Here is a 57,671-nt window from a genome sequence, read left to right on the forward strand (position 1 = left end):
TTTAACGTGAGTTTAACGCCTAGGTTCAGCCCTGCTCGTGCCGCTTGGCTAGAGATGGGAGGTGTGTACGCAGTCGCTAATATTCGTGGCGGCGGCGAATACGGGAAAGAGTGGCACAAAGCCGGAACGCAATTGCAAAAGCAAAATGTATTTGACGACTTTATTGCAGCAGCCGAGTACCTCGTTGATAAAGACTACACTTCAAGCAACAAACTGGCGGTAAACGGTGGCTCAAATGGCGGCCTGTTAGTGGGTGCGGTGATGACACAACGCCCAGAGCTATTCCAAGTCGCACTGCCTGCCGTTGGGGTTTTAGATATGTTGCGTTACCACACCTTCACCGCAGGAGCTGGCTGGGCATACGACTACGGCACAGCAGACCAAAGTGAAGAAATGTTCCAGTATTTGGAAGCATACTCCCCTGTTCACAATGTGAAACCCGGTACTGAGTACCCAGCAACTATGGTAACAACAGGTGATCACGACGACCGCGTAGTACCTGCACATTCCTATAAGTTCGCTGCAGAACTTCAGTCTAAGCAAGCAGGTAACAATCCTACGTTAATCCGAGTAGAGACAAACGCAGGTCATGGTGCAGGCACACCTACGAGTAAAGTCATTGAGCAATATGCCGATGTTTACAGCTTTACGTTGTTTAACATGGGTGTAAGCGCACTATAAGCATGTTATTAGTAAGCCATCATATCTTTTGATGGCTTAACTTTCTCAACCTTAGCCCCGTATTCTCGTCCCATTTCAATCACCCATCCATCAGGTAACTGGTTATCTAAAGGTAAGGCTAATCAACCTGTTATCGGAATAGGAGGTTAAATAGACTCGCGTTCGGGTTTAACGATTGATTCTTCTTTTAAACATTAACGCTGTAAAATATTTAAAGAACTGATTTTACCCCTTATAATGCGCGGCTAAATTTTAGCCCCACAAGAAAACCAATAGAAGGATACACAATGAAGTTACGTGCTTGCGCCGCGTTTGTAATTGGCGCACTAGGTACAGCGACACCGGCTATCGCAGCGTCCGAAATAACGGATATTCGTTCAGATTCCACAGTGGAAACCGGCGATATGCTGCAACTTGTGATCCCTCTTAGCGGCTATATGGCTGCATGGATGCACGACGATTGGGAAGGGGCAAAACAATTGACCTATTCCGTTTTGGCGTCGCAAATCATTGTAGACACCACTAAGAAAATCGTTGGCAGACAGCGCCCAAGTGGTACTAGCCCTCGTTCTTATCCTTCTGGTCACGCGGCTGCAGGTTTCTCTGGTGCGCACTTCTTGCAAATGCGATACGGCGCAGAATGGGGGGTTCCTGCTTACGCAGCTGCTTCTTATGTTGCGTACAGCCGAGTTCATGGTAAGCGTCATTTCGTGAGTGATGTAACGGCAAGCGCGGGTATTTCCTTCTTAGTTAACCAATACTTTGTTTCCCCATATACCAATGACGGGGTTTACCTCAATGCTCAACAAACCGAAGACGGCATGTCACTGAACGTTACGGTTACAGAAGCGGCATTTAATCAAGAACGCAGTTCAAAAGATCGCATTCAAACCGTTGCGACGCCACTCAAGAACAAAATTGAAGTAGGGTTGGGTTCTCATCTGAATTTCTTCACTGAAGACTTGGTCATGAACCAGAACTTTAGCGATGCGACTCAAGTCGATAAGCTTCAACCTTATACCCGCATTACCTATTCTCGAGAATTGGCTAATAGCAACGCGCTGGATTTCGAATTCATTCCAACAGAACTGCGCGTTACAGGCAAAGCGAAACAAGACTTCAGTTATCAAGATAAAGACTATGCGAAAGGCGAGTCTTTGGTGAGTGAATACCGACACTACATGCTTGGTGGCAATGTATACAAAGGGTATACGCCCCTAGAAAACTTTGATGTGAAATTTGGTTTAGGCGTTTATGCTCACCAATTTGGATACCAAGTCGCCAACGCAGATAGCCTAGGGCAACACGCAAAGCGTGAGTACCTTCGTATTCTTCCAGCAATGACAGCCAGAGCAACCTACACACTATGGGAAAGTGTTGCTGTAACGGGTGAATATCGCTTCCAAAGCTGGGAAAAGAATAGCCACAACACGGCAAAACTGGGGGTTAACTATCAAATCAATCGTGCATGGGATGTGGGTCTGAACTACTTAGCTTCATCCACCAACCTTCCAGCAAGTGTCGAATTTGACGAAGTGGGCTACGACAACAGCTCGGTAGAACTTCTGTTTTCAAACCGCTTCTAGAACCTCTTATTCACTGAGGTTTAAGCCTGACACCCAAAGCTCCGATATTCTCGGAGCTTTTTTATACTCAAGCTACCTATACCCAAGTGACCACATGGTACTTGGATACAATTGATCATCCGCCAAATTCTTTCGTACAATTATAAAAAATTGGCAATGAGAATATTATGGCACTCACTATTTTCTATGATGGAACATGCCCTTTATGCAAAGCTGAAATGGTTCAGCTCAAGCGTTTTGATACCCATCAACGTCTCGTTTTAGAAGATCTTTATCAACCCGACTTTTCACATAAATACCCAAATATCAGTGTCACGGATGCAAATCGGATTCTTCACGCACTAGACGATAATAACCAACTGCTATTGGGGCTTGATGTCACTCAAGCTGCATGGAACGCCGTAGGCAAAAAGCCATGGGTGAATTGGTTAAGAAAACCGTATATCCGTCCAGTTGCAGATTGGGTTTACCTTAGGTTTGCCAAGCATCGCTACACCATTTCGTGGTTGCTTACAGGTAAGCGACGCAACGATTGCGATCAGTGTCGGCTTCCCTGATCTGAGTACACCGTAATCCAATAAACTTTGACCTAGTTATCAATTTTGTATATCTCGCTACTTGCATGCAACATTGTTGTTACAATACTCCACCCTGAAACCTATTTACCGCCATTTAAACTGAATAATTAAGAATAAACATTGAATAGTATTGCAGGAATAACTGAAAGCAGTTATTCTTCGCAACATTGAATGAATACTAATGTTTAGTGAATAATTATTTACTAGCGGTAACAAGAGTATAAAAAGATGGATAACGTAAACACGGTTAGCTCTTCTAAGAGCAAAAAGAACTTTTGGGTCTTCTTGATCCCCTCCTTGCTCGGCCTTTTCCTTTTCATGGCACCTGTCAGTTTTCAAGGTGAACTCACCATTCCCGTCGCTATTTTGGCTGGTGTATTAAAGGACTTACTGGGCGATTTGATTGTTCCTATCATTACCTTTGTGATTGGCTTTATGTCTGTAGCAACTATATTGAATAAAGTTGCTAAGCCTGCATTTGTCGCGAACAACGCCTTTTTAACTGGGCTATTTGATCCTTCCCTCCTTTGGTTTGCTGTACGCACCATTGGTGGTATCGCGGTCTTGATGACGTATTTCCAATTCGGTCCAAAATCCATTTGGGAAGAAAATACGGGGGGTCTTGTACTAGAAGGCTTGATGCCAACACTTTTTGCTGTCTTCATTTTTGCTGGCTTACTGCTTCCATTACTTCTGAATTTTGGTCTACTAGAGCTGTTTGGTACGTTGCTGAGCAAAATCATGCGTCCACTATTTAACCTTCCGGGTCGTAGCGCGATCGACTGTATGGCTTCGTGGCTTGGTGATGGCAGTGTGGGTATCCTTCTAACCAGCAAACAGTACGAGAAAAAATTCTACACACAGCGCGAAGCCGCAGTAGTTGGTACGACTTTCTCAGCCGTTTCTATCACGTTCAGTCTCGTGGTACTGGCTCAGGTTAACCTGGAGCATATGTTCCTCCCTTTTTACGGTGCCATTTGTTTAGCTGGCTTAGTTGCAGCGGTGATCATTCCGCGTCTGCCTCCTTTGAGCTATAAGAAAGACCTGTACATTGATGGCAGCGCTCCAAAAGCGTCAGACAACGCCATTCCTGAAGGTCACAATAGCTGGTCTTGGGGTCTTAACCTTGCTCTAACAAAAGCAAGCAAAGTGAAGTCGGCGAAAGAGGTGTGTGTTGAAGGGCTAAAAAATGCTGCCGACATGGTGTTTGGTGTACTGCCTGTTGTAATGGCGTTAGGTACAATTGCACTGGTTATCGCAGAATACACGCCGATATTTTCTATTCTTGGCCAACCATTCGTGCCATTTTTAGAACTGCTGAACATCCCTGAAGCGGCAAAAGCATCTGAAACTATTGTGGTCGGGTTTGCAGACATGTTTATTCCAGCCATTTTGGCGGCTTCTATTGAAAGCGACCTAACTCGCTTCGTTATCGCTGCTATGTCTGTTACTCAGCTTATCTACATGTCTGAAGTGGGCGCTTTGCTATTGGGAAGCCGTATCCCAGTTAACATCGCAGAGTTGTTCATCATCTTTATTTTGCGCACACTCATTACGCTTCCAGTTATTGCGGGTATCGCGCATCTAATTTTTTAAATACAGACTTTTTAAGTGAAAGTTTTCTAAGTACTGATTTCCTATGTACAGACTTTCTAAGTACAGGCTTTCTCAGTACAGATAATAAAACGCCCCTAATACCCCCTGATATTTCAGGGGGTATTTTGTAAAATCCAATACTCTCTTACACTTTTTCTTGTCTTCAATACGACTACTGAAAAATGGCATAAAATCACTATTATTCATTTGGTTACGCACCAGTATTAGTGATTTTATTATCATTAACTTTACCGAACTCCGCTCTATTGCCTTCTCTTGTTTGTTTTTCAAAATGCTCAAATTAAAATGCGAGCAAACATAAACTGTGACAACGCATTGATATAAACGTATCAACCAATTGAAAGTCACTTTATTTTTGCTATTAGTTATCTCTAAAGTATATGGACTTACCATTATTGCGTTATTTATCAATAAATAACCTGTTAAGCCTAGTACTTTTCAGAATGTACGACGTACGCTTCCTGTTAACAAAATGGAATTAAATAATGGGTTCAAAAGATGGTCGTTTGCCATTAAATGGTGACTTGCTTAAGCAATTAAGGAAGCAAAAAGGGCTGAGCCAAGAAAGGCTAGCCGAGCAATGCGCAGAAAGCCGATTGTATGTCTCTTTATCTTCAATAAAACGTGCCGAATCTGGCAACAGTATTTTGTATCGAACCGCGAAAGAACTGGCTACGTTTTACTCGGTGGAAGTAGAAGACCTCATCCAAAACTCAGCCCCGATACTACAAAAAAAATTGTCGACCATACCGGAACACACTCATCAAGTTTTACGGCTTTCGATAGAGGTTGATAATGAGTCTCTAAAATCCGAAGTAGAAAAGCTAAATGATCGATCCAATTGCTATTACATAGCAGAGGAAGGGCTTCTTGAGTTTGGTTGGTATTCACGTTCTAGTGATGAATTTGTATTCGAGCGTATTCGTCGACTATGCGCGATGCTGCAATTTACGCTAAAAAGTCACGTTCGTATGTTTGTTGAAAGCAGCCCAACTAATGAACAGTTCACTGCCCAGAACACTCGGGTTAGCCAGCGTGCTAAGCAATTGCTTTCCCAAATCACTTGGGGAGATATCGTTGCATGCCCATGCTTTGTGTCGTCCAATTGTGCAAGACCACGGAATGTATTCTTACCCGAACAGCCAGAATTTAAAGATTGGCGTATTGTGTCAATGTGCCAGGTACAAACAGACTATTTTGTAGGGCGTCAATATGAGTTAACTCAGCTAAGCTCTACCCTTTCCCACTTATACGATAACCACACAGGCAGTACCGTCTGCTTAACGGGTATGGCTGGAATCGGTAAAACGAGACTCCTTCACAAATTCATCGAAATACTTGAACATAAAAATTGCGCTCCGGTACGGGTTCAAATATTAAATTTTGGTGTGGTGAACTCCCTTATCCCTACGGTTAATTTGATTCGTTCATTATTTGGCTTCACACCAGAAGATGACGGTAACTACATAAGACAATCCATCGCTATTTCACCGATTGCATCTTCTCATCACCTTTTCATTTACTGGCTGATGGGCCTAAAACTGTATGAGTCGGAACAACGTCTTTTAGATGTAATGGAACATTCCGCTCGTAACAGAGCAATCACAGAAAGCATTAATCAGCTCCTTTCACACCGACCAGCTCATCTTACCCAACTCGTGATTACCGTTGAGGATTTACATTGGGCAAATGATCTTCTTCTGTCCATTATTCAAATTTTATCCTCATTAACGAACAGGTTCCCGTTAATACTCATTCTGACATTTCGTTCTGAGCATCATTTGGTTAACGCTCCAGATTGGTTCCAATCAGCGACAACAATTGCACTCAAGCCACTCAACATGGATGAATCGATACAATTGGCAAACTGGATGGCACCAGGAAACCAAGAGGCCATCCAACGCTGTGTAGAGAAAGCGAGCGGGCACCCGCTCTTCTTAAGGCAGTCCTTACTCTGCTCACGCTTAGGTAGCGATGTACCTGAATCTTTAGAACACCTTGTCGTGGTTCAACTATACAAACTCGATGCCAATAACCTTTCTGCGATAAAAGCGGCTTCCGTATTCGGACAGTGCTTCAACTTGGAACAACTTCAGTTTGTTTTAGATGATGAGCATTACTACCCAAGAACCTTGTTAGAGCACGGTTTAATTAAGCATTCTGACCAAGGCTTTATGTTCCATCACGATCTCATTTGTTCAGCGGTACAAAGCCAACTTTCCGATAGTGAAAGGCGGTTGCTGAACGAGCACTGTGCTAAGTGGTTTGAAGAAAGGGATAAAAAGCAGTTTGCACTCCACTCAAAAAGAGCGCAGTGCAAAGATGCCTTTACGATCCTGATTAAAAGTGCCAAAGAATACATCGGCAGTTTTCAGTTTGAGCAAGCTTTGGAACTGATTGAAGAAGCCATTGAAATTGTTCCCAAAAGTGAAACAGCGTACGCACTAAACTTAAAAGGAAATTGCCTGTATTCAATGGGGAAAGTGAAAGAGTGCATTCATTTTCTGGAACTGGCCGTTAATCAAAACACCGACTCCAATGCTTCCAGCCAATATTTCATTGATTTGGCTAACCCATATCAGGTGGTTGACGCCATCGACAAAGCTTTGTCCATACTGCAAACCGCACAGAACATTTCGGAGCCAACACAGCAATACGCTCAATTGTCTGAAGTGCATTCAATGAGAGGGAATATTCTATTCCCAACAGGAAATATTGAATCCTGTGAGCAAGAGCATCAAAAAGCACTCCACTACAGCATTAAAGCAAATAGCCCTAAAGCAAAAGCAAAAGCCTTAAGTGGGTTGGGAGATTGTGAATACCTAAAAGGCAACATGATTAACGCCCACAACAACTTCAAAGAAAGCTTGAAGATATGTGAAGAAAACCAATATTTAGAAATCGAAGCATCCAATCGATACATGCTTGCGACAACCTTGATCTACCAACTGGACACATCACAAGCGCTTGCTCAATCTCAGCAATCTGCCACGCTTGCCTACTTAACAGGAAATCGTCGTGCAGAGATTGTTTCCCGACTAACGGCCGCTTGGGTACTGCTTGATTACAACGCACTGGACCAGGCAGAGAATGAAATCAATATGGCACTCGCCATCGCAAAAGAGTTTAACGCTGTCCGCTTCATCGCATGTTTAATGGAAACCAAGGCGCGCCTTAAGTGGTATCAGAATGATGCAATTAAAGCTCGTGAGTACATAGAAGTTGGGCTCAATTTGGTTGAAGAAAACAACTTACACGCCTTTATTGGCCCTTGGCTAAGTGCAACTAAAGCCATGGTCAGCACATTCTGGCAAGAGAGTAGAAATGCGTTGGAGCAAGGTGAAAAGTGGCTAAAACAGCCTTGTGCTGGTCACAACTCTTTAAGGTTCTACCAACAAAGCATTCGCACCGCATGGAATTTGAAAGACCGTGCTCTCCTTGAAAAATACCGAGATCAACTGTGTCAGTGTTGCGAGCCTTCACCATGGCGTGAGTTTTACATTGAGCAAGCAGACGTTATGCTTGGTGTGTTAACACAAGAGAGAACGAAAACAGAACTTGAAGCGTTTAATTCAAAAGCAAGAGAATTACATATGCTCCAGGCTCAAATATCTCTAAATGAATACGATGCAATACCTTCATTCTAGGTAGGTAACAGACTCAAATTCGCAATAAGATCTCCCGATTCTTTGAGCATCCCCCATCGCACTCAAAGAACCGGGAGAAATATACTAAACCTTTTCCAATAATACGGCTTTTAAGATCTCACCTGTGTCTGCGCCAATTTGTACTTGAGTACCTAAATCGGAAACAAAGGTCCAAACAGGTTCTTTTACTTCCGGTGTTAGCACTTTACTCAGCGAGAGCTTGATGAACTTACTTCCCCAATTCCCTGTGTAAAACACTTCTATCGCTTGCTTGTAATCAAACTTATACCCTTCGATAATCGCAAGACCGAGTGGGCAGATAACTTGAGTGGCGTGCGTCAGCCCTACGCCTCTTTCCGCTTGATAGTATTGGTAACACTCATTTCCATCGCGTACTAATCGCTCAAACCCTAATACATCCTCAGCTGATTCCCCTGCATTATTGCGAAGGCTTGCTTTCAGGCTGACTAATTCAAATTGATCCACCTTTTGGCTTTCAACCATTTTCGGTTCTTCAATACGCTGGATGTTAGTGATGTAAGGCTTTCCATCTAAAGGCGCAAACATCGAAACCCAAGAAAAGTAATGAAGTGTTGGCTCATCGATCAAGTTTGCTTTACATAGGTACCGATAATTTACGCCAGCTACAACTTGCGATTGCACTTCCATAGGTTCGTAATTCACACCGACAAAACCTTCAAGAGCAGAATTAAAAACCGCTTTATCTTCTAAGTTGAGCTTACGAAAATTGGACCAGCCACCGAGCGTAGAACCAAACTGAGACATGAGTATTTCCTTTTACATGGATTGATTGAAATTAGGGTCTACTGACCTTTCGCAGTTGTTTATTGGCGCACTCATGTTTTCCTTAACGCATTGCATGAACTCAACCAACAGCAACAGGTTAAGGAAAATAGCGAATCTAGTCTGGTTCACTTTGGTATCACTTAACAAAAAAACCACCCACTGCTCCAACAAAGAACAAAGGGTGGTAATGGAAAATCAATGTATTGAATTGCATCTGCGAGCATATACGCTTAACGGGTATATGCGTTAACAGGTATAGAGGTATCTCACTTTGGCTTAGATTGTCTTAAGCAAGCTATCCACCGCATTGCGAGCTTGTTTCCAACACGTTTCCTGCAACCCTACTTCAGCACACCATGAGCCCGCGTAAACAATGGGTGCAAATCCATTTTCGCGAACGTTAGTCGGAAGATTTTCATGATACTTGTTGATTTCAGTCTGACTTGTGTGAGCATCGCGGTCGTAGACGTTATGCGCAAAATAGAAAATCGCTTTGTTGTCTTCACGCCCAAGTAGGTTCTTTGTGTTTGTTTGAGCGAGGTGATCCTGAGTCGACTTAGGCAGCTCGGTTAGTTCAGTGCCACATAAGAATTCCAAATTCTTGTTTGAATCCACGGTACGCAATACAAACTTGTCGTTAACTGGGTGAGTCGGATTCAGAGTAACGAAATAGCTCAACTCTGGTGCGTGTTTGACTTTCGGGTTACACCAATCATTTTGATGTCTATTCTCTTGGAAGGTAATGCTGTAAGGCAGCATCGTTTCACCATGTCTAATGGACACGTTAAACGTGCGCCAGCTGTTCACATTCGAAGAAATCACACTATTGTCTGTATGAACAATGCCAATGCTTTGCGTGTATTTCACCCGACCTAGAATAGGTTCAAGCGTATTACCTTGCTCAGAATGCTTGGCATTAAAAGCAACCTGCATAAGCGCGTGGTTAGCGTGAATAGTACTGACCATGGCGTCGAAGTTAATTTGTGAAAGTTTGTTGTGCTCTTCTCTCTTATCAACGAGCGGCGAGACCACACTTTCAATAGTAAACCCAGTGTCCGTCGTGCGGAATTTTGCATCTACATTGGTGTGAATAGACAACTTAAGATTTTCTGAATCGTTGTTGTAACCATTAATTAAATAAGACGTTAGGTGCTCAATCCATTTCTTTGTTCCACCAACAAAGTAGCGTCTGTCTGGGAATTTCTCGCCCTTCTTTTTGCCTTCTTGATAGCGGAAATAACCAAATGGTGACGCCAATGGAAGGTGCTGCGGTCCTTTGTCTGTCGTAAAGAACATCGCCGCCACTCTTGGATAAAACAGGTTGTCACGCATTTCAACAATAAGCTTGGCCAACTCGGCACCCGATAAATCAGCTAGCGACGGCTGTTGACGAATGGCATTGTAAGCCTCGACACATATTTCAAATTCAGGTGAGGCTTTTAAAGCCTCAGGATACCCTTCAGCCAACGCAATCAACGCAGTAAAGAAAGTATGCAGTTCGATATTCCAAGCGGTACTTTGCTTGGCGGGGTCCTCACTCATTTCAGTGCCGTATGCCACTAATGCGGTGAAAACGGTACCAAGATCAGTGTCGGTCAGGCTGAACCGACGTTCCATCGGACGGTTGATAGGTAAGTGTTCATCGTCAGTATAGACGTAGCGATTGTCTTCCGAGAAAAAACACGCCGTATCTTCAATAGGCTTCAGGTTTTCATCACTGTAATAGCCGGTTTTTTCCATTACTTCTTTTAATGTGCTGTACATACTTAGGTTGATGTCGTTAACACCCATGTCTGCCCAGCGAGCCAACGTTTTTGGTTCTATTTTGTTTCCTTCGCTGTCTACACTGCTCGTCTCACCAAGATCCAAAACGACCGTGTGCGCGTTACCACCCAGCTCAGCGGCTTTTTCAATCAAATGGACGTGGTACTGACCTTGGTGATTATCTGAATTCTTTTGACCCAATTTTTGAAGCAGGTAATAACATGTCGCGAGGCCCGATGTCCCACCACCGACTACTGCGATATTTGTAACGTTTCCGCATTCATGTTGCATGGTTAACTTTCCCTATTATCGATTCGAAGCCAATTTTCGCTGTTAGCGTTTCATCAATAGGGTATCGGTTCAGTGAAAAGTAAACAGTGTCAGTTTAGTCTCAGATGAATACTTAAACACCGTTCTAAATACAAAAAAGCCACCTCGTTTTTTGAGGTGGCTGAAACATGGGAGGTTATACTCGGAACTGGGCGACCATGCCTTCTAGCTCTTTCACTTTATTGTAAAGATTTCTTGTTGATTCAGAGCTTTGTTGCGTTTTCTCCACTGAAGAGTAAGCAATTTGGCTAACTTGTGCGATGTCGTGTGCCATCTCTTGAGTGGCTGTCGATTGCTCTTCTCCTGCGGTGGCAATCGAATGAATCATATTGTTCACGTCATTGGCGCGTTCAACAATTTGTTCCAGCGCATCACCGGCTGAATTCGACAATTGCACCCCTTCCGTAACCAGTTGAGTACCCTCGCCCATTCTTTCTACCGCAGTACGAGTTTCACTTTGAATTGAGGTTATAAGGCTACTGACTTCCTCTGTGGCTTTAGAGGTGCGCTCTGCCAAGCCTCGAACTTCATCCGCGACCACAGCAAAACCTCTACCAAGCTCTCCGGCGCGCGCCGCTTCAATCGCAGCATTCAGTGCTAGGAGGTTGGTTTGCTCTGCAATATCATTAATGACTTTAATCACATCACCAATCTCTTCCCCTTTCCTGCCTAGGCTATCAACCGTGGCAGCGGATTCGTTAACGACATCTGCTATTCTTTGCATTCCATGCACCGTCTCCTGCATTAACTTGCCCCCTTCGCTGGCAACATTGCCTGCTTCTTGAGAGCTTTGTGCTGCGTCAGATGACTGCATGGCGACTTCACGCACTGTTCCGCTCATTTGTTCAACGGCACTGGCAATCAATGCGGCTTTATCCGCTTGCAATTGGATATCGCTGGCTACCTGGTTGCTGATGCTATCCACTTGTTTGGTGTTGGATGTTACTTCGCTTGCCACACCCGAAATGCCTGAAACTAAGTCCTTTAGCGAGGCTTGCATGCCATCAATCGATTTTGCGAGTAAGCCGATTTCATCTTCGATGGTTTCGTTGATCGCTGGAGAGGTGAGATTCCCGTCGGCAATTTGATTCGCTTTTTCGGAGATAGCGTGAATGCGTCGGTTAATAACACGGGTAATCATAACTGCAACCGCCGTGCCTACGCTAATCACAACGAGTGCGTTAACCGAAAGCCACATCACAATCTGGTTCATCTTGTCATTAACCGAAGCAATATCTTGGGTTACATCACTTTTTTCTTCTTTCGAAGAGCGATCCAAGATTTCTTCTAATGGCAGTACCACGGAATCTTCAAGCTCGTCGACAAGCGCAATTGCAGCCTTTTTAGCGGCAGGATCATAGCTTGAAAATACTTTGTTGGCTGTTTTTAGAATCTCATCGTAGTAGGTTTCAATTTGCGATATGGCTTTTACCTCTTCAGCACGCCTCTCCAAAGGCTTCAGTTTATCGAGGTAACTATTGAACGATTTTGAGCCCCCTTCAAATGACTCCCGTGCTGAAAGGTCTCCCATGATATACGCATTGAGAGAAGCGACCATATCTCCCGATGCATCGATCATTTCAAGATAGTATCGAACGCCTGGGAGATCATCATTCAAAGACTCATTGAGGTTCGTCGTGTTGAATGCATCAGCGTATTCTTCCTCTTTCATTTTATCGAGAAGATCTTCAAGCGGGTTACCGACATTTCGCGTTAAATTTTGTGCCCAAAGCCTCGCTTCCTGCTCCGTCGCTGGCGAGTATTTAGCAAAGACCTCGCTCTCAATTGAACGAATGTATTGATCAGCTAATTTTCTGATCTTCGCCATTTTGTCTTTTTCAGCTTGAGTGGTTGATTCTAGCGAATAGAGTATTCTGTAATTATTCTCAAAATTCTTCACGCTCTTCCTAAAGCTATTAGCTTCGTTTTGCTCTCCATTTAAGTATTCCAACGCATAAGTCTGCATATCTGCCACTTTGTCGTTGACGTTCAAATACGCGAGTACGCCAGGCACATTATCAGATTCTATTTTTTCTGCGAGTTTCGCTGAGTCTTGGACTGCCGACCAAACGATATAGGTAAGCACTAGAGTTGTGAGGAGTATGAAGGAAAAACCTGCATACAACATTTGAGTGAGTTTTAAGTTCATTATGATACCAAAGCACTTCTTTTGGGATGGTGATGTATTTCATGGTGGTTACAGTCGATAGACCGTATCGCGGAGTATGCGGTGGGAATGATGCGTTTCAATGAACAAAAATTTAAGAATGAACAAACATCTCGAAATAGTGAGAGTGTTACATGCAGTCTCTAATATGACAAAAGCCTCACTAGGAGGCTTTAGAGTTCAAACTTAAGACAGTAACGGGATGGTTAGATATTCGGCTCAAATGCCATATGGTGGAAACTAAATGCATACATATCAGCATACAAATCCAATACCTTGCTCATAGGCATACCAGCACCATGACCTGCATTGGTATCCACTCGGATTAGCACAGGGTTCTCGCCTTCATGCTTTGCTTGAAGCTCGGCAATAAACTTAAAGGAGTGCGCGGGTACAACACGGTCATCATGGTCAGCTGTAGTCACAAGTGTTGCTGGGTAGTGTGTCCCTTTCGTTACATTGTGAACAGGGGAGTATTGTTTCAAGTAGCTGAACATTTCTTCATTTTGTTCAGACGTGCCGTAATCGTAAGCCCAACCTTCACCAGAGGTAAACGTGTGGTAACGCAACATATCCAATACGCCAACCGCAGGAATCGCCACTTTAAACAGTTCTGGGCGTTGTGTCATGCACGCGCCAACCAACAAGCCACCGTTTGAGCCGCCATTAATCGCGAGCTTTTCTGGTGATGTGTACCCTTCTTCAATCAGGTATTCTGCCGCTGAAATAAAGTCATCGAACACATTTTGCTTTTGCAGTTTGGTTCCGGCAATGTGCCACGCTTTACCGTATTCACCACCACCACGTAAGTTCGCAACGGCATAAACACCCCCCATTTCAATCCACGTAGCAACAAGTGGGCTGAATCTTGGTTCTAGGCTAACGTTAAAACCACCGTAGCCATACAGCATAGTTGGGTTGTTCCCATTCAGCGCCAAGCCCTTGCGGTAGCAGATCGTTACAGGAACGCGCGTGCCATCTTTCGAGGTGTAAAAGACCTGCTTAGATTCCAATAGATCGCTGTCGATCTGGCATTGAGAGCGGTGATGCAATTCAGTGACACCCGTCTCTGGATCGAATCGATACCCTGAAGACGCCACGATAAGGTTAGTGAAGCTGTAATAAAGTTCTTTTGAGTCGAAACGCCCGCCAAAACCAGACACACAGCCTAACCCCGGAAGCTCGACATCACGCACTTTTTCACCGTTATAGCGGTACTGAACCACTTTGGTATTCACATCCACTAGGTAAGAGGCGAACAAATAGCCTGCACCTGTTTCAATGTCTAACTGCTGTTCCTGCTCTGGAATCAGATCGACCCAATTATCATCCGACGGCTGCTGCGCATTCACTTTTACTACACGACCTAATGGCGCGTCCAAGTTGGTGTAAATCAGCAAATCGCCTTCACTGTGCTCGACAACGTAGCTGTCGGCTTGGCTTTTATCCGTTACAAGCGTTAACGGCGCGTCTTGTTGGCGTAAATCACGTACATAAAGCTCATTACCCGATGTGGATTGAGCACCAGATACGACAAGGAAAGCATCGTCTTCCGTTGTATAACCTGATACATATCGGTATTTTTCCGAATCTGAACCACCAAATACCAACACATCTTCGCTTTGTGGTGTGTTCAAGCGGTGGAAGTACAACTTGTGTTGTTCAGTACGAGCCGATAGCTCGCTGCCTTCAGGTTTGTCGTAACTGGCGTAATAGAAGCCTTCGTCGCCAAACCACGAAATCCCGGTAAATTTGGCGTTTAGAATTGGGGCTTCAAGCTCTTCACCTGTTTCAGCATCAATCACATAAATAGTGCGCCAGTCGCTGCCTCCTTCCGATACAGAATACGCAATAACCGTATCTGATTTAGAAAAAGACACACTGTCTAGCGAGGTAGTGCCTTCTTCACTAAACATATTCGGATCAAGGAAAATTTGCGCTTCGCCTAGTTCTTTTTGGTCGTTTTCTTTCTGACGATAGAGAACCGCTTGGTTTTGAATACCATCATTTTTGTAGAAATACGTGTATTCGCCATGCTTAAAAGGCAGAGAGACTTTTTCGAAATTATTGGCAGTTTCGAGTTTCTTTCGAATGGCGTCACGAAAAGCGATTTGATTGAGGTGTGCAAAGGTTACGTCGTTCTGGCGAGTTACCCAGTCCGCGGTTTCTTCGCTGCGATCGTCTTCTAACCAGCGATACGGATCGGACACTTCCGTAGAAAAGTAGGTATCAACAACATCCGATTGTTTTGTTTCTGGGTATTTATGCACTTTGCACTCCTTACTTAAATTGTACGTTTGCCCACAATTGCCTTCGGTTTGAAGCCAATTGGGCAGAGGTATCATCGCACAAATTCATTAAGTAAGAAGTTTAGTTACACAATGCTCATCTTATAGACCTGTCTCTACCAGATCTTGATACTTTAAAAGGCAATCTGGTTTAGAGCAGAGGATCCAGCGTGTTCAATTAGCCATTATCAAAATGGTTAGAACGGAAGCGAGACAAACGTTCCTTCATTGACGTTATCCGATCTCGGTGCGTTTTTAAGGTATCCAATACCCCTAACAGGAACATAATCATCAGAATACCAGTGATCATGGTTTTCAAATTACTTGGGCAGCTGATGAGTTCTGGTCTGCTGTTTGGATCAATAAAGTAGTGCCAATGTGACAATTTGACCAAAGATCTTTGACCAAACTCAAAATCGTTGACCAAACTTTAGGTCCTAACGAAATTTAAGACCTTTTGACTCTTCCCATGGATGCCCAGCCTGTGTGCTAGGGCAAAATTAGAAGGAATTAAACATGGAAACGAAAATACGCACCTCCGCGCTGGCTGTCGCACTTTGTTTAGGCACAACCGCGACGTCGACCAATGCTCTGGCAGCATGCGAGCCCGATTACTCCGGTGTCACCGTGACCGTCGGCTCGCAAAACGGCCCTTTTATTGCTTCGGCGCTTCGCACTGCTGGCACTGCTTGGGAAGCTCAGACTTGCGGTAAAGTAAAGATTGTGGAATTCCCATTTGGAGAACTTTTCCCTAAGTTTTTGACGGGGATGCAAACAGGATCAAGTGAAATCGATGTTATTTCTTACATCCCTGCGTGGTTACCCGACTTTAATATCTTCTTGTCGGAAATGCCTCAAAGCATGCAGGAAGGAGAATACTGGAACGACATTCACCCCGTATACCGCGAACGCTTGATGTTATGGGATGGCAAGGTGAAATCCGCTACCATGGATGGCGACATGCACATGCTAAATTACCGTGCCGACCTCTTCAATGACCCGAAAGAGCAAGCGGCCTTCAAAGCGAAGTATGGCTATGCTTTGGCAGCTCCTGTTACATGGGATCAGTACTACGATATTGCCGAATTCTTCCATCGCCCAGATCAAGGGTTATACGGAACAGCGGAAGCCTATAAACGCGGCGGGCAACAATTCTGGTACTTCTTCTCTCACGCGGCCAGTTACACCAACGATCCGAAAAACCCAGGCTCAATGTTCTTTGACCCCGACACCATGAATGCACAAATTAACAACGCAGGCTGGTTAAAAGCGCTGAAAGACTACAAACGAGGCTTGGACTACAACCCACCAGGCGCATTAAACAATGGTTCTGGTGACGTAAGACCTTTATACGCAGGGGGTAAAGTCGCGATGAATATCGACTGGGCAGACTCCGGCGTATTAGGAGCAAACCCGAAAGAATCGCGCATTGTAGGCAATGTTCGTACTGCGATGTTACCTGGGTCTAAATCCATGTGGAACGCCAAAGAAGGCAAATGGAATGAATACAATGAAGTGGTCGCGTCACCTTTCCTAGCCTTTGGTGGCTGGCAGCTTGCGGTTCCTCAGTCTTCCAGAAACAAGGTTGCCGCGTGGAGCTTTGTTCAAACCGTTACCAGCCAGGAATATTCATCGAAAGCCATTGTCACAGCGAATACTGGGGTCAACCCATATCGATTAAGCCACTATGACAACATCGACAACTGGTTGGCGATTTTCTCCAAACCCGAGGCGGAATCTTACCTAGCAGCGCAACGCGCATCACTAGACGCGCCCAATGTGGCACTGGATTTACGTATTCCGGGTTTCTTCGCTTACACAGAAATTCTTGAAATAGAACTTTCTCGCGCCTTGGCAGGGAAAGTGACCGAACAAGAAGCATTGGACAGCATTGCTAAACAATGGAACCAATTAACGGATGACTTCGGACGTGAATCTCAGCTTAAAGCCTATCGCAGTGCGATGGGTTTGCCTGAGAAAGAATAGGTTTCCCCTGAAAATAAAGTACTGAAGGCTGTACAAAAATTGAAGGTCAATTAGCGCTTCTAATTCAGTCATCTCCAGCCTGTATTTTATTTGATCATAAGCAAAGTTAAGACGCTGAGCCCTAAAATTGAAACATATTTGAGTATATATTGGACAACACTTATCCATTTAGATCTTGGCTCATTTGACCCTTTTTCGTTTAAAACGGGAAAGAAGCTCCTATTCCAACCAAGGTTCTATTCTTCAAATATTAGGTCGACTCAGAAAGGTATATTCATGTTAAAAATAGATAAAGAACAGCTAAAGTTTGATGGTGTACTCTGGGACATGGACGGTACCATTGCCGATAGCGAACCAATTCACGAACGAGCCATTCGCCATACACTTAACAAGTATGGGGTAGACCCAACACACGACGACATCCAAAGCGTACTCGGAACAGAGGGGAGCAAAACCTTCGAGTACTTTCAAACAACGTACGATCTCACCGTATCGTTTGACGATTATCGAGCGTCCAATTACCAATACTTTTGCGCCCGCAGTAACGAAGTGACCCCACTTTATGGGTGTGACGTTTTCAAAACCCTTAGTGCACTCGGTGTACCGCAAGCTATTGTCACAAATTCCGACCGCATATTAGTCAATGCGAGCCTCGCCGCTCTCCAACTTGAAATACCGGGTTTGACGGTTGTTGCCCGAAACGACGTTAGACTAGGAAAACCTTCACCTGAAGGATACTTGCGCGCCGCTTACCTTATTGATGTTGAGCCGAGTAAGCTTGCGGTGATCGAAGACAGCGTATTAGGAGCAGAAGCGGGGCTGCTTGCAGGAATGCAAGTCATTGGCGTTCCGATAGAGGAGAATCGACACAAATTCTCCAGCGACGTCACCCTTGTTAAAAACGCACACTCGCTGATTGACGCCCTTTCAAAAAGCTAATGGGCAAGCCTTGCATCTTCGGTCGAGCGTACACTCTAATTGCGATAGTGTTTATTTAACTCTTTCAATATGCATCAAAAAATTTGGTTTCGAACACAGCATCTTCTATGAGCTGGTATATACTTTTTAAAAACCCTAATAACTCAAGTTGATACCGTTATACCCAAGTAACCTCACCTTGAGATCACCGTTTTTATATTCAGGTAGGCTACATGATCATTGAAGTGACTTATCATCCTAGTAAGCACGATTTGGAATCGATTTATCAGGCTTTAAAAGAGTTTAATGAACCCTTTTTTCCAGGGTTAGATGAGAAGGTTCTGGCTCTGTTTATTCGGGATCAGCACCATCAAATCATCGGTGGTATTGCGGCACACTTATTCTATGATTCCCTCCACATCCATCGAATTTGGGTTAACGAAGCCTATCGTCGAAAAGGGGTAGGCACAAAACTGCTGAAAACGGCTGAAAAAGAAGCTCGGAAAATGCAAGTTAAGAAAGTTTTTTTGGACACTTACAATTTTCAAGCACCAGATTTTTACCTAAAACATGGCTTTCACGAAGTGGGTCGCTATGTGGGTTACCCTCAAGATGGCACAGATAAAATATTTTATCGGAAGACTTTGATATGATGGACGGAAACCCAAGGTGATCTCCCCTAGTATCCTGAGGAGATCACCTGAAGTAACCTCTATGAACATCTGGAGTTAACCGTGAAACAAACGCAACGTCATCATGAAATACTCGCTTTACTGGACGAGCAAGGATTCCTTTCCACTGAAGCTTTTGTTGATACGTTTAACGTCAGCCCCCAAACGATTCGACGCGACCTAAATGAACTCGCTCAGCAAGGGCTTATCAGCCGCCATCATGGTGGAGCATCCCTCTACTCTAGTACGGAAAATGAAGCCTATTCCACCCGAAAAATCAGCCATCAGGAAGAAAAAGCCCGAATCGCGACCGAGCTGGTCAAAAAAATTCCTAATGGCGCATCCATGTTTATTGATATTGGGACAACGACAGAAGCCGTAGCGACCGCGTTGCTTAACCATAAAGACCTTAAGGTTGTCACCAATAACATCAATGTTGCCAGTATTTTGATGCCGAAAGAGGATTTTACCGTCATCATCGCGGGCGGTCAGATCCGCAATAAAGACGGCGGTATTATCGGGGAAGCCACACGAGAGTTTATCGAACAGTTTCGAATGGATTTCGGCATAATAGGCATCTCGGGCATTGATTCCGATGGCAGTATGCTCGATTTTGATTATTCTGAAGTGAAGATTGCGCAAGCCATCATTGCCAGCTCACGCCAAACACTACTGGCTGCCGACAGCAGTAAATTCAACCGTGGTGCGATGGTGAACCTTGGTCATATTTCTCAGGTAGATTCGCTTTTTACTGATGAAGTGCCAGCATCGAACTTAGTTGATGTTATCAAGCAACACGACGTTGAATTGGTAGTGTGCTGACCACCTTGAGGGGAAACCTTAGCCCTCACTTATTTTCCCTGATTCTTTAGGAAGGCTTCCACTTCAGCAATAAATGGAATGGACGTTTGCGCGCCAAAGCGTGTCACTGAAATGGCGGCAGCAGCGTGTGCAAACACCACCGCCTCTTCAAGAGATTGTCCTTTAGTCAGCCCCGCAATTAACGCCCCATTAAACGTATCGCCAGCGGCTGTCGTGTCCACGGCTTCGACTGTAAAAGCAGGAATCAAATAGCCGATCCCATCCTGACTGACCCATACCCCTTTTGAACCCAGAGTAATGAGTACCATAAGCACGCCTTTCTGATGAAGGTATTGTGCCGCTTTCGATGCAGATAAATGGTCCGTCACTTCGATTCCCGTTAGAATCTGCGCTTCCGTCTCATTAGGGGTGAGTATGTCAACTTTCGAAAGTAGGCTATCTGGGAGTACACAGGCTGGCGCAGGGTTAAGCACAACTTTTTTGTTAGCGCTGTACGCAATATCTATCGCCTTCTCAACTCCTGAAATGGGGGTTTCCAGCTGAACCAATAAATAGTCGCCCTGTTCTATAATATCCGCAAAACCCGACACCACTTTCGCCGTGAGGTGATCATTTGCCTCGGCTGAAATGCAAATGTTGTTTTCCCCACTTTCTGCCACTTGAACCATCGCAATACCCGTTGCACTATCGGGCTCTACCTTGATCCCAGAGACATCAATCCCATCCGACTGATACTGCTTTCGAATGCCTAACCCAAAGGGGTCGTCCCCAACGCACCCAATAAAGTGAGTCTCTGCACCCAGCCGTGTAGACGCCACCGCTTGATTCGCCCCTTTTCCACCAGCAATTACCCGATAATTTCGACCTTTTAAGGTTTCACCGGGGCGTGGAAACGTAGGAACTTGTAACACGTGATCAGCGTTGATGCTCCCTAACACGACAATTCCGTTCATAACTCTCTTTCGTCAGCCTCTTTTTTTAATGCCATCCATTGGCGTGGAGACACGCCTGTAATTTTCCGAAACACCTTACTGAATCCGGAGTAACTCTCGTACCCCACGTGATCCAGCACCCAATGCATCGGCTTTCCTTGTAAAATGAGCGATTGCGCAGCCCCAATACGCCAATGTGCGACGTAATTGCCGGGGGTCATTCCTACCACTTTTTTAAAGGTATCGATGAATACCGTTCTAGACATCGCCCCTTTCTCTGCCATGTCTTCCATGGTGAAAGCTTTATAAGGAAGTTGGTGAATCATATTCAGTACTTCCGATAATCTAGGGTGCGACAGCCCAGCCAGTACACCTTGTTTCACTAAATTGCTATCTACTATGTGGCGAAAAAGCATGATCATCATGACATCACTCAACTTGTCGAGAATCACCTGCTGCCCAAGCTCTGCACTTTCCGCTTCCAGAAACAATCCTTCCATTATCGGCGACAACGCAGGCAATGTTCTGAACGGAATCACAATTTTGTCTGGAAGTGCGGAAAAAAGCAGCTCCCACTTCCCTTCACTGTATTCAATTGTAGAACACACCAACTGAGCCCCATCCGATAGCCCTTCAATAACATGAGGTACCGTTTGCGGAAAATACACAATAGAAGGCTCATCGACCTTCATTTCCTTCCCTTTATGATCTCGCAGTATCAATTTTCCCTCACGCACAATGTGAAGGTGCCCTTGATTCTTTTCATCATCCCCAAATGACGAGGTACCGCAGAGCTGCCCCGTGTAGAAAACTTCAGACCGCATTGAGAGTTGTTGTATCAGTTTAGATAAAGCATCCATGAAAACCTCGGACTATTGGCACACTTTTACGCATTTCTGTACCCAAATAGACCGGACATCTGCCTTAAATTACTTCACACACGGTCAGGGCAAGCCGCAGAAATTACGGAAACCTGACATTAAGAAGATAATAAAAAGGAGTTTTCCTATGTCTGTTTCAAATAAATCTCTTAAGCGTCTTATTAGTTTAGGCGGTATTGCAATGCTTCCTTTCTCTGTGATGGCTGCCGATATCGACGTAAGCGCTGATGCCAATGACCTAGCGATTAAGGGGTACGACCCAGTAGCGTACTTTACGGCAAGTGAGCCGACTGTCGGTAATCCAGAATTTTCAGCAACTTACAAAAATGCGATTTACCATTTTGCTTCTGCTGAAAACCGCGATACGTTCCGAGCAGATCCAGCGGCATACGCACCACAATACGGTGGTTACTGTGCATTTGGTGTTGCAATGGGTAAGAAGTTTGATACCGACCCACTCGCGTGGAAAGTAGATGAAGGCAAGCTTTACCTAAACCTAGATAAATCAGTACAGCAACGCTGGTTAGAAGATGTGACCGGGTTTGTTAAAACCGCGAATGGAAACTGGCCTGAAATCAAAACCGTAAGCGCTGATAAGTTATAAGTTTCCCCTCCCTTGCATTGAGTTCTCTCCCTCTATCCAATTCTTTGCAAGGGATCTTTTTATTCCCTGTCTTGGGTTAGCGCCCAATCAAAAGCCTCTTATGAGGCTTTTTTCTTTGAAACTACAAGAAATAGCACCACAAACATGCTTTTTTATCTCATGGTTAAAAAGATGTGTTGAACAAGAAATGGATAGATTTTTGCAACAACCCCATCATTTCAATAGTGCAACCTAGCATCTAGAGCTTACTTGGGTGTATACCTAATGTAATGTTGCTCAACGTGCAGAAAACCTCATGACACTCAAAGAAATCTTAGATATCCGTAACGTACGCTACTTCTTAGTGTTTCGAATCAGCTACTTTGCACGCTTTTACTACCCAGTATTCACCCTACTCTATTTAGATTACGGCTTAACGCTCTCTCAATTCGCGATACTGAACGTGATTTGGGCAGCGACCATTGTTATTTCTGAGGTCCCATCAGGTGCGTTTGCCGATACTTTAGGGCGCAAAAAACTCGTCGTCTTGTCTTCTGTGGTGATGTTCGTTGAAATTGCCATGATCGCCCTTGTGCCGACGGGCAACCCCACGTTGGTCTTTGTTGTGTTTATGATCAACCGAGTATTGAGTGGTTTAGCCATGTCTTTGGCGAGTGGTGCGGATGAAGCTCTGGCTTACGACACCTTAAAAGCGCAAGGCAAAGAAGAAGTGTGGCCGCAGGTGTTACAAATCCAGCTTCGTATCTCATCTGGTGTGGGTATTTTTGTCACCTTGCTGGGCGCTGCCATGTACGACGTGAATTTTATGGCGACCGTTTACCAATCTCTTGGATTCACCGCGCCAGAGAATACCCAAGACATCATGCGTATTCCCGTATTTGCTACTTTATTTGTCGCGATCATCGCCATTTATGCCGCGATAAACATGGAAGAAGACAACAACGCATTACCATCTCACAGCAGTAAATGGGCAACGACAGCCGCAAGCCTTAAATTGACAATAGATACCGGTAAATGGGTCATTGCCACCCCTTACGTGCTGTTTATATTGCTCTATTACAGCTTGTTCGAGCATATCTCACGCATGTTTTTAACCATGAACAGTCAATATTATCGCGCCATCGATATCCCGATTATCTATTTCGGATTTATCGGCGCAGGGATAAGTTTGCTGCAAATTCTGCTGGCAGGGCAAAGCCGACGTTTAGCAGAAAGCATAGCGCCGAGAACCTTTCTATTGGTGATGGGTATCGCCACTGCCATAACTTATTATTTGATCAGCCTCGGGTGGTCGATTTACGGAGTCATCCCCGTTCTGGTGCTGATTTTCATCAACATGACGATGAACATTTTCATTAGCTACCACCTTAATAAAAAGACCGAATCACACAACCGAGCCACGGTTCTGAGTTTTAAGGGATTGATGTTCAATCTAGGGTATGGATCGATAGGTATTCTTTACGCCTACTATTACAAACTCGTATCCCAGAGCTACACAGAGCAAGAGATTGAACAACACCTAGATTTCTTAGCGTCCCTCTCTTCATTCTGCTACTACTTCGCTTTCTGGTTTGTTGTGATTAGTGGGTGGTTTTACTTTAAGAGTAGGAGGGTTGGGATTTTTTGAGGTCTGGGAAAGTGATTAATCTTTCTAGCGCGTTTTTGGACAGAAATGAGTTTCGGAGAACCAAGTATTAGCAAATCACGAATTAGCATAAGTATGGAAAGTCACTAAGCTCCCTGTCCAGTATTAATGGTGCACATCATTGTTGAATTGTTCGTTATTATGGACACCTAGCAGCCCAGAGAGTGTTGCCACCTAGAGTTAACAGACATTGCTCTTTTGCGGTAAGGCCGGGGACATCAATACCGCAAGCTCGCTCATATTTTCCGGCGGTATCTGAATGGTAAAATAAACGGCAGGATACGGATTCTGATGTTTTATAAACACCTTCAGAAGCGATGCAGTTTGAATCAGCCTCACAGTCCTTAAAGCATTGCTTATCGAGAATTGCAGCATTTCTTGTCATAACACCATCACTAACGATGTAGCCACCCTCTACCTCAAACCAACCTTGCTTAACGGTATTACCATCTGAGTTTACGAAATCTCGAAGGCTTATGCTCAGTTTGCTCGGGCTTCCACTGCAACTTTGAAGTCTATTACCTGTTCCATCATCAAAAAAGGTATTAATTGTCATATCAGTTAATGTACCAGTGGGGACTGTATGAATAGCTGACGGGCAGCCTTCTGGATATTGACCTAAGTTTGCTAAAGCCACGCACACATGCTGATGATTCAGTTCTACAGTCTGGTTTTGCGCAGAACTAGATGCGGTAGCGCAATCATATGCATCCCACACACCATCTTTATTGATGTCTTCATCGGTATCGTCAACTCGATCACCATCTAGATCCCAGCAATTAATGCCAGCAACTCCTTTTACACCTTGTTGCCCTGTAGCTCCAGTATTTCCGTTATCACCTTCTAAAGGACACCCAGAAAGTAACGTTACCAACGTTAGCGTTATAAATAATTTTGTTTTCATGAAAATTCCTTAGATAGATAGTTATGTGTTGGGACTACCAAGACTCTGAAACTACTGTATTACCAGCTTGGTCTCTTTGCTCGATAGTTTGAGTTCGAGTTAACCCTCGGACTGCCGTATGATCGGTATAAACAACACTACCAACAACATTGCCTTCGCTGCCTATAATCTGGTAGTCAGTAATATCCGTTTCTCCCATAAACCCTTTCGTTCGGGATGAAATTCGTTTTAACACTTCACCATTATTCAGTCTTATTCTAGTTTTCATCCTGCACATCTTTAGGGTTCTAATTTATTTAATTAATCCATACACTTAAAGCGCCAAATAAACTTAGGGCAGAAGCCTAGCAATCGTTTTTAGACATACTACCCATGTTAATTCTTCGGTTAGGAACGAAGAAAAAAACGATAGCCACCCTACGTGACTAGGGCGGTTGTGACACCGACTTTGTTAAGCACCTGTTTAACCATAGCAACCTCCTCTCTAAGTAAATGGTTAAGCTCGTTTAGATTGAAAAATATGCTAGGATTCAAATCCACATTGTGTAATGCCCTAAGTTTACTTTGTAGGCTGCTTTAACCCATAACATTTTAATATCGTGCCAGCACGAGTTCATACATTCAGAATATCTCAAGTATTGTACCTAACCAACAATAATATGCATGTAGTATGATATTGTTCTGATTTTCTAGTTGAAAACCGTGCAAACATACAGTGCTTCCTATTCGAGGCACGTTATCAATCAAGAACTTCCATTTTGTTCTATAATATTCAATCGCTTAGAAATACTTGAATAGCATATTCGTACGTAACTGTGATTGAAGGTCAGTCTGTAGTGGGTTAGAAGTTTTGGCGACATAATTAGAGATTTAGGCATGAGGAAAAGTAAGGCAAGTTGCTGGGTTTGAAACTGACTTCAATCCCTATCTGACTCACTTTGGGGCAAAAACAAGTTACCAAATCTAAACCACGTACTCCAAAACCCTGTCTCCTAATCCTTCATCAACACAAACACAGAAGGCAGCCTCTGATTGCCCTATTTAGGCATCGCAGATAGTAAGCCGCTAACTAGTGACTTACTACCAAATGCCCTCTCACAGTTGAAAACCAGCCTAGCCCCCTTACTGCACTGTCTCGGCTACTTTTCTACTTTTACCTTCATCTGGAATGCGTAAAATTTTTAGCATTGCCATTTTAAATACCGGAGCCAGTCTACGTTCTACTTGTGTATGAATGACATAGGCTGCCACCAACATGAGGGCAATGGTCGAAGTGACTAAAACAACAGGATCAACCGAATCACCAAAATGATTGAAGATGATGTAGCCGATGTTTTGGTGTACTAGGTAAATCGGGTAAGTCAGCACGCCTAGGTAGTACAGCCACTTTTGTCTGAGTATGTTTTCTTTACAGAAGGCGGTAACGCAGAACAACAAAAAGAAGGCGATGTTGAGAATGGCAATGACCGTGGTGTTGAAAGTGATAGAGAACCAGCCAGACATTAACTCACCAAACAATGTCGATTGCTTAACCATATAAACGAACGACAGTGCCAGAAGTAACATTTTAAAGGCAGACGCACCATCACGGCGAATGTAGTAAAAGACGCCTCCAGCGGCAAAATACCCGCTCCAATGAGGAAATATAGACACCCACATGTTCATTTCTTTAGCCCAAGGGTGGAACAGTGTGGCGGTTGATACAATGAGCACTAAGGCAATCACATGCAGGAAATACTTCATCATTCTAAAAAGCAGCATACCAAAGACGAGTAAGTAAAATTTCACTTCAAGAAACAGAGTCCAATATGCCCCATCGACAGGCATATGCCCGAACCAGTAATTCACCATAGTTAAATTGGCAAGGAACTGTGCACCGTCGACCGTGAATTTGGGAGCACCAAAATACACAGTAACAATACTGGTCAGAATTAATGCGACCCAGTAGGCAGGAAAAAGGCGAGAAAAACGGGATGCCACAAACTTTCGAGCACTGCCCCCTTCTACGCTCATAAAAATAACAAAGCCACTAATCACAAAAAAGAAATTGATGCCCATATAGGCATAACGGCTCCAAATACGAGTATTTTCTAGATCAATAACAGGGGCATGACCCGCCATATGCGCAGAATAGGTATAGTGAAAAATCACAACAAAAATGGCTGACAAAAACCTGAGCAAATCTATTTCGTAAAATCTTGTCTTCATATTTAATTGTCCATAAAGTCAAATAAAAATCTTTCAATTCCAGCGTAATACTACTCGCTCATCGCTTATAGCTAGGGGGCAAACCTCAGATAGGAAAAGTAATATCAAGCAGCACACTAACACCACTTAACATACTGTTATAATTAATTTTTATTATTTAAAACACGAACCACCATCTTACATGGCTTTTTGTATTCTATATCTCAGTCGTTATTCATTATGTGCTCACACTCATAAAAAAAAGTATTTTTATAAGGTATCTCACTCAATATTTATTGATAATAAATTGAAACTAAATAATCCTTAATAAAACTTAAATTAAAAAATAACACATCGATATATTTTGATATTAAAATGTTAAAAATATTCGTCGTAATAATTGAATAAACTAGCATTCGAATATTTAGAAAATGTGGATAGTTTAAAAATGGAATTCAGACGCGTGAAGGTTGCCTCTTACCGAGGAACTGCGCGAAGTTAACTGCCTCAAACAACCCGATGAATAGATAGCACTGCCAGTGATATACCCAAGTAACCTCAAGATGCTAGGTTCAGCGAGAGTTAACTGGCTTTCAGGCAAGGCATCGATTTGAAGATCTAGTTATTCTAAATCAAGAATCGATAACGCAGTATGAAAGCCAGTTAAACTCGCCCTTGGGAGCCCATATTCTGCCCCACTTCATCGTCTAAGAACTTGGAAAGGACTCGTCATTCCGCTGCGTTCTTTTCCTTGAATTGAAACAGAATATGAGGCTCTGAATCCTGCACCTTGAGGTCACTTGGGTATACACTATTACCTTGTAAACCGATAGGTAACAAGTAGAGGGCAAGATGACTGAATTTGAAAAGATGCTCGCAGGCAAAGACTTTGACGGTAGCTCAGACAGTATCGAACGTATTCGCCAGAATGCGTCTGAATTGGTGCAAGCCATTAACCAGAATACGGATGGCGTTCAGCGCAGTGAGTTGTTTCAACAACTAATAGGCGGTATCCCAGATTCGAGTTTAATCCGCTCTCCTTTCTATTGTGAATTCGGTAAAACAATCTCGATTGGCGAAAAGACCTTCATTAATATGAATGTGACCATGCTGGACGGCGCGAAAATTACCATTGGTAATAATGTATTGATTGGTCCGAATACGCAGCTTTACTGTGCTAGCCATGACCTGAATTACCTTGCGCGTCATAACTGGGAAACCTCCTGTGCTCCCATAAACATTGAAGACGACGTATGGATTGGCGGTAATGTTGTGATCAACCAAGGTGTGACAATAGGTGCGCGATCTGTAATCGCAGCCAATTCAGTCGTGAATAGCGATGTACCGCCAGATTCACTGTATGGTGGAACACCTGCTAAGTTAATCAGAAAAATTCATGAAAATGGTGAAGATATAAGCTGTTAATAGACGTTAGAAGAGGAGGATTTTCTAACATTCTAGCGATGCTCCTCAAAGCTACACCGCCGAATACACGAGAACAGCCTATCGCAATGCTGTATCTCGCATTTCAAATACTCAGCCACCAACTGCTTTCAACTACTACCCTACCTCGACAACGTGTACCGCACCCCCGCAATATAGCATTCTATTTGAGAGAACAATGGCTTTAACCGTTTGGTATCTCATATCGACATGAAATGCGTATTTATAGCGCTCTCTAATATTCTGAATCACGATCGAAAATAATATTATCGGATGCAAAAAAATACAGTATTACACTCCAAATAATAACAGTACTGAACACGGAATAACATTTAACCAAAAAGGTGTTTTTTCCTTAAATTAATATTCAACAAATTAATTAAAATCGATGATTTACTATCAAAAATATCGATATCTTCATTAAAAACCTTCATTCTCGTTGAATTTTTATTCTTTTAAATATTTAAAAAACAAGCCATTCTCTTTATTGAGACAGTATTTTTTCAACAAAAAATAACTCGAATAAAAATCACAAAATAAACATTAATAACGGAACATTATAATAACAATAAATTGACATTAAAAAATAACCCATTGATTTTAAATAATTAAATTTCTCACACATTACAAATAATATTCTTAAAAAGATATTTATGCGCTCATTTGCATATAGACCATATTTTGTAAAAAACATAACGTAATTATCAGCAACAACAAACATAATGTTGGTAAAACAAAAACATTAATAACTTGAATATTATTGAAGGTAGATTAAATGAAACCATCTATGAAAATAGTTAGTTTAGCTATATTAGCGGCGTGCAGTGCCACAGCACACAGTGCTCCAAAATGGACCCAAGCTGAGCAAGTATTTAATACTTACGAAGACAATGCATCACTACTACCAGTAGCGGGATATGTTTCTAACTGGGGAGGGTATGAGCGCAGTTTTAATATCAATGACATTGAAGGGAAATACGACAAGTTAGTTTATTCTTTCATGGCGCTTTGTGGGACAGAAATAGGGGACCCAACGATTACTTCTGCGGTTAAATCCGCGAAGAAAATCTGTGCCGATGGTGGATACCCAGACTTCACGATTGTCTTTACCGACCTATACGCAGATCTTCAGAAAGATCTTGGTGCTGGTAGCGGTAATTGGCACAACGACCTCAACGGTCCTGCTACCTTTGAGTCCGGTCAGAAGTACGCGGGCGGTCTAGTTGCGGTTTTACGTGAAATGAAGAAGCGCGACCCGGGCTTAGAGCTTGCTTTCAGCGTGGGTGGGTGGTCTCTGTCTGAACCATTCTCTCGTATGGCAAGTACGTTTGAATCTCGTAAAGTGTTTATCGACAGTGCTGTTAAGTGGTTCACCTTGTACCCTATGTTTGATCAGCTCGATATTGACTGGGAATACCCAGGTGGTGCGGGTGCGAGCGAAAACTCATGGTCACCAGACGATGGTAAAAACTACGCACTTCTTATCAAAGAGCTTCGTACTGCTCTAGATGCTGCTGGCATGCAAAACAAGAAAATTGCTATCGCTGCGGGCGCTCCTGCGACAAAACTAGACGCATCAAACATCAAAGCTTTGATAGACAACGGTTTGGATTACGTCCACTTAATGACATACGACTTCATGGGTGAATGGCAAGATAAGCTTGCACATCACACAAACTTGTCGGGCGAGTTGTTAAAAACTGACGAAACTTTCCACTCCGCTGAAAAATCAATCGACTACATGATTGACGTGCTTGGCATTCCATCAACAGCGATTCAGATTGGTTACGCAAACTACAGCCGTAACGCAGGCCAAGTGAACCTTCAAAGCGTTTCTCCTCTAGTTGGTTCGTTTACACCGGGTAATTCAACAAACAAATCTTATGATACTGGCTCTTCAGAGCTTTTTGATTACGCGAATAAACTGGTGAGCTTTAAGAGCACAGGTGCCGCTGGCATGCAAGGCTATGAGATTTATACCGACATAGACGCAAATGCAGACTTCCTGTTCAACAAGAGCACAAAACAGTACGTCAGTATCGATACGCCTCGAACTGTTTACGCGAAAGCTGCGTACGCGAAAAAACGTAATCTGGGTGGTATCTTTAACTGGATGGTCGATCACGATCCTGGTTACCACATCAATGCGGCACGTGAAGGCCTAGGCTACAAAGTTACTCAAACTAAATTGGACATGGCTAACGTAGTGAATACGTGTGGGCTTATTGATGTAAACGGCAATAAACTGTCTGATGAAGACTGTAAAATATTAACTGGCGTTAAAGATGGTTCCATCGGTCCGATTGAACCGCCTACAAAGCCAACTGAGCCACCAACAAAACCAACAGAGCCGCCTGCTGACTTATGGGACACGACAAAAATTTACCAAACTGGCGATATCGTAACGTTCGAAAATGAAAAATGGAGAGCGCGATACTGGACTCAAGGTGGTGAAAACCCGAAAGCGTCATATCAAAAAGATAAGTGGGGTAACTGGGAACCAGCAAACTAAGACCTGATTTTTAACACTCTCTCATTCGCCCCTGCTCTGGCTAGTTCAGAACAGGGGTTTTCCTTATCAAAAATCTCGCTGTTAAGTAGATAAATACGCCCAACTTAGTTGAATCTAGTGAGGCTTTCTCAAGACCCAATCAATAATCAAAAAGCATATTAAAATACTTGTCTCTTGAAGCCGGTGAGTTGTCTCGGTGTGTGGCGTACTCTACGTGAGCCTCCACGGGCGCGGTGGGTGATAGTTTGATACTCCAAAGTGCGTTAAGTTGGTTTGGTACTACGGAATAACGTACATCAATAATGCGCAGCTCATCGGTAGGGTCTTGAGCGATATACCCATTAGAAAACCAGCGAAAACGTTCGATGTCTTTGGCTTGCTGCGAATCGGGGGCGAGCCAAGGAAAATCTCGGCTTACATTTAACTTTTTAGTGAATTCGCCGGGATAGGTTTTCACCGATGTTCCCACCCTTACAGCATCTACGTAGAAATGGTCCTCGGTCTCATAGACCACCTTCCAAAGTAAAAGATTCGCGAAGCTCGGTTTGGCTTCCAGCTTAATCGGCGAATGCTGCCTCTCTTTCGCCAATTGCCACCCGGCTTCTTCAGCTCTGTCTCTTTGAATCATTCCTAATGTGAGATAGGTAAGCGCCCAAAGAAACGCGATACGAGCGAACATTGGGTTTCGTTTCAACGCCGCAAATACAAGCAACACCAATATTGGAAGAGTGAAGGCAGGATCAATAATAGATACCGTATTCCACGCAAAACGTGCATTGCTGAGTGGCCAAAACAGCTGAGTGCCATAACTGGTACAGGAATCCAGCAGCGCATGAGTGCCATAACCTAATGCACAAAAAAGCCAACTTTGTTTAAAAGAAAGCCCGCGCCTTTTTGAGATAAGCGGATGCAAAACCAAGGCACAGATTAAGCTTCCAATTGGGATAAACAGGAGGGAATGAGTGAACTGCCGATGGAATTCCAAATACAACAGTGGGTCGGTCGATGAACGAATGAGCACATCCAAATCGGGAGCCATTCCTGCAAGCAGCCCTAAAACCCCAGCGACAACCACATTTTGTTTTTTGCTCACCGACTGAGGCAAGGAAGCGCCTAGTAAGCCCTGTGTTAAAGGATCCATCAAATACTCTCAAATTGGGTTTAGCCGAACACAGTTATACTGTATTACGTAATACCGAGATCATCAAAAGTGCTTTGATTTCAGTGTAAAAGGGAATGAGCCTGTTCGCTAATCTAATTCATCAAAACGCATTATGGACACACAAAAAAGCCTCGAAGATCAATATGGTCTTCGAGGCTTTTTAAATAAATGTGTCGCAATGGATTGGCGAGTCTAAAACCGTATCGGGTTAGATCGCTTCTTCTTGAGCTTGCTTCACTAATGCCTGACGTTGAGCTTCTTTTTCGCATGACGCGTTATTATTGTTTTTGCTTTCATTTTCCAATTCACTTGGAACGAATACATAGTACTTATTGAACATCTTGAACCTCAAACTGCATGAATCATTACGCTCGAAATTATTCACCTAGCGTAATCAAGCCGCAGATATTAATGACTTTATGCTCAATATTCAATCAAATTTATGTAATCCTTTGTTAGAAATCGTGTTCGAGAAGAGCTTCATGAAGTAGATCCAAAAATGGGGGGATACCCAAGTGACCTCAAGGTGCAGGATTCAGAGCCTCATATTCTGTTTCAATTCAAGCCTTTCTACGTCAATATCAGGAACGCAGCGGAATAACGAGTCCTTTCCAAGTTCTTAGACGATGAAGTGGGGCAGAATATGGGCTCCCAAGGGCGAGTTTAACTGACTTCCATACTGCGTTATCGATTCTTGATTTAGAACCACTAGATCTACCAATCGATGCCTTGCCTGAAAGCCAGTTAACTCTCGCTGAACCTAGCATCTTGGGGTTACTTGGGTATATAGATAGTTTCAAATCCTAAACTGAAAGCCACTGCAACAAGCAACCACGCCAAGATTCGGTTGAACGCTGAAAAAACTTTAGGGTTCTTGAGCTTGTGCCCTAACACTTCTCCGAGTAGGGAATAAGATGTTGGGGCGCCAAATGCCAAAACAGCGAGAATACCCGACCAAAGCACCGCTTCCATGCCTACAATACCGTTCGCCGGAAATTGCACCGCCGCAACAGGCAACACCACTGCTGGCCCCTTAGGGTTGAGCAGCTGAATGAGTACCCCATCCTTAAAGCTAAGTATCTTCTCGGTTTTATCACCGACATCAAGTGAGTTGACATCGCTGGTGTGTAGCTTCCACGCAATGTATAAAATATAGCTGCACCCTATCAAGGCAATGTAAGGCAACCAGTGAGTAGGAATTAACGCTTTTCCAGCCCAGCTGATTGATACAAATAAGATAAACATAGCCATGCCGACTCCGGCAAAAAAGCTAAGGTATCGTTTTGTATTGCTTTGCAGACCACCGTTTAAGCCCAGTAAATTAACCGGTCCAGGCGTGTACATGACCCCTATGGCGTAGGCGAAGATTTCTAGCATCAAATTATACTCTTGAGTGATTTTATTGATTAAAAGCGAATGCGTTTAATTAGGAGAGGCGCTGCTTTTGGTATTGCGCGGGAGTCATCCCATAGACTCGTTTAAACCTGCGATTAAAATGACTGCTGTCAGAAAACCCAGCGATATGGGCAATATCGGTTGCGGTTTGCCCTAATTCCAGCGATTTTCGAGCGAGATTCACGCGGCAACTTAAAACATATTGATGTGGCGTGATGCCGTATTGTGCTTTAAATGCTCTTATCAAATGATATTTAGACATGCTGGCAGCAACGCTGATGTCATCAACAGAAATGTCTAACGCAGCATGCTCATGTATAAAGTCTTTTGCACGCTTTACGAGCGACTCTTTTCGGTTGCCATCACTAGTCAGTATTGGAGAATTGCCACTCAAGCGAGCAATGGAATGTGCCATTTCCAATAGACCGGCATCATATTCGACTTTGGATACGGATTCTGAATGAATCCATTGTGACATTGTGATCACTTGCTGGCGAAATACACCGTCGTCCATGAGCGTTTTTTCGACTCTCACATTTGAAGGTTGGCTCACCCCAACGGTTCGGAAATAGGGTTCCAATTGGTTCGGGTGAACATACAACATGATGTATTCGAGATCGTCCGAGCCGCCAGATCGCCCATCGTGTACGTCTTCTGGGTTGAATACAATCACTCCACCCGCTGGGCTTTGGTGGAATTGAGTTCGGCAGAAAAAGTCTTGTCGCCCTTTTAAGGTCACACCAAACGAGTATTCTTCGTGAGCATGTTTGTCGTAGGTAAAATCACTCATGTTTGCTGTGAGTAGCAATAACCCCTCAATGCTCTGATTCCCTTGGTAATGGAATTGATTTTTATCCTGCATGGTCAATTTCCGATTCGTCCTGAATGAGTTAAGAATAGGGCATCAATGAGCATTGAGATTGAACAAAATTGCTCGTTTTCATATTAGCTGGTAACGATACTGTACTCCAATTTCTCTGAGCGACAAAAAAGGGTGCCAATTGGCACCCTTTGTATTTGGATTACGAGGTAATTAAACGTCGTAAGTTGTAGAAGCAGTGTCGCCGCCTGTACCTGTCCAGTTCGTGTGGAAGAATTCACCACGCTCACGGTCGATACGCTCGTAAGTGTGAGCACCGAAGTAGTCACGTTGAGCTTGAAGCAGGTTAGCTGGTAGACGTGCAGTTGTGTAACCGTCTAGGAAAGATAGCGCAGAAATCGTACATGGCATTGGGATACCAGACTCTAGAGATTTCGCTGCTACTTTACGCCATGCTGCTAGGCTGTTTTGTAGGATGTTTTTGAAGTACTCGTCAGAACCTAGGAACGCGATGTCTGGGTTTGCTTCGTACGCATCACGGATGTTGCCTAGGAATGCGCTGCGGATGATACAACCACCACGCCACATTAGTGCTACGTTACCGTAGTTTAGATCCCAACCGTTTTCGTCCGACGCTTCACGCATTAGCATGAAACCTTGAGCGTAAGAGATGATCTTTGAAGCCAGTAGAGCTTGACGAAGTGCGTCAACCCACTCTTTCTTGTCGCCTTCAACTGGAGCGATAGTCTTACCGAACAGTTTTTCAGCTTCAACACGTTGGTCTTTCAGTGCAGACAGGCAACGAGAGAATACAGACTCAGAGATAAGCGTTAGAGGAATACCTAAGTCTAGTGCGTTGATACCCGTCCACTTACCAGTACCTTTCTGACCGGCTGTGTCTAGGATCTTCTCAACAAGAGCTTCACCGTCTTCATCTTTGTAGCCAAGGATGTCAGCTGTGATTTCAACTAGGTAGCTGTCTAGCTCAGTCTTGTTCCAATCAGCAAATACGGCTTGCATTTCGTCAGCTGAAAGACCAAGACCGTCTTTCATGAACTGGTATGCTTCAGTGATAAGCTGCATGTCACCGTATTCGATACCGTTGTGTACCATCTTAACGAAGTGACCCGCACCATCGTTACCAACCCAGTCACAGCAAGGCTCACCAGCGTCAGTTTTTGCAGAGATACCTTGGAAGATTGGCTTAACCGCTTCCCAAGCTTCAGGCGCACCGCCTGGCATGATTGAAGGACCAAAGCGTGCACCTTCTTCACCACCAGATACACCAGTACCGATGAAGTGGATGCCTTTCTCGCGACAATGCGCTACACGACGGTTTGTATCTGGGTAGTTAGTATTACCACCATCGATGATGATGTCGCCTTCGTCTAAAAGTGGGATTAGGTTTTCGATGAACGTGTCTACAACGTCACCAGCACGAACCATTAGCATCACTTTACGTGGTGCTTCTAGCTTTTCTACTAGCTCTTCTAGAGAGTATGCACCAACAATATTTGTGCCTTTCGCCGGGCCTTCTAGGAACTCGTCTACCTTCGCAGCAGTACGGTTGTGAGCAACCACTTTAAAACCGTGGTCGTTCATGTTTAGGATAAGGTTCTGGCCCATTACTGCTAGGCCAATAACACCGATATCACCTTTCATTATTCATCTCCATTAATCGATCAGGCAATTTTACTTGCTGCGTCTGAATCTAAGTACCACTCCGTTTCGCCCATTTTGGACTGGATTTTCGCTGCCGGATAAGGCAATGCTTCCGCAGGAGTAGTGTGAATTTCGTGTACAATCTCGATCTTACCAGCACCCAATACTAGGTAGCTGATGCGTCTTGCCGCTTCCAGCACTTTGGCTGTTTTCGACACGCGGATTTGACCGGATTCTGGATGAGAAGCCAAAACAGATAGGTTCTCATCGTTGTAATTTGTTTTCTCTGGGAACAACGAGGCCGTATGGCCATCAGCGCCCACACCAAGCAGGATCCAATCAAAAACTGGCGTGCCGTTTTCAGTTGGGATCACTTCAGCCATTTCATTGGCAAAGCGCTCAGCTTCTGCTTTTGGTTCGTTTTCACCGCGGATACGGTGAATATTTTCTGCTGGAATTTCAATTTGGCTAAACAATAACGTGTTCGCTTCACCGTAATTGCTTTCCGCATCTTCAGGAGCAACACAACGCTCATCTCCCCACCAAAAATGCAGGTTTTTCCATTGAATAGCGGTTGCGTAAGCCTCTGTAGCCAGGAGCTTGAACAACATTTTTGGGGTGCTACCACCAGACAAAGAAATGTGAACAGGCTTACCTTGCTCGCTATACCTTTTCAGGTCGTTCGCTAGGCTTTCTACTACCTGATCCGCAGTTTGAAAGATCTTATGATTGATCATAATTCGCAGTAATCCGTGTCAGTAAGGTTCTTACAAGGGAAACGCCATGCACGTCCATCACGCTGAAGTAGCTTATCAGACTCAATAGGTCCCCATGTTCCACAGGCGTAGCCAAACAGTGATTGAGGATCTTGCTTGAAGTCCAGAATCGGCTGTACGTACTTCCAACACGCTTCTACTGCATCACTACGAGCAAATAGCGTCGCGTCGCCATTAAGCGAGTCCAGAAGTAAACGTTCATAAGCAGTTAGCATCTGAGTTTCTTCAAGAGAAGCGTAGTGGAAGTTCATTTTCACTTCTTTCGCATGGAAGCCAGCACCCGGCTCTTTTAGGCCGAAGCTCATTTGAATGCCTTCATCAGGCTGAATACGAATGATCAGCTTGTTTTCTGGGGCATCCAAACCAAATACTGGGTGCGGTGTGCGTTTGAAGTGAATGACTACTTCGGTTACACGTGTTGGTAAGCGCTTACCTGTACGAACGTAAAACGGCACACCATTCCAACGCCAGTTGTTGATGTATGCTTTCAATCCTACGTAAGTTTCAGTGCGTGACTCTTCTGCAACACCTGTCTCTTCACGATACCCAGGAAGGAATTCACCACGCACATCAGAACCTGTGTACTGACCCATTACTAGATTGTTGCGAAGATCATTTTCTTCTAACGGTTTCAAGCACTGAAGAACTTTCACTACTTCATCACGCATTGAGTCTGCATTGATTTGAGCTGGGGGCTCCATACCAACCATTGCCAATACTTGTAGCAAGTGGTTTTGGAACATATCACGTACAGCACCTGATCCGTCGTAGTAGCCACCACGTTCTTCCACACCCAAGAATTCAGCACCTGTGATTTCCACGTAATCAATAAAGTTACGGTTCCACAATGGCTCAAACATGGCGTTAGAAAAGCGGAACACTAACAAGTTTTGCACCGTTTCTTTACCTAAGTAATGGTCGATACGGTAAATCTGATGTTCCTGAAAATGCTCATGAATTTCTTTATCTAGCTTCTGCGCAGATTCTAAATCATAACCAAATGGCTTTTCGATGATCAGACGTTTCCAGCCTTCGCTTTCATCGTTCAAGCCATGTGCCGCTAGACTGGCTGGAATCACGCTGTAAAGGCTTGGTGGCGTTGCTAAATAGAAGAGTGTATTGCTTTGTTCAAACTGATAGCTTTCAGAGAGTTCATCTAAGCGGGTAACCAGTTTGGCGTAATCGGCGGTGTCGGAAGTGTTTATCGCTTGGTAATGTAGGTAGTTAATAAACGCATCTAACGTTTCAGGTTCCGTTTTTTCCATTTCCTGAAGTGAGCGTTTCAACTTGTCGCGATAAGATTCATCACTGTATTCAGTGCGGCTGACGCCTAAAATCGCAAAGGATTCTGGAAGCTGTTTGCTCGCGTATAAATGGTATAGCGCGGGGATCAGCTTGCGGTAAGTCAAATCGCCAGAGGCACCGAAGATAACGATGCAGCTGTTTTCAGGTATTACCATCATCTTTCCTTAAAGAGGGGTTTTCATTGAGACATAACTAGAGTTAACAGACCCTATCAATGTCTCAGGTAAATTAACAATAGGTGTTAACTATCAGTCCGAGAGGTAAGAGCTATGGGCTACTTAGTGTTCAACTGAGCTAAAACAGCGTGCTACTTTACATCAGCTAACTACGATGCGCATCCCAAAAACTTACCTATTTCAAATTTGTTGAGAAAAACTACAAAATTTCTGTAACGTTTACAACATCACAAACAATAATAATTATCATTAACAACAAAAACAGAGGGATCGATTAGAAATAAGGTATTCCTTAATATTCGTTACTTCACGATGTATTCAAGCCCTTTTGTAGCACATGAAAGTGAATATTCATTGATCTTCCAGTGTTCTGGACTCCAACCATAGAGAAACCTTAGAAAATCTGCCCAAGCCACATAATAAAAGGGTTCCCAGCTTTCAATGATCAACTTTGCATTTTGTTCTGGACGATAAAACGACATGGCTTCTTCGAATTGGGAAAAGTAGTAATCTAACAACAGCTTTTCAGCATTTTGGGCTTCTTCAATAGGCACACAACTACTAATGAAAAGCATGACATCTTTCATTGCACACCCTTCCCCTACATATTGAAAGTCTACGGCACCAACAGAATCCATATTGGCTGAAAAACAGAAGTTCGCCAGCTTGGCATCACCATGAACCAATGTCGGAAAAGGTGCCGATTTCAATGCCGAATCGAATGCTTTCGCGTGTGTTTTAAATTCACTTGTCGCCATTGCTTGAAATTCATCAGGGCGGGTGTCCAAATGCCAGTAGGTCCCTTGCGCCCATAAGGCTTCGTCCTGACCGGAATTGAGGTGGCTTACGCTCAAATACTTCGCATGAAAATTCGCTAACCACTTGAGGCAAAGCTTCCAGTGCCTAATATCTGACTGCTTAACAACCTCGGTTAGCCCGTAATCACGCAAGTCGGACATAACAATCACGTATTGTGTGGGAGTGGGATTGACTTCCAACCCAATAGGCATGAGGCATCTTGGATCTTGTTGAGTGGAGAACTTCAAATACCAATTGGCTTCTACAATGTAAGATTTTAGCTTTCTATCGGTAGATCGTTCTGTATTCCAGCCTTTTGGATGTGCGAGTGTTTCGGGCAATTCTATCCATTTAGCAATAACACTTTTAGCATTTTCACTCTGCCCAACATCATCACTGTTGCCATTTGGGCTCAGAAACCAACGTTCGAGTCGTCCGAAATCACCCCAAAGTTTCTGAATAAGCTGCTTTTTTGAGGGTTCATGTGCCAAATACCCTTTACTCATTTTCTTATTCCCAACATTAAGTCCACTCAATGCATGTAATGTTCTTATTATTGTCTCCTAAATACGCTTAATTCGCCAATTGAGAAAGCCATTACTAAACTAGATTCATATAGCATATTCTGTTTAATGCAATTTATTGAGCCTTACATCAATGTATGCTCCAATCACGCGAATATTTATTCGCACAGCTCACATTCAGAAACGTCGATTACAATCGATTTATAAAAGTTAATTTATAATGTCAGAGCAATAATCACGACTTTAAATGCATCAAAGCACATAAAAACTAAATGACTGTCGTGTGTATATATATCATCGCCTTACAATGACTTAGTACGAGGCAAATGAAGGTCAAAAGGACTACAATGGCGGAAAACTCGGCGGCAGCAAACCTACAGGTTAATACCAATTCGGATAATTTCAAAGGTGCTGAAACAACGCTTAAAAGCTCAGATGCTTTAGCAATGATTGAACACAGCAGTGATGTGACCATTAACATCTCTACTCCCGTAGGTATCAACTATAAAGGCATTACACCTTTCATAGGAACCATCGGGACAGATTATATATTGCTGGGCGCGCCTGATATCTCAGATGAAGATTACGAATACTTTTTTCAGGAAGGTTTCTGGGTAAATGTTCGCGCGATTTCACCACGTGGTGAAGGTGCGCTTATTTATTTCCGATGCCAAATCATGCACATGGTTAACGAACCCGTTCGCATGATCATGTTGTCCATTCCAGCTAATATGAAAGTACTTCAACTTCGTAAAGAGCCCAGATATGACGTATCTCTCGCCGCTGTTGTTTTTTATAATGGTCAGCGCTTGGAATGTGAAGTAAGGGATATTTCTAAAGGAGGATGCCGTATCATCACAAGCCCTTTGATACGCACATTCCAGATAGAAGAACCTGTACAAATCAGCATAGTGGAACGGACGCGTGGGAAAGTAGACCTTCCTCAGCTTACTGGCAAGATATGTAACATGCAGAAGTCCCATCATTACGCGCGCTACGGAATGATGTTTGATGACAAAGGTAAGAAGAGTGTGCAGCTTTTGCTAAGCCATTTGAAGTTTGATGGCTCAAAGCTTGCTCTGAAAGCTTAGTTTTTTAGAACGTGTACACATACACGTTGATGGCAAAAATAGCGTTAGTGCTTGGTTTTTAGCGTTCAGTTGTTAACCGTATTTTCCAACCAATCTCTACTGATTAAAAAAACAGAAAAAGCTTAGGTTCTAGCTAGACCCTAAGCCTGTATTACGAACAATTCTACGAATTATTACTAGCGATAAAACGAATTCGCCCCGCTACCTCGGGTGAGAGAGCGGGGCGATGCATTCTATCAATCTAAACTCAATTAGATTTTTTCAACGTTTGCAGCTTGAGGACCTTTTTGGCCTTGCTCAACTTCAAACGATACTTTTTGGCCTTCAGCAAGTGTTTTGAATCCGTCACCAGTGATAGCACGGAAGTGAACAAATACGTCTGCACCACCGTCTTCTTGAGTAATAAAGCCAAAACCTTTTTCTTCGTTAAACCACTTAACTGTGCCAGTTGTCTTAGACATGGGTATTTCCTAAATTGTATCTTTGTATCTCACAGCGCGACCTTCGCGCCATAATTGTTAGTCAGCCGGATAGAGTTACTTATAAGAGTCTAAACATCGAAAAGAAAACACTTCAACAACAGACTGTCAGACAGTAGGTTTAAGAAGACTTCTTGAGTCAGGAACAACAAATAAATAGGTCTGCATACAGGCCAACTACCAAGTTACGCGAGTTTCCTGCTGGTGTATACGATTTTCTTCCGATAGCAGGAAAAAATCGCCTTGATTGTGATATGTGTAAGCAAAAATGACAAGATTCACACATGATTCATAAAAATATTGTTGCAGGATCTCAATTCTCATTCTACCGAACTAACTGTTTACTCAAATTTTTTTCTTATTTTTGGGAATATTTTTGACAACAAGTAGGTCTTATATCTGAATAGCCCACTTAGCTGACTGTGTTTTCTCGCCACAAAAAGTCGGTAATAGAACAGCTGCTGTAGGTTTCGAATCGACATTATATACTCAAACCACCTCAAGGTGCAGGATTCAGAGCTCTATCTTCTGTGTCAGTTCAAGGAAAAGAACGAAGTGGAATGACGGGTCCTTTCCAAGTTCTTTGACGATGAAATGGGACAGAAGATGAGCTCCCAAGGGCGAGTTTGCTTGGTTTTCATGCTGCGTAACCAATTCTTGATTTAGAGCCACTAGATCTGCAAATTGGTACCTTGCCTGAAAACCAAGCAATTCTCGCTGAACCTAGCATCTTGAGGTGGCTTGAGTATAGTTATCTCGCATTGGGTAAACGGGTGAAACCTGTTTATATTTTAACTGGGTATAGAATCTCAATGACTTATAGATTCTCAACTACTATGAGCCCCAAAAGGCATGCTTTGAAAATACTACCTGTACTCCGATACGTTTTTGCTTTCATTATTTGTATTGTGTCGCTTTCTTCTTATGGCGAGGCACATACAACATCTTGGCTTCAAAATGACAGGCACCCACCCGTATCGGTAAAATTATCACTAACTGGTACGCAAGACGTAAACGCAAAGACAGTTCATGCATTGTTGGAAGTGAGGTTGGCTGATAGCTGGAAAACTTACTGGCGCACTCCTGGCGAAGGTGGTGTTTCTCCCTCACTCGATTACTCGACGGCCTCCAATATTGAAAACATCCAATGGCATTGGCCAATCCCAAATTACTACCAGCAGTTTGGTTTAACTGTTTTGGGTTATCAAGACTACGTGGCATTTCCTTTAGATATCGTTTTGAGTAACCCACAAACTGCTACAGATATTAACGCTACGCTTACTTTACCCAGTTGCACCGACATTTGCGTTCTCACCGACTATCCTATCCAGTTGTCTTTTGATCCTGAATTGCTGCAGCCAAACAGCGATACCATGATGCTTCACAATCAGGCAATGTCGTTAATTCCGCTTACTTATGGCAGCGCGAAGGTGTCACTCATCATTTGGGATGAAGCCAATCAGCGACTCAATGTGACTTTGGAAAACGAAACAGGCTGGAATAGTCCAAATCTATTTATAGAAACATTGAAATCAGGAGATAACCATTTTCAAGCACCCACTATTTCAATCCGCGACAACCAGTTAACCGCCATTTTTCCGGTCTCGAACACGCTTGGGAAACCTGATTTAAACAATCAAAATCTACGCATTACGGTAAGAGACGACTTACTTCTGCAAGAATTAACCGCACCATATTCAATCGGGCATGTTAAGGCTGAAAATCCGAACACAGTACTGATGTTATGGTTCGCTTTCTTAGGGGGGCTGATATTAAATGTTATGCCATGTGTGCTCCCCGTTCTTGGAATCAAGGTAAATAGCGTATTGCTTTCTGGCGACAAACCAGCGTCGCACAGAGCACACTTTCTCGCCTCAGCCGCCGGCATCATTTCTTCATTTTGGGTACTTGCGGTCGCTCTTATAGCACTTAAATGGACAGGTAATACCATTGGCTGGGGGATCCAATTCCAGCAGCCTTGGTTTTTGGTCTTTCTAGTTGTTGTCACCTTGGGCTTTAGCTTGAATTTGTTTGGCGTTTTTGAGTTCAAGCTCCCTAGCCGATGGTCCAGTACTTTGGCTAGTGACAGGGGGAAAGGGCTGTCGAAGCCATTTTTCCAAGGTGCTTTCGCTACATTACTTGCCACGCCTTGTAGTGCTCCGTTCCTCGGTACCGCAGTCGCTTTCGCGTTAGGAAGCCATATTTTTGACATTCTGCTCATATTTACATTTTTGGGTATCGGCTTAGCCTTTCCTTGGTTTATGTTCGCTTTATTCCCCAAAACCATTGGGTTACTGCCAAAACCCGGCGCTTGGATGAGTCGCGTAAAAATCCTTTTTGCTCTAATGATGTCTTTAACATCCTTCTGGCTAATTTCGCTGCTTTCTACGCACCTAGGTCAATTTGCAACCATAATGGTCAGTGTCGTTACATTTGTGTTTTTGCTGATCGTATTAGTTTCAAAATATGGCGCCAGAAGCGTCACGATTTACGGTAGCTCGGCATTACTAGTGGCCGGATTAGGCATGGCGATAGCGGGGTCACTTTCATCGCATTGGGCAACCCCCGTTATCGATGATTTGCAATGGCAAGAATTAGATACGCAAGCCATCGCGCAGCATGTGGCGGAAGGTAAGCTTGTATTTGTAGATGTCACCGCAGATTGGTGTATTACCTGCAAAGCCAACAAGATTGGAACAATACTGCAACCCCCAGCGTATGAGCTGATGCAAGCGTCTGACGTCGTTTTAATGCGAGGGGATTGGACGACACCAAGTAATGCTATTACTGAATTTTTGATGAGTCACGGCCGATATGGCGTACCACTTAATGTGGTATACGGACCCAACGCACCTCTGGGGAATGCCCTTCCGGTACTGCTGACTCAAGATTCCATTTCACAATCTCTCGATCTGGCAAGAGGAAAATAAACTGATGTTCAAAATAGTAAGAAACCTCACGGGCTATCTCTTGCTTATTATTCTGATTACTGGGCTACTCGATTGGTGGCGAACCAAGCATGTTGATTTCTACGACATGCCGATGACTCAAGGAAAAGCCATTGATGGTACTTTCGTCAATGTGGCTGAGTTAAGCCGCGATAAGCCTGTCTTAGTCTATTTCTGGGCTACTTGGTGTGGTGTATGCAGCCTAACAACACCGAGCATTGATATTTTGTCCAATCACTACGAAGTGGTTTCTATTGCTTTGGCATCTGGCGAAGATGATCGCTTGCTCGAATACATGAAGAACAACGATTACAGCTTCACAGTAATTAATGATTTGGAGGGCAGTATTAATCAGTACTGGCGAGCCCAAGTCACTCCTACAATCGCCATCGTCAAAGATGGTGAAATTCAGTCTATGACCACAGGATTTTCTACTCCTTGGGGGTTATGGCTACGTTTACTGCTGGCATAAGGATCCAGAAAATGACATACGTTACAAAATGGCTTAGTGGATTAGGGCTAGCGTTTGGCTTGGCGATGCCAAGCTATGCAGAAGAAGGTAAGGCGGCGGTTTCATTAACTCCAGAGCAAACGAATCAATTGGCACAAATCAACGCCATATTGAAAGGACACCCTCAAATCATTGGTGACTTAAGCAAAAGCTTAGAAGCCTATGTTACCCAGTTAAAGCAAGTCGAAATCGCCCTGAAAGAACAAAGAAATTGGTTGACGCAGGCACCAGAACACAGCAAATCTGGTGCAGAAAACCCTGCTCTGACCATCATTAACTTTACTGACTATAACTGCCCATATTGTAAGCGCTTGGAAATTGGCTTGGCGAAGTTACTCACAGAGATGGATAACGTAAAAGTTGTTAACATCTATGTGCCGCTACAACAGCAGATTGCCAGTGGCACCAACACAAACTCTGCGTTTTATGCGTTAAAAGTTTGGGAGAAAGAGCCCGAGAAGTTTTCAGAAGTTCACAGGCTCTTAGTTGCACATCCGACACGTCACGATGCAGAATCACTCAACCGTATCGCTAAAGAAACAGGTACTGAAAAGTACTTAGAAACGGGTGAGCGAGAACAATCCATCGTATCTCGAAATATGCAAGCATTTGGTCAGCTGGGTTTACGTGGAACCCCTGCACTTATCATTAACGATGAGATTATCCCAGGGTTCCTGCCTTACGGTGAACTTAAAAAAGCCGTCCAAAAAGAATTGAACTAGGATTGAGAAGCCCAAATTTACTTCTTTAGTGGTTATTTCTATATAACCTCAGCTCCACATAAATTCAGTTCTGTATAAACTCAGCTCTGTATAAGTTCAGCTCTTTACAGAAAATTGGGCAGCCTTGATTGACTGCCCACTCTTTCTAACCAATACCTAACATCTGAACAGTTTTCTCTCTTTATTCATACGTCTAATCCCTATCGAACAACTAGGCGCCAGTAAGAAGCTCACTTACAAACACTATCTTCATGTAAAGATACTTTACACTAAGTTATAATTGGAGTACATTGCCCACATACCTTCACATAGACATAGTTAGCATGAATATATTTCTCGCCATGATCCCTGCTTTTTTTTGGGGAACCACATATGCTGTAACACAGTTTACTCTGTCTGAATGGCCGCCATTACTGCTGGGCTTTATTCGTGCTCTTCCTGCTGGGCTTCTTTTATTGGCACTTCGCCCCATCATGCCTAAAAGAAATCAGTGGCAGCCTTTAGTCATTCTTTCCTTAGTGAATATAAGCGCATTTTTCGCCATGATTTTCCTTATGGCTGCCACGTTACCAGCGGCGATATCTGGCGTAGGAATGGTCTCTGTCCCAATTTTCGCCATGATTTTTCAATGGTTGTGGTTTAAGAATAAGCCTTCAGGCATTCAAATCGTTTCTGGTTTTACTTTGGTGGGTTTCGCTTGGTTTCTTTTCGATCCAAGCCAGATCGAACTGGGTACAACCGGCTTGATTGCTATGTTTTGTGCGATTTGGTGCATCATTATTGGCAGTACACTGACTCAACAACTGTCAAAAGATATGCACTGGTGGGGAGTGTTAAGTTGGCAGCTTATTATAGGTGGCGCAGCACTTGGGGTTGTCGCAGGTGCTCAGTGGTTGTTCGAACCCTCTGCTTTTGAAACGGTTACCAATCAAGACATCAGCGCAACCAATTGGTTTGGAATCGCTTGGATAATTATTCTGAATACGGCTGTCGCTTACGGGATGTATGTTTGGTTAATCCGAAAAATGACCATCGTCGAGTTCACATTCAGTGGTATCGCCAACCCTATTGCCGGAATTACTGGTGGTGTTTTATTGATGAATGAAACCTATAGCCATACACAAATAGGCTTAATGTTGGGGATGATACTGGCTTCACTTCTTCCGAACTTCTTGAATTTATGGCGAACCAAAAGACGCGTTAACAAACAGGAAACTAGAACAGAGAATACTCAGGATAGTGTGCCTGTATCGGATTGAACAGGTAGCCTTGATAACCCCAAAAAGCAAAAGGTAGAAGATGATTAAGTGAGTTCTGATCTTCTACTCTTTCCACAATCCATTTCGCATCACTAGAGGATTTTTGCTGAAGGATGATGTCTAGTTTTTTGCAAGAATGGCTCATACCTGATTTGAGATCAAAAAATGGATTGTCGACTTTCACGTAGTCATAAAGACCCGCGCTCAATTCGTCATCTCTAAAATCTTCTCCAACTTGATAGTCATCCAAGGCGATTTTCACCCCGACTTCTTTCAGTTTGGCCACACCTTTGAGGTAGTCTTTTCCTTCTATCGAATATTGGCGCTCGGTTGTTTCAACAACTAACGCTTTTCCATAGCACTTTAGATGAGAGTGGACGGCGATAAGAAGGTTAATGGTTTTTCTATTACTTAGGGCATGTCTTTCCACATTCAGGAACAAACACTCGAATGGGAAAGAAGCAGGATTAACAGATATCAGGAAATGAAGTTGTTGTTCAAGAATATCTTTGGCAAGACGTTTGCCTAGCTCACCTTTCATGAATGTGGTGTGGATAGAGGCATCTTCCTGAGAAAGAAGCAACTCACTGGCCAGTAACTTCTTGCTTTCACTAACAATGATTTCGTTTTTAAATTGAAAACGAGGAGTGTCTGGTTCAACAAAGTCTTGCGGTAGCGGGGTCGCAGAACTTTTTCCGTTCTGGAAACGCATTTCAACAGCAGATTGTTTTACATCTATGCCCATTTAGCGACTACCCTATAGCTTGGACTACCACATCTTTAAAGAGCTACTGCTCTGATGAGTTCACCCTAGAACTCTTGCTTATTAACATAAGCAGTGTGGAGTCGCGAAGCAAACCGTTTTGCCTCAAATCCAGTTTATATGCGACCTAACAGACGTAATTCGCACTTTTGAGACAATATTAATTGTAAAAACATATATTTCCAACATCATCTCTAACGTTAACTTCACATTTCACCCTAACTCATATGGTATATGGGTGTATATTTTACTACGTACATTAGCATTTCCTGTTTTTTACCATCAAAAATCACACTATCTACAAAAACCTCATTGCACTTTCATTCTTTATTCACGCAATCAATGTGTAGAGACGCTTCAAAATATTCCAGATGCACCCAAGCAATATTAAGCACAGTGCGGATCTAGCACGAACGGTGGCAACTTATTGGAAACTTCCTTTGACTGTTCACAAGGGAAAGTGAGCTTACCCATTACCTCTTATAAAAGAGATTAAAAGGACTAGGACATGAACAAAGCTATTCTAGCAACAGCAATTCTTTCGGCTATGACTCTATCTTCTGCTTCCGCGGTAACGATTTATGAAAAAGATGGGACGGTATTAGATTTAGGAGGACGCGCTGAAGGACGTTTTAATATTTCAGACGCCAATAAAACGGGTAATAAAGGCGCGTTTAAAGACATCAGCCGCGCGCGGATATCTTTATCCGGTGAATCCGCTGTTACCGACCAATTTTCAGGCTTTGGAAAATACGAAGCCGAACTCTCTGGTGAAGAAGACTTAACAAATCGCTACTACTTTGCTGGTGTTAAGGGCGAGTTTGGTTCTGTGTCTTACGGAAAACAAGATTCATCTCAAGTCATGTTAAGCAACTTCACCGATACCTTAGCCACATTTGGAGCAAAAGCAGCCGACATTGTGGATGGTAATAAAGACAAGAGAGAAAATACGCTAGTCTACAAAACCACGTTCGATCAGCTTATTGTATCTGGTGACTACATATTCGCCGATAAAGATAATAACGACAGTACAAACAGCTATGGTATCTCTGCGGTTTACAGTTTGGAACGGTTTAGAATCGGTGCCGGTTATGTAAACCAAAAGCAAGGCGATGAAACCGAAAATCAATTCAACTTTGTTGGTGAAGTGCAGTTCGACAATCTTAGTTTTGCGGGTCTTTACACCATGAGTAAAAGTGTTGTTGGCAGCCAGCTTAATGACATTATTGGTTATGAACTGATGGCTAAATACGAACTCGAGAAAGTTGCCTTTGTAGGCGCGTACAATGCCCAGAAAAATGACTCCTCAAAAACCGACACTGTGGATGAATTTGCTCTGGAAGCGGTTTATACCTTTAACGAACACCTGAGGACTTATGCCGGTTATCGTATCAACCAGATAAAAGATGCAGATAACGAGCTTCAAATGGGTCTACGTTACGATTTCTAAAAAAAATAGAGTCAGCCATTCACGGCTGACTCTATCCCCAAGTAACACCGCACTTAACTGCTATCTTTATAGATAAAAAACCAGTTGCATATTTTAAATTCACACAATGATACGCCCCATTTTTCACGTGAATTTTTATGCACTCTATGCATTTTATTATTTATTTTCTTTAAAACGGTCAATCCTCCCTCACTTCAGGTTCACAAATCGAACCAACGGTCTTAGATCTTGAACCCAGGCTTATTCTTTGATTTATCAGTGTCGTTCGTGAAATGACTCGTATTCTCACTGATATTCCTCACCAAGCCTTGTTAAATGTTTGTTTTAAAAAACTCACCTTGATACTTATATCAACGATTATCTCATTGATAATTAAAAACTTAAATTGTAAACAAACTTTAACAAGGAATGAAAAGTGAATAAGAACACACCTTTTTTCAGCAACTTTATTGAATCTCAAATCGAAGAGCTAAGCGCTCAAGAAACTAAGCAATGTGCGGGTGGTTTCATTGGCGATTTTGAAGTCGTAACAATGAAAGCACCATCTGATGATGATGAAGGCCTAGAGTTCGTTCTTAAGCCAGGCGACCTAGTAACAATGAAACACCCATCCGACAGCGATGAAGGCAACGACTTCCCATCGTTCTAATAAGCTAAAGGAAGAAGACATGAGTAAGAACACTCCTTTCTTTAATCATTTTATCGAGTCACAAATTGAAGAGTTAAACGACACTGAAACGACTCAGTGCTCGGGTGGTTTTGCAGGTATCAATGTTTCAATGAAGCACCCTTCGGATAACGATGAAGGGCAGCCAATTGATATTGGTATTCGACCAATTGATGTGACGATGAAATACCCTTCTGACGATGATGAAGGTGTCGAAATCAAATTCGACCGTTAAATTAGGCCATTTTTATAATCAATATTCACCTTGCTTTATGTAAGGTGAATATTTTAGCAATCGGTAATTTACAATAAAACAGTGTATAAATAATAATCATACGGATTAAAAATAGATCTTAATTCAAATTAAATCAGTTATTACATGAAATAAAATAAGTTTAATCACGGTCAAAATTCAGGGGTGAAATATAATTTTAATTCTAGTTAACTTTAGTCTCATTTATGAGAATTTATTTAACTAATAGAAATATTATTATTTTATAAGTAATTGCTTTTATGTATGTTTTAAAAGGTGAACGGCAGATACTGCTAATTCGTCGACGTAATAGTGTTCACATAAAAACGCCAATTAACGGCACTAAATTAAATTAAAAAGGAACATACAAATGAGTAAGAACACTCCATTTTTTAATAATTTTATCGAAGCAGACACACTAACTGAAGAAGAAGCGAACCAAATTTCTGGTGGTACTATTAACTTTGGTGGTATTTCAACAAGAAAAGCACCATCTGATGATGATGAAGGTTTTGCAATTGCAACTCGTAAAGCCCCTTCAGATGACGATGAAGGATTTGAAATCGCAACTCGTAAAGCGCCATCTGATGATGACGAAGGTACAGCGATTGTATTTCCGACTTGGTAAATACCAAATCGGGTTTAGGTAATACTCGATAGAACATCTATCCAGTTCCTAGACATGACCTCTAAGCTCTCACCCCCAAAAATTTGGGGGTGATATTGAAAGAACGATTATGCAGAAAATAAACAAAAGTATCCTATGCATCACTCATTCTGAGGACACCTTTCCCGTAGATTGGGTAACAGAACACCTAATGACAGCGGGTGTAGAGGCTGTTCGCTTAAACAGCGATCAATTCCCCTTGAATATTCAAATCGGTGGGAGCTTACAAACCCTCCCTTTTGACTCTCCGAGTTCAGAAGAGCAGCATTTGGAAAAGACACACGTTGATACACTGATTTCAACGGAAGGCTGGTCTATTAACGAGTCAAATATTGGCGCGATATGGCATAGAAAAAACAGAGTCAGCGATTTATCTTCCGCGCTAGAGGGAGACGTATTAGCCCAAGCAACACGTGAGTCTGAGTGCATTAAGCAGTCTTTACTTTACAGTTTTGAAGATGTTTTCTGGCTTGATCACCCAAACACGCAACTGGCTGGAGAAAATAAATGGCTACAGCTTAGAATGGCAAAAAAAGCGGGACTCGACGTTCCTGCAACGCTATTTACCAATATTCCAGACCAAGTAAAAACATTCTATAAACAGTGCAATGGCGACATTGTCGCAAAAATGCACACGCCATTAACCGTTTCCATGGGTAAACCCCCTGCGTTTGTATACACATCGAAAGTAACCGAAGCTCACTTAGCGGATCTCGACTCGCTGCGCTTTTCTCCCATGATTTTTCAGCAACAAGTGAAAAAACAAGCGGAGTTACGCATAGCCTATGTCGATGGACATTGCTTCCCAGCTAAAGTGAATTTGAGCAGTAATGATGAAAAAGAACTGCTCGACTGGCGAAAAGCGACGCCAACGCAATCCAATTGGCAACACACTGATATCCCTGAATCTCTCGTACAAAAGTTGCGCGTTTTCATGGACTCTATGAATCTAAAATTTGGCGCTATTGACATCATATTAGATACGACTCGCAAATATCAGTTCTTAGAAGTGAACCCTGCGGGTGAATGGGGAATGTTAGAGGCAGAATTAGACCTGCCTATTTCTAAACAGATCGCCCAAACACTTATTAAATACAGTCAATAGCAAGGAACAGCTGGTACAAGTATGACTAAAAATAAAGTTCTCATCATTACTCATTCGAAAGACAATCAAAGTATTGATACCGTTTCCGAACTGCTGAAACAAGCTGGTGTAGTACCAGTGCGTTTTAATACGGATCTCTTTCCAACTAAGGTGCAAATTGCCACCCATCAGAATAATAAAGGCAATGAGAGTACGCTCATTACGGAAAATGGCGATGTCGTCAAAGGTGACGAGATATTGGCCGTTTGGTATCGCCGATTCTATCCAGCGAAAGGCTTACCTGCCGACATGGACATGCAGCTCAAGCAACCTTCAGCTGAAGAAAGCAAGCGAACCATTTTAGGTTATCTCGACAGTCTAGAGTGCTACAAACTTGATGATTACTGGGACATACGACACGCATCCAATAAAGAATACCAATTGATGCTGGCAAGAAAAGTGGGGTTGAACCTACCCAATACACTCACCAGTAACTCGCCAGAAGCAGTGCGCGATTTCTTCGCTGATAACAACGGTAAAATTATCACGAAGATGCAAACCGCCTTTTCGGTTTGGAATGATGATGTAGAGCAAGTGGTTTTTACCAACAAAGTAGAAGAAGAACACTTAGAAAAACTGGAAGAATTAAACCTGTGCCCAATGGTGTTCCAAGAACATGTCATTAAAGATGTTGAGTTGCGTGCGACCGTTGTTGGCAATCAGGTTTACTGTGCATCCATTGACCCCGATATTATGAAAGGAATGGAAACCGATTGGCGTAAGCGCGGTGTCTACACGCTCGATAAATGGCAGCCATTTGAGTTGCCGCAAGAAGAAGCCGATAAGCTGATCCGTCTCGCGACAGAGCTCAAGCTAAACTATGGCGCGGCAGATCTTATTTTAACGCCAGATGGCCAATACAAATTCCTAGAAATCAACCCATGCGGTGAATTCTACTGGATGGACATATACCAAAAGCTAGGCATTTGTGAAGCCATTGCTCAAAACTTGGTATCCGGTGGCCGATAACCATAATTTTGCCTTATTCTGCCCGAACATCACCGTGCTCGGGCATTCTTAATACCGGAGAGATTTTTTGAGCCAGCTGTATCGTCAATCTGTCATTGACGCCCAAAAACAACGACTCCACGGCGATGTGTTGCTCGCGCAGCCTTTGTCTATCTATCTCATTGTGACCATTCTTTTCGTTTCCGTCACCTTGCTGGGCTTATATCTGAATTACGCCGAATACAGTCGAAAAGAGACGGTACAAGGCTATATTTTGCCAGATAAAGGCATTATCAAATCCTTTTCGCAACGCGAAGGCATCGTCGAAACGGTTCATATCCAAGAAGGTCAGCAAGTTGAGAAAGGCGAACCTCTGATCACCATTAGCTCCAAAAACAAACTGGCCAACGGGCTCGACCTTAACCAAACCGTTGTTCAAGAATTTGAAAAGCAATATCAGTACATCAATCAAGAAATCCAGTATCAAAACAACCTTCATGCTCAACAAATCAATAAGCAGAAAGTGCTTGTTACGGACATAGACCGCCAACTTGCCGCCATTGAAACCCAAAAAGCACTCATACGAGAGAAATACCAACTTCAAACTGAGCGTGAAAAGCAGCACCAAAAACTGTTCCGAGAAGGGCACCTTTCCGCTCTGGATCTTCAATCACAAAAAGAAGCGCTGATAGAGATCAAAGCCCAGCAAGAACGAGTGATCGCCAATGAACTGGATTTGCGAAAGACTCGAAACACCTTGCAGTCAGACTTGGCGATTCTGCCCAAACAGCACGAACTGAACGTATTGGATTTAGAACAACAAAAATCCTCGATTCGGCAACAGCTCAGCCAAGCACAAGGTAACGCCATTCACGTATTGGCGGCCAATGAAAAAGGCAAAGCAACAGGCATAAACGTAGTAACGGGTGAAACCGTCCACGACAACCAATTAATGCTGAGCCTTATTCCTGAAAACGCGAAATTAGTCGCGGAGCTTTTTCTTCCCACGCGGTCGGCTGGATTCGTCAAGAAAGGCGACGAGGTCAAACTTCGGTTAGACGCCTTCCCCTATCAACGCTTTGGCTACCTTGGTGGCAAGGTTTCACATATAGACACAGTACTCTTGCAAAGCGGGGAAACCCCTTTACCCATCAGCGAGCCTGTTTACCGAATTCGAGTCGCACTTGAAAAAGAGCACGTCGATTTTGAAGGTACATCCATTCCCCTCAAAAACGGGATGCTTTTGGAAGCGGATATTTTATTGGAAAGCCGCAGCATCATGGGCTGGATACTTGAACCTGTCTACGGATTATTAGGAAAGATTTAATATGGATCACGCCGAGAAAGAGCCTCATATTACTGAGCTACTGGAGTATTCCGGCAACCGAAAAGTCGCCATGATTTCGCAAACTGAAGCCGCGGAATGTGGCTTAGCTTGCCTAGCGATGGTCTCTTCCTATTATGGGTATAAACTTGATATGCCAGCCGCGCGCCGATTTTATTCGCCCGGAATGAAAGGGATCAACGTCCAACAGCTGATTCAAACTGCCGACAAAATGCAGTTAGCTGCAAGAGCACTAAAATGCCCACTGGAGCACGTCGGAAAGCTGACTTTACCGTGCGTTGTGCATTGGGATCTCAACCACTTTGTGGTGGTCACTGGCGTTAAAAAGAATACCATCACCATTAATGACCCAGCGTCGGGTACCCGTGTTTTATCTCTAACGGAATTCAGCGAACATTACACGGGCATCGCCATTGAGCTGATCCCAACAAAAGAGTTTGAGAAGAAAGACGCACGCCAAAAAATGGGCATCAGCCAATTATGGACGAGGGTTTCAGGGCTTGGAAAAGCATTATCCACGCTGGTATTTTTGTCGATTCTTCTACAATTTTTAATGTTGCTTAGTCCCTACTACATTCAGCTGGTTGTGGACGAGGTACTGGTCAGTTTCGATGATACATTGCTGATCGTTCTGGCGGCGGGGTTTAGCTTACTCTTGCTGTTTAACATCATCACCAAAGCGATTCGAAGTTGGTTGATCCTTCGATTATCCAGCCAGTTAAACTTACAAATGGGTGCTAACCTACTTCGCCATTTGCTGCGTTTACCCATGAGCTATTTTGAAACGCGCCACATTGGAGACTTGGTTTCTCGCTTCGGTTCCCTCAATCAAGTGCGCGAGAGGATGACAACTGGCTTAGTCGAAACCATTGTGGATGGCATCATGTCTATCGCTATTCTGGCAGTCATGCTCGCCTATAGCCCATTTCTGACCGCTGTTGTCTTGTGTGTGGTTCTTGCCTACCTCACGGTTCGCCTCGCGTTATACAGTAAACTGCAACAGGCGACGGAAACATCCATTGAAGCGAAAGCCAAAGAGCAAAGCCAATTTTTAGAAACGGCGCGTGGCATTCAAACCATCCGCCTTTTCAATGCCGAATCCATGCGTCAAAGTACTTGGCAGAATCGCTATAGCTCTGTCATTAATGCAGACATCAAACTGGGCAAGCTGAGTATTGGCTTTGAATCTGTAAACCAATTGCTGTTTGGCTTAGAAAATATCTTCATCATTTTCCTTGCGGCGATGGCGGTAATGAGTGGGGATATGACCATTGGCATGCTGTTTGCGTTCTTGGCGTACAAAGAGCAATTAACCTCTCGCATGTCAATGCTGATAGAACAAGTCATTCAATTTAAAATGCTTCGCTTGCACCTCGACCGTATTGCCGATATTGCTCTACATGAACAAGAGCCTCACCGCGAGAAAGGGCGAAATTTAACTCAAATGCGTGGCAATGTTGAACTGGTCGATCTGTCGTTCAAATATTCTGAAAATGACGACTATATAATCCAAAATCTGAATCTAACGATACCTGCCGGTGAATCCATTGCTTTGGTGGGCCCTTCTGGGTGTGGTAAATCAACATTAATGAAGTTAATGCTTGGCTTGCTTCAGCCCACATCAGGGAAAATACTGGTTGATGGGGAAGATATCCGAGATTTAGGGCTTTCTAGCTACCGAGACAGGATTGCCTCGGTGATGCAAGACGACACACTGCTTACCGGATCGGTTGAGGAAAACATTACCTTTTTTACACCTGAACCCAACCACCAAATGATGATGCAATGCGCTCATATGGCTGGCATCCATGAAGACATCATCAAACTGCCAATGAACTACCAAAGTTTAGTGTCGGATATGGGCTCCAATTTTTCTGGCGGTCAAACTCAGCGGCTATTACTGGCTAGGGCTCTTTACCATCGCCCGTCGATTTTGTTTTTAGATGAAGCCACCAGCCATTTGGATGTTGAAAACGAAGGCCGAATCAATGAGCACATCAAAGGGCTGCCGTTTACTCGCGTGATGATCGCCCACCGCCCAGAAACCATCAAAAGTGCAGACAGAGTGGTCAACATCAGTGAACTTTAGTTCTATTTAGCCTCTTTAGAGCTATCTAACCTCTTTGACGACGTAACAGGCTTTTCGGTGAGAAGCTTGTTACCAACATCGTGCCGCTGACCACCAGTATGGTGCCAATCACTGTATTAAAACCGATCGGCTCACCCAGCACTAAATATCCCCATAAGATGCCAAAAAACGGAATCAAAAAAGTCACAGAAAGTGTAGAAGCGGGCCCTATATCCGTGACCAAACGAAAGTACAGCAGATACGCCAAACCTGTACACAACACACCCAGTACCGCGACCGACGACCATTCAAATACCGTAGGTGTCTCAGGCATCGGCAGCCAAGGCAATAAAGGCAGCACCAATATCACGGCACCCCACATACTTCCGTGCGCATTATCGAACGATGAAATTTTAGGCGCATTCTTGGCGTAGTTAGTCGCTACCCCATAACAAGATGCGGCCATGACTCCAGCAATAATCGGCAACGTCGCTTCCTCGCCAATATTGACGGCATCCCAACCTACCAACACGGCGACGCCCAACACACCTAACACTAAGCCAAATCCCCCTTTGAGTGACAAAGGCGTTTTGTGCCAAAAATACGCAATCACCGCGCCCCAAATGACCGCTGTAGAATTTAAAATAGACAAGGTAGATGCATTCAATGTTTGGGCCGCATAGGCGAAAAGCATAAACGGCATAGCCGTATTAAAAGACGCAATGATCAGAAAATGCTTAGGGTATTGAAAAAGTATCAACCGACGTTTAAGAAAAACAGACACCAGCAGCAAGCTCATCGCGGCAAACAGCACTCTAAATTCGATTAAATAAGCAGGGCCAAAGCTATTTGCGGCAATTCTCATGAAAAGAAAAGACGCCCCCCAAACTGCGGCAAGGCATAGTAATCGTAAAAAGCTGGCTGCGGTCATTTCTGTATCCTTCTTATGATGAAGTGCCACTGTGTATTAGGTTGATAAAAAACACAATTACAAATCAAATTGCGGTTCCGATAATGGCGATCCGCTACAGCTTCTTTTCTTTTACCGTTTCGAATTAAACAGTTGCCTATTAGGCATCGGCTTAATAACTGGTGACATATTTAAACTGAATTGAGGTAGTATCAACCATTAAGTAAGCGCATAGGATGATCAGGGAGAAAGAAAATGGATTTTCTATTTATGGGCATTATGCCAATAGAAAAATGGCTCGCATTTTTATCGATTGCCTTTCTCGCCGCAGTAACACCTGGCCCTGCGATTTTACTCATCATGACGCATTCACTCGGCAAAGGGTTTAAGCACGCCTTACTTGCACTGGCAGGAAACGTTACTGGTTTGTTCATCATGTCGCTTTGCTCCGTGCTTGGATTAAGTGCATTAGTTCTCAGCTCGACCACCGCTTTCCTAACCATTAAATTCATCGGCGCGTTATACCTTATCTATATGGGTTGGAAAATGTGGAAGAAAGGTATTCAGTTCGAGTTTGAGCTGTCTGATGACCCTTCTCGTATTCGCAAAACCAATTTGTATTTTCAAGGTATTATGGTGGCGCTCACTAACCCTAAAGCCATCGTGTTTACGACCGCATTGTTCCCGCAGTTTATCGTTCCTAGCGAACCTCTTATCGCTCAGTTTTCATTGTTGGTCGGCACACTGATTGGCTGTTCCATGGTGTGTTTGACGGTATATGGCTATTGGGGTACCAAATTGATTCGCCGTTCGACCAAAACACTGCCAGCGCGAAAACTTTCTAGAATTTTTGGTACC

48 protein-coding genes (2 of these 48 cut by a window edge) are annotated in these 57,671 nt (G+C 43.4%); 27 read left to right on the forward strand and 21 right to left on the reverse strand.

Annotated elements, in window-relative coordinates:
- The 5 genes from Q8W40_RS20030 to Q8W40_RS20050 all read left to right on the forward strand — a co-directional run.
- Positions 1 to 681, forward strand: partial view of a prolyl oligopeptidase family serine peptidase gene (locus tag Q8W40_RS20030; protein ID WP_305399704.1) — the 3' portion only. It extends 1,479 nt beyond the left edge of the window; only the last 681 of its 2,160 coding nucleotides appear in the window; the start codon falls outside the window, past its left edge; the stop codon is at positions 679 to 681.
- 287 nt (positions 682 to 968) lie between these two features.
- A complete protein-coding gene (locus Q8W40_RS20035) occupies positions 969 to 2,267 on the forward strand; it encodes a phosphatase PAP2 family protein (RefSeq protein ID WP_305399705.1) in 1,299 nt (432 codons plus the stop codon).
- 167 nt (positions 2,268 to 2,434) lie between these two features.
- Positions 2,435 to 2,824, forward strand: coding sequence for a thiol-disulfide oxidoreductase DCC family protein (locus Q8W40_RS20040; RefSeq protein WP_370693409.1), 390 nt, complete (start codon positions 2,435 to 2,437; stop codon positions 2,822 to 2,824).
- Between the two features lie 249 nt (positions 2,825 to 3,073).
- Positions 3,074 to 4,441, forward strand: a complete 1,368-nt coding sequence (locus tag Q8W40_RS20045; RefSeq protein WP_305399707.1) for a YjiH family protein — start codon at positions 3,074 to 3,076, stop codon at positions 4,439 to 4,441.
- 506 nt (positions 4,442 to 4,947) lie between these two features.
- Positions 4,948 to 8,109, forward strand: coding sequence for an AAA family ATPase (locus Q8W40_RS20050; protein ID WP_305399708.1), 3,162 nt, complete (start codon positions 4,948 to 4,950; stop codon positions 8,107 to 8,109).
- 84 nt (positions 8,110 to 8,193) lie between these two features.
- On the opposite strand, the gene Q8W40_RS20055 is transcribed toward Q8W40_RS20050, so the two are convergent.
- From Q8W40_RS20055 to Q8W40_RS20075, 5 genes are all read right to left on the reverse strand, one after another.
- A complete protein-coding gene (locus Q8W40_RS20055; RefSeq protein ID WP_305399710.1) occupies positions 8,194 to 8,895 on the reverse strand; it encodes a hypothetical protein in 702 nt (233 codons plus the stop codon).
- A gap of 297 nt (positions 8,896 to 9,192) precedes the next feature.
- Positions 9,193 to 10,971 (reverse strand): NAD(P)-binding protein, encoded by a 1,779-nt coding sequence (locus Q8W40_RS20060; protein WP_305399712.1) that lies wholly within the window; start codon positions 10,969 to 10,971, stop codon positions 9,193 to 9,195.
- A gap of 175 nt (positions 10,972 to 11,146) precedes the next feature.
- Positions 11,147 to 13,159, reverse strand: a complete 2,013-nt coding sequence (locus Q8W40_RS20065) for a methyl-accepting chemotaxis protein (protein ID WP_305399713.1) — start codon at positions 13,157 to 13,159, stop codon at positions 11,147 to 11,149.
- A 224-nt stretch (positions 13,160 to 13,383) separates the two neighbouring features.
- Positions 13,384 to 15,447 (reverse strand): prolyl oligopeptidase family serine peptidase, encoded by a 2,064-nt coding sequence (locus Q8W40_RS20070; protein WP_305399714.1) that lies wholly within the window; start codon positions 15,445 to 15,447, stop codon positions 13,384 to 13,386.
- A 196-nt stretch (positions 15,448 to 15,643) separates the two neighbouring features.
- Entirely contained in the window at positions 15,644 to 15,892 is a 249-nt protein-coding gene (locus tag Q8W40_RS20075) for a hypothetical protein (RefSeq protein ID WP_305399715.1), read from the reverse strand.
- A gap of 89 nt (positions 15,893 to 15,981) precedes the next feature.
- Here Q8W40_RS20075 and Q8W40_RS20080 point away from each other — a divergent pair, with 89 nt between their 5' ends.
- The 4 genes from Q8W40_RS20080 (at position 15,982) to Q8W40_RS20095 (ending at position 19,862) form a co-directional block, all read left to right on the forward strand.
- Complete coding sequence (locus tag Q8W40_RS20080) at positions 15,982 to 17,451, forward strand: extracellular solute-binding protein (RefSeq protein ID WP_305399716.1); 1,470 nt, start codon at positions 15,982 to 15,984, stop codon at positions 17,449 to 17,451.
- Positions 17,452 to 17,727: 276 nt separating this feature from the next.
- Complete coding sequence (locus tag Q8W40_RS20085) at positions 17,728 to 18,390, forward strand: HAD family hydrolase (RefSeq protein WP_305399717.1); 663 nt, start codon at positions 17,728 to 17,730, stop codon at positions 18,388 to 18,390.
- A gap of 212 nt (positions 18,391 to 18,602) precedes the next feature.
- Positions 18,603 to 19,022 (forward strand): GNAT family N-acetyltransferase, encoded by a 420-nt coding sequence (locus tag Q8W40_RS20090; protein ID WP_305399719.1) that lies wholly within the window; start codon positions 18,603 to 18,605, stop codon positions 19,020 to 19,022.
- A gap of 81 nt (positions 19,023 to 19,103) precedes the next feature.
- On the forward strand, positions 19,104 to 19,862 hold the full coding sequence (locus tag Q8W40_RS20095; protein ID WP_101111686.1) for a DeoR/GlpR family transcriptional regulator: 759 nt from the start codon (positions 19,104 to 19,106) through the stop codon (positions 19,860 to 19,862).
- A gap of 29 nt (positions 19,863 to 19,891) precedes the next feature.
- Here Q8W40_RS20095 and rbsK read toward each other — a convergent pair whose 3' ends face one another.
- On the reverse strand, positions 19,892 to 20,815 hold the full coding sequence (rbsK, locus tag Q8W40_RS20100) for a ribokinase (RefSeq protein ID WP_305399721.1): 924 nt from the start codon (positions 20,813 to 20,815) through the stop codon (positions 19,892 to 19,894).
- Complete coding sequence (locus tag Q8W40_RS20105) at positions 20,812 to 21,654, reverse strand: AraC family transcriptional regulator (protein WP_305399722.1); 843 nt, start codon at positions 21,652 to 21,654, stop codon at positions 20,812 to 20,814. The genes rbsK and Q8W40_RS20105 overlap by 4 nt, the downstream gene beginning before the upstream one ends.
- 202 nt (positions 21,655 to 21,856) lie before the next feature.
- On the opposite strand from Q8W40_RS20105, the gene Q8W40_RS20110 reads away from it, so the two are divergent.
- Both Q8W40_RS20110 and Q8W40_RS20115 read left to right on the forward strand, forming a co-directional pair.
- The gene (locus Q8W40_RS20110) at positions 21,857 to 22,279 is read left to right on the forward strand and encodes a YHS domain-containing (seleno)protein (RefSeq protein WP_237322409.1); all 423 of its coding nucleotides are present in this window, start codon (positions 21,857 to 21,859) and stop codon (positions 22,277 to 22,279) included.
- Positions 22,280 to 22,574: 295 nt separating this feature from the next.
- On the forward strand, positions 22,575 to 23,906 hold the full coding sequence (locus tag Q8W40_RS20115; RefSeq protein ID WP_305399724.1) for an MFS transporter: 1,332 nt from the start codon (positions 22,575 to 22,577) through the stop codon (positions 23,904 to 23,906).
- Between the two features lie 157 nt (positions 23,907 to 24,063).
- Here Q8W40_RS20115 and Q8W40_RS20120 read toward each other — a convergent pair whose 3' ends face one another.
- The 3 genes from Q8W40_RS20120 to Q8W40_RS20130 form a co-directional block, all read right to left on the reverse strand.
- The gene (locus tag Q8W40_RS20120; protein WP_305399726.1) at positions 24,064 to 24,828 is read right to left on the reverse strand and encodes a hypothetical protein; all 765 of its coding nucleotides are present in this window, start codon (positions 24,826 to 24,828) and stop codon (positions 24,064 to 24,066) included.
- 34 nt (positions 24,829 to 24,862) lie between these two features.
- A complete protein-coding gene (locus tag Q8W40_RS20125) occupies positions 24,863 to 25,096 on the reverse strand; it encodes a hypothetical protein (protein ID WP_305399727.1) in 234 nt (77 codons plus the stop codon).
- Between the two features lie 854 nt (positions 25,097 to 25,950).
- Complete coding sequence (locus Q8W40_RS20130; protein ID WP_305399729.1) at positions 25,951 to 27,036, reverse strand: acyltransferase family protein; 1,086 nt, start codon at positions 27,034 to 27,036, stop codon at positions 25,951 to 25,953.
- 831 nt (positions 27,037 to 27,867) lie between these two features.
- On the opposite strand from Q8W40_RS20130, the gene Q8W40_RS20135 reads away from it, so the two are divergent.
- Positions 27,868 to 28,440: a sugar O-acetyltransferase gene (locus tag Q8W40_RS20135; RefSeq protein WP_305399730.1), complete on the forward strand. Its 573-nt coding sequence runs from the start codon at positions 27,868 to 27,870 to the stop codon at positions 28,438 to 28,440.
- Between the two features lie 805 nt (positions 28,441 to 29,245).
- Positions 29,246 to 30,970 (forward strand): glycosyl hydrolase family 18 protein, encoded by a 1,725-nt coding sequence (locus tag Q8W40_RS20140; protein ID WP_305399731.1) that lies wholly within the window; start codon positions 29,246 to 29,248, stop codon positions 30,968 to 30,970.
- 139 nt (positions 30,971 to 31,109) lie between these two features.
- On the opposite strand, the gene Q8W40_RS20145 is transcribed toward Q8W40_RS20140, so the two are convergent.
- The 8 genes from Q8W40_RS20145 to Q8W40_RS20180 all read right to left on the reverse strand — a co-directional run bounded on the left by Q8W40_RS20145 (position 31,110) and on the right by Q8W40_RS20180 (position 39,570).
- Positions 31,110 to 32,111 (reverse strand): metal-dependent hydrolase, encoded by a 1,002-nt coding sequence (locus tag Q8W40_RS20145; RefSeq protein ID WP_305399733.1) that lies wholly within the window; start codon positions 32,109 to 32,111, stop codon positions 31,110 to 31,112.
- A 229-nt stretch (positions 32,112 to 32,340) separates the two neighbouring features.
- Entirely contained in the window at positions 32,341 to 32,472 is a 132-nt protein-coding gene (locus Q8W40_RS20150; RefSeq protein WP_263422461.1) for a hypothetical protein, read from the reverse strand.
- A 434-nt stretch (positions 32,473 to 32,906) separates the two neighbouring features.
- Positions 32,907 to 33,509, reverse strand: a complete 603-nt coding sequence (locus Q8W40_RS20155) for a LysE family translocator (RefSeq protein WP_305399736.1) — start codon at positions 33,507 to 33,509, stop codon at positions 32,907 to 32,909.
- A gap of 49 nt (positions 33,510 to 33,558) precedes the next feature.
- The gene (locus Q8W40_RS20160; RefSeq protein ID WP_305399738.1) at positions 33,559 to 34,389 is read right to left on the reverse strand and encodes an AraC family transcriptional regulator; all 831 of its coding nucleotides are present in this window, start codon (positions 34,387 to 34,389) and stop codon (positions 33,559 to 33,561) included.
- A gap of 171 nt (positions 34,390 to 34,560) precedes the next feature.
- Positions 34,561 to 36,009 carry a decarboxylating NADP(+)-dependent phosphogluconate dehydrogenase gene (gene gnd / locus Q8W40_RS20165; protein ID WP_305399740.1) on the reverse strand — a complete coding sequence of 483 codons (1,449 nt, stop codon included), beginning with the start codon at positions 36,007 to 36,009 and terminating at the stop codon, positions 34,561 to 34,563.
- Between the two features lie 20 nt (positions 36,010 to 36,029).
- Entirely contained in the window at positions 36,030 to 36,746 is a 717-nt protein-coding gene (pgl, locus tag Q8W40_RS20170) for a 6-phosphogluconolactonase (RefSeq protein WP_305399742.1), read from the reverse strand.
- Positions 36,743 to 38,245: a glucose-6-phosphate dehydrogenase gene (gene zwf / locus Q8W40_RS20175; RefSeq protein ID WP_305399744.1), complete on the reverse strand. Its 1,503-nt coding sequence runs from the start codon at positions 38,243 to 38,245 to the stop codon at positions 36,743 to 36,745. Before zwf ends, pgl begins: the two co-directional genes overlap by 4 nt.
- A 323-nt stretch (positions 38,246 to 38,568) precedes the next feature.
- Entirely contained in the window at positions 38,569 to 39,570 is a 1,002-nt protein-coding gene (locus tag Q8W40_RS20180) for a phosphotransferase (RefSeq protein ID WP_305399746.1), read from the reverse strand.
- A gap of 365 nt (positions 39,571 to 39,935) precedes the next feature.
- Between Q8W40_RS20180 and Q8W40_RS20185 the strand changes: the two genes are divergently transcribed.
- Entirely contained in the window at positions 39,936 to 40,679 is a 744-nt protein-coding gene (locus tag Q8W40_RS20185) for a flagellar brake protein (protein WP_370693410.1), read from the forward strand.
- Positions 40,680 to 40,930: 251 nt separating this feature from the next.
- Here the strand turns inward: Q8W40_RS20185 and cspE are convergent, their stop codons facing one another.
- Positions 40,931 to 41,140 carry a transcription antiterminator/RNA stability regulator CspE gene (gene cspE, locus Q8W40_RS20190; protein WP_004402847.1) on the reverse strand — a complete coding sequence of 70 codons (210 nt, stop codon included), beginning with the start codon at positions 41,138 to 41,140 and terminating at the stop codon, positions 40,931 to 40,933.
- 875 nt (positions 41,141 to 42,015) lie between these two features.
- On the opposite strand from cspE, the gene Q8W40_RS20195 reads away from it, so the two are divergent.
- The 4 genes from Q8W40_RS20195 (at position 42,016) to Q8W40_RS20210 (ending at position 46,598) form a co-directional block, all read left to right on the forward strand.
- Positions 42,016 to 44,088 carry a protein-disulfide reductase DsbD family protein gene (locus Q8W40_RS20195; RefSeq protein WP_305399760.1) on the forward strand — a complete coding sequence of 691 codons (2,073 nt, stop codon included), beginning with the start codon at positions 42,016 to 42,018 and terminating at the stop codon, positions 44,086 to 44,088.
- Between the two features lie 4 nt (positions 44,089 to 44,092).
- On the forward strand, positions 44,093 to 44,578 hold the full coding sequence (locus Q8W40_RS20200; protein ID WP_305399762.1) for a protein disulfide oxidoreductase: 486 nt from the start codon (positions 44,093 to 44,095) through the stop codon (positions 44,576 to 44,578).
- Between the two features lie 11 nt (positions 44,579 to 44,589).
- Complete coding sequence (locus Q8W40_RS20205) at positions 44,590 to 45,339, forward strand: DsbA family protein (RefSeq protein ID WP_305399764.1); 750 nt, start codon at positions 44,590 to 44,592, stop codon at positions 45,337 to 45,339.
- Positions 45,340 to 45,662: 323 nt separating this feature from the next.
- Positions 45,663 to 46,598 carry a DMT family transporter gene (locus Q8W40_RS20210; RefSeq protein WP_305399766.1) on the forward strand — a complete coding sequence of 312 codons (936 nt, stop codon included), beginning with the start codon at positions 45,663 to 45,665 and terminating at the stop codon, positions 46,596 to 46,598.
- Here the strand turns inward: Q8W40_RS20210 and Q8W40_RS20215 are convergent.
- Positions 46,555 to 47,343 carry an EAL domain-containing protein gene (locus Q8W40_RS20215; protein ID WP_305399768.1) on the reverse strand — a complete coding sequence of 263 codons (789 nt, stop codon included), beginning with the start codon at positions 47,341 to 47,343 and terminating at the stop codon, positions 46,555 to 46,557. The two genes, Q8W40_RS20210 and Q8W40_RS20215, sit on opposite strands and share 44 nt — an antisense overlap.
- Before the next feature lie 526 nt (positions 47,344 to 47,869).
- On the opposite strand from Q8W40_RS20215, the gene Q8W40_RS20220 reads away from it, so the two are divergent.
- The 8 genes from Q8W40_RS20220 to Q8W40_RS20255 all read left to right on the forward strand — a co-directional run bounded on the left by Q8W40_RS20220 (position 47,870) and on the right by Q8W40_RS20255 (position 55,924).
- A complete protein-coding gene (locus Q8W40_RS20220) occupies positions 47,870 to 48,811 on the forward strand; it encodes a porin (RefSeq protein ID WP_305399770.1) in 942 nt (313 codons plus the stop codon).
- A 415-nt stretch (positions 48,812 to 49,226) separates the two neighbouring features.
- Entirely contained in the window at positions 49,227 to 49,460 is a 234-nt protein-coding gene (locus Q8W40_RS20225) for a microviridin/marinostatin family tricyclic proteinase inhibitor (protein WP_101111712.1), read from the forward strand.
- Positions 49,432 to 49,713 carry a microviridin/marinostatin family tricyclic proteinase inhibitor gene (locus Q8W40_RS20230; protein ID WP_370693411.1) on the forward strand — a complete coding sequence of 94 codons (282 nt, stop codon included), beginning with the start codon at positions 49,432 to 49,434 and terminating at the stop codon, positions 49,711 to 49,713. The genes Q8W40_RS20225 and Q8W40_RS20230 overlap by 29 nt, the downstream gene beginning before the upstream one ends.
- 388 nt (positions 49,714 to 50,101) lie before the next feature.
- Positions 50,102 to 50,359 (forward strand): microviridin/marinostatin family tricyclic proteinase inhibitor, encoded by a 258-nt coding sequence (locus Q8W40_RS20235; RefSeq protein ID WP_104398651.1) that lies wholly within the window; start codon positions 50,102 to 50,104, stop codon positions 50,357 to 50,359.
- Positions 50,360 to 50,468: 109 nt separating this feature from the next.
- Positions 50,469 to 51,503, forward strand: a complete 1,035-nt coding sequence (locus Q8W40_RS20240; RefSeq protein WP_305399774.1) for an MvdC/MvdD family ATP grasp protein — start codon at positions 50,469 to 50,471, stop codon at positions 51,501 to 51,503.
- Between the two features lie 21 nt (positions 51,504 to 51,524).
- Positions 51,525 to 52,511, forward strand: a complete 987-nt coding sequence (locus Q8W40_RS20245) for an MvdC/MvdD family ATP grasp protein (protein WP_305399776.1) — start codon at positions 51,525 to 51,527, stop codon at positions 52,509 to 52,511.
- Between the two features lie 67 nt (positions 52,512 to 52,578).
- A complete protein-coding gene (locus tag Q8W40_RS20250) occupies positions 52,579 to 53,817 on the forward strand; it encodes an HlyD family secretion protein (RefSeq protein ID WP_305399778.1) in 1,239 nt (412 codons plus the stop codon).
- A 1-nt stretch (position 53,818) separates the two neighbouring features.
- Positions 53,819 to 55,924, forward strand: a complete 2,106-nt coding sequence (locus Q8W40_RS20255; RefSeq protein WP_305399780.1) for a peptidase domain-containing ABC transporter — start codon at positions 53,819 to 53,821, stop codon at positions 55,922 to 55,924.
- Between the two features lie 25 nt (positions 55,925 to 55,949).
- On the opposite strand, the gene Q8W40_RS20260 is transcribed toward Q8W40_RS20255, so the two are convergent.
- A complete protein-coding gene (locus tag Q8W40_RS20260) occupies positions 55,950 to 56,834 on the reverse strand; it encodes a DMT family transporter (RefSeq protein ID WP_305399782.1) in 885 nt (294 codons plus the stop codon).
- Between the two features lie 234 nt (positions 56,835 to 57,068).
- Here Q8W40_RS20260 and Q8W40_RS20265 point away from each other — a divergent pair, with 234 nt between their 5' ends.
- Positions 57,069 to 57,671 carry the 5' portion of a LysE family translocator gene (locus Q8W40_RS20265; RefSeq protein ID WP_305399784.1) on the forward strand. The gene runs 48 nt beyond the window's last position, so 603 of the gene's 651 nt are visible here — the first part of the coding sequence; it begins with the start codon at positions 57,069 to 57,071; the stop codon falls past the right edge of the window.

It is taken from the genome of Vibrio penaeicida (assembly GCF_030689305.1).
Taxonomy (GTDB): domain Bacteria; phylum Pseudomonadota; class Gammaproteobacteria; order Enterobacterales; family Vibrionaceae; genus Vibrio; species Vibrio penaeicida_B.

Coding starts and splice junctions, on each gene's coding strand:
- Q8W40_RS20035 (WP_305399705.1), top strand. CDS start 969: ATGAAGTTACGTGCTTGCGCCGCGTTTGTAATTGGCGCACTAGGTACA.
- Q8W40_RS20245 (WP_305399776.1), top strand. CDS start 51,525: ATGACTAAAAATAAAGTTCTCATCATTACTCATTCGAAAGACAATCAA.
- Q8W40_RS20045 (WP_305399707.1), top strand. CDS start 3,074: ATGGATAACGTAAACACGGTTAGCTCTTCTAAGAGCAAAAAGAACTTT.
- Q8W40_RS20215 (WP_305399768.1), bottom strand. CDS start 47,343: ATGGGCATAGATGTAAAACAATCTGCTGTTGAAATGCGTTTCCAGAAC.
- Q8W40_RS20180 (WP_305399746.1), bottom strand. CDS start 39,570: ATGAGTAAAGGGTATTTGGCACATGAACCCTCAAAAAAGCAGCTTATT.
- Q8W40_RS20135 (WP_305399730.1), top strand. CDS start 27,868: ATGACTGAATTTGAAAAGATGCTCGCAGGCAAAGACTTTGACGGTAGC.
- Q8W40_RS20090 (WP_305399719.1), top strand. CDS start 18,603: ATGATCATTGAAGTGACTTATCATCCTAGTAAGCACGATTTGGAATCG.
- Q8W40_RS20080 (WP_305399716.1), top strand. CDS start 15,982: ATGGAAACGAAAATACGCACCTCCGCGCTGGCTGTCGCACTTTGTTTA.
- Q8W40_RS20130 (WP_305399729.1), bottom strand. CDS start 27,036: ATGAAGACAAGATTTTACGAAATAGATTTGCTCAGGTTTTTGTCAGCC.
- Q8W40_RS20235 (WP_104398651.1), top strand. CDS start 50,102: ATGAGTAAGAACACTCCATTTTTTAATAATTTTATCGAAGCAGACACA.
- Q8W40_RS20205 (WP_305399764.1), top strand. CDS start 44,590: ATGACATACGTTACAAAATGGCTTAGTGGATTAGGGCTAGCGTTTGGC.
- rbsK (WP_305399721.1), bottom strand. CDS start 20,815: ATGAACGGAATTGTCGTGTTAGGGAGCATCAACGCTGATCACGTGTTA.
- Q8W40_RS20230 (WP_370693411.1), top strand. CDS start 49,432: ATGAAGGCAACGACTTCCCATCGTTCTAATAAGCTAAAGGAAGAAGAC.
- Q8W40_RS20210 (WP_305399766.1), top strand. CDS start 45,663: ATGAATATATTTCTCGCCATGATCCCTGCTTTTTTTTGGGGAACCACA.
- Q8W40_RS20060 (WP_305399712.1), bottom strand. CDS start 10,971: ATGCAACATGAATGCGGAAACGTTACAAATATCGCAGTAGTCGGTGGT.
- Q8W40_RS20185 (WP_370693410.1), top strand. CDS start 39,936: ATGGCGGAAAACTCGGCGGCAGCAAACCTACAGGTTAATACCAATTCG.
- Q8W40_RS20255 (WP_305399780.1), top strand. CDS start 53,819: ATGGATCACGCCGAGAAAGAGCCTCATATTACTGAGCTACTGGAGTAT.
- Q8W40_RS20155 (WP_305399736.1), bottom strand. CDS start 33,509: ATGCTAGAAATCTTCGCCTACGCCATAGGGGTCATGTACACGCCTGGA.
- cspE (WP_004402847.1), bottom strand. CDS start 41,140: ATGTCTAAGACAACTGGCACAGTTAAGTGGTTTAACGAAGAAAAAGGT.
- Q8W40_RS20150 (WP_263422461.1), bottom strand. CDS start 32,472: ATGTTCAATAAGTACTATGTATTCGTTCCAAGTGAATTGGAAAATGAA.
- Q8W40_RS20160 (WP_305399738.1), bottom strand. CDS start 34,389: ATGCAGGATAAAAATCAATTCCATTACCAAGGGAATCAGAGCATTGAG.
- Q8W40_RS20085 (WP_305399717.1), top strand. CDS start 17,728: ATGTTAAAAATAGATAAAGAACAGCTAAAGTTTGATGGTGTACTCTGG.
- Q8W40_RS20125 (WP_305399727.1), bottom strand. CDS start 25,096: ATGAAAACTAGAATAAGACTGAATAATGGTGAAGTGTTAAAACGAATT.
- Q8W40_RS20145 (WP_305399733.1), bottom strand. CDS start 32,111: ATGGATCCTTTAACACAGGGCTTACTAGGCGCTTCCTTGCCTCAGTCG.
- Q8W40_RS20105 (WP_305399722.1), bottom strand. CDS start 21,654: ATGGATGCTTTATCTAAACTGATACAACAACTCTCAATGCGGTCTGAA.
- Q8W40_RS20240 (WP_305399774.1), top strand. CDS start 50,469: ATGCAGAAAATAAACAAAAGTATCCTATGCATCACTCATTCTGAGGAC.
- Q8W40_RS20200 (WP_305399762.1), top strand. CDS start 44,093: ATGTTCAAAATAGTAAGAAACCTCACGGGCTATCTCTTGCTTATTATT.
- Q8W40_RS20065 (WP_305399713.1), bottom strand. CDS start 13,159: ATGAACTTAAAACTCACTCAAATGTTGTATGCAGGTTTTTCCTTCATA.
- Q8W40_RS20220 (WP_305399770.1), top strand. CDS start 47,870: ATGAACAAAGCTATTCTAGCAACAGCAATTCTTTCGGCTATGACTCTA.
- pgl (WP_305399742.1), bottom strand. CDS start 36,746: ATGATCAATCATAAGATCTTTCAAACTGCGGATCAGGTAGTAGAAAGC.
- Q8W40_RS20140 (WP_305399731.1), top strand. CDS start 29,246: ATGAAAATAGTTAGTTTAGCTATATTAGCGGCGTGCAGTGCCACAGCA.
- gnd (WP_305399740.1), bottom strand. CDS start 36,009: ATGAAAGGTGATATCGGTGTTATTGGCCTAGCAGTAATGGGCCAGAAC.
- Q8W40_RS20115 (WP_305399724.1), top strand. CDS start 22,575: ATGACACTCAAAGAAATCTTAGATATCCGTAACGTACGCTACTTCTTA.
- Q8W40_RS20260 (WP_305399782.1), bottom strand. CDS start 56,834: ATGACCGCAGCCAGCTTTTTACGATTACTATGCCTTGCCGCAGTTTGG.
- zwf (WP_305399744.1), bottom strand. CDS start 38,245: ATGGTAATACCTGAAAACAGCTGCATCGTTATCTTCGGTGCCTCTGGC.
- Q8W40_RS20050 (WP_305399708.1), top strand. CDS start 4,948: ATGGGTTCAAAAGATGGTCGTTTGCCATTAAATGGTGACTTGCTTAAG.
- Q8W40_RS20120 (WP_305399726.1), bottom strand. CDS start 24,828: ATGAAAACAAAATTATTTATAACGCTAACGTTGGTAACGTTACTTTCT.
- Q8W40_RS20040 (WP_370693409.1), top strand. CDS start 2,435: ATGGCACTCACTATTTTCTATGATGGAACATGCCCTTTATGCAAAGCT.
- Q8W40_RS20110 (WP_237322409.1), top strand. CDS start 21,857: ATGCTTCCTTTCTCTGTGATGGCTGCCGATATCGACGTAAGCGCTGAT.
- Q8W40_RS20055 (WP_305399710.1), bottom strand. CDS start 8,895: ATGTCTCAGTTTGGTTCTACGCTCGGTGGCTGGTCCAATTTTCGTAAG.